General features: G+C 35.3%; 54 protein-coding genes, 2 tRNA genes and 6 pseudogenes (2 of these 62 only partly in view). 25 read left to right on the plus strand and 37 right to left on the minus strand.

What is annotated here, in order from left to right; genetic code table 11:
* The 6 genes and pseudogenes from HF197_RS02770 to tnpC (HF197_RS02795) form a co-directional block, all read left to right on the plus strand.
* Nucleotides 1-294, plus strand: partial view of an ankyrin repeat domain-containing protein gene (locus tag HF197_RS02770; RefSeq protein WP_168464182.1) — the 3' end only. The gene continues 852 nt to the left of window position 1, outside the view; only the last 294 of its 1,146 coding nucleotides appear in the window; its start codon lies beyond the left edge, outside the window; its stop codon occupies nucleotides 292-294.
* Nucleotides 295-392: 98 nt separating this feature from the next.
* Entirely contained in the window at nucleotides 393-941 is a 549-nt protein-coding gene (locus HF197_RS02775) for an ankyrin repeat domain-containing protein (RefSeq protein ID WP_168464183.1), read from the plus strand.
* 113 nt (nucleotides 942-1,054) lie between these two features.
* On the plus strand, nucleotides 1,055-1,831 hold the full coding sequence (locus HF197_RS02780) for an ankyrin repeat domain-containing protein (protein ID WP_168464184.1): 777 nt from the start codon (nucleotides 1,055-1,057) through the stop codon (nucleotides 1,829-1,831).
* A 75-nt stretch (nucleotides 1,832-1,906) separates the two neighbouring features.
* Entirely contained in the window at nucleotides 1,907-2,887 is a 981-nt protein-coding gene (locus HF197_RS02785) for an ankyrin repeat domain-containing protein (protein ID WP_168464185.1), read from the plus strand.
* A 47-nt stretch (nucleotides 2,888-2,934) separates the two neighbouring features.
* A complete protein-coding gene (locus HF197_RS02790; protein WP_168464186.1) occupies nucleotides 2,935-5,442 on the plus strand; it encodes an ankyrin repeat domain-containing protein in 2,508 nt (835 codons plus the stop codon).
* A 22-nt stretch (nucleotides 5,443-5,464) separates the two neighbouring features.
* Nucleotides 5,465-6,825: pseudogene (gene tnpC / locus HF197_RS02795) on the plus strand (IS66 family transposase).
* On the opposite strand, the gene HF197_RS02800 reads toward tnpC (HF197_RS02795), so the two are convergent.
* From HF197_RS02800 to HF197_RS02810, 3 genes are all read right to left on the minus strand, one after another.
* Nucleotides 6,822-7,136, minus strand: a complete 315-nt coding sequence (locus HF197_RS02800; protein WP_168464187.1) for a hypothetical protein — start codon at nucleotides 7,134-7,136, stop codon at nucleotides 6,822-6,824. The pseudogene tnpC (HF197_RS02795) and the gene HF197_RS02800 sit on opposite strands and share 4 nt — an antisense overlap.
* 8 nt (nucleotides 7,137-7,144) lie before the next feature.
* A complete protein-coding gene (locus HF197_RS02805; RefSeq protein WP_168464188.1) occupies nucleotides 7,145-8,953 on the minus strand; it encodes an ankyrin repeat domain-containing protein in 1,809 nt (602 codons plus the stop codon).
* A gap of 117 nt (nucleotides 8,954-9,070) precedes the next feature.
* Nucleotides 9,071-10,030: an Rpn family recombination-promoting nuclease/putative transposase gene (locus HF197_RS02810; protein ID WP_168464189.1), complete on the minus strand. Its 960-nt coding sequence runs from the start codon at nucleotides 10,028-10,030 to the stop codon at nucleotides 9,071-9,073.
* A 226-nt stretch (nucleotides 10,031-10,256) separates the two neighbouring features.
* Here HF197_RS02810 and mutL point away from each other — a divergent pair, with 226 nt between their 5' ends.
* On the plus strand, nucleotides 10,257-12,035 hold the full coding sequence (gene mutL / locus HF197_RS02815; RefSeq protein ID WP_168464190.1) for a DNA mismatch repair endonuclease MutL: 1,779 nt from the start codon (nucleotides 10,257-10,259) through the stop codon (nucleotides 12,033-12,035).
* A gap of 20 nt (nucleotides 12,036-12,055) precedes the next feature.
* Here the strand turns inward: mutL and HF197_RS02820 are convergent, their stop codons facing one another.
* The 5 genes from HF197_RS02820 to HF197_RS02840 form a co-directional block, all read right to left on the minus strand.
* Nucleotides 12,056-13,297: a Tol-Pal system protein TolB gene (locus tag HF197_RS02820; RefSeq protein ID WP_168464191.1), complete on the minus strand. Its 1,242-nt coding sequence runs from the start codon at nucleotides 13,295-13,297 to the stop codon at nucleotides 12,056-12,058.
* Between the two features lie 5 nt (nucleotides 13,298-13,302).
* Entirely contained in the window at nucleotides 13,303-14,937 is a 1,635-nt protein-coding gene (locus HF197_RS02825) for a ribonuclease J (protein ID WP_168464192.1), read from the minus strand.
* A 104-nt stretch (nucleotides 14,938-15,041) separates the two neighbouring features.
* The gene (locus HF197_RS02830; protein WP_168464193.1) at nucleotides 15,042-15,815 is read right to left on the minus strand and encodes a hypothetical protein; all 774 of its coding nucleotides are present in this window, start codon (nucleotides 15,813-15,815) and stop codon (nucleotides 15,042-15,044) included.
* A gap of 65 nt (nucleotides 15,816-15,880) precedes the next feature.
* Nucleotides 15,881-16,528, minus strand: a complete 648-nt coding sequence (locus HF197_RS02835; protein WP_168464194.1) for a hypothetical protein — start codon at nucleotides 16,526-16,528, stop codon at nucleotides 15,881-15,883.
* Between the two features lie 99 nt (nucleotides 16,529-16,627).
* On the minus strand, nucleotides 16,628-16,879 hold the full coding sequence (locus HF197_RS02840) for a hypothetical protein (RefSeq protein WP_168464195.1): 252 nt from the start codon (nucleotides 16,877-16,879) through the stop codon (nucleotides 16,628-16,630).
* 126 nt (nucleotides 16,880-17,005) lie between these two features.
* On the opposite strand from HF197_RS02840, the gene gap reads away from it, so the two are divergent.
* Nucleotides 17,006-17,977 carry a type I glyceraldehyde-3-phosphate dehydrogenase gene (gene gap, locus HF197_RS02845; RefSeq protein WP_168464196.1) on the plus strand — a complete coding sequence of 324 codons (972 nt, stop codon included), beginning with the start codon at nucleotides 17,006-17,008 and terminating at the stop codon, nucleotides 17,975-17,977.
* Nucleotides 17,974-18,720, plus strand: a complete 747-nt coding sequence (gene tatC, locus HF197_RS02850; protein ID WP_168464197.1) for a twin-arginine translocase subunit TatC — start codon at nucleotides 17,974-17,976, stop codon at nucleotides 18,718-18,720. The genes gap and tatC overlap by 4 nt, the downstream gene beginning before the upstream one ends.
* Here tatC and HF197_RS02855 read toward each other — a convergent pair.
* Entirely contained in the window at nucleotides 18,676-18,873 is a 198-nt protein-coding gene (locus HF197_RS02855) for a hypothetical protein (RefSeq protein ID WP_168464198.1), read from the minus strand. The two genes, tatC and HF197_RS02855, sit on opposite strands and share 45 nt — an antisense overlap.
* 40 nt (nucleotides 18,874-18,913) lie before the next feature.
* Between HF197_RS02855 and tnpC (HF197_RS02860) the strand changes: the two are divergent.
* Nucleotides 18,914-20,274, plus strand: a pseudogene (tnpC, locus tag HF197_RS02860) (IS66 family transposase).
* On the opposite strand, the gene HF197_RS02865 reads toward tnpC (HF197_RS02860), so the two are convergent.
* The 3 genes from HF197_RS02865 to HF197_RS02875 all read right to left on the minus strand — a co-directional run bounded on the left by HF197_RS02865 (nucleotide 20,261) and on the right by HF197_RS02875 (nucleotide 21,611).
* Nucleotides 20,261-20,434 carry a hypothetical protein gene (locus HF197_RS02865; RefSeq protein ID WP_168464199.1) on the minus strand — a complete coding sequence of 58 codons (174 nt, stop codon included), beginning with the start codon at nucleotides 20,432-20,434 and terminating at the stop codon, nucleotides 20,261-20,263. The pseudogene tnpC (HF197_RS02860) and the gene HF197_RS02865 overlap by 14 nt on opposite strands.
* Nucleotides 20,435-20,439: 5 nt before the next feature.
* Nucleotides 20,440-21,264 (minus strand): gamma-glutamyl-gamma-aminobutyrate hydrolase family protein, encoded by an 825-nt coding sequence (locus HF197_RS02870; protein ID WP_168464876.1) that lies wholly within the window; start codon nucleotides 21,262-21,264, stop codon nucleotides 20,440-20,442.
* Between the two features lie 274 nt (nucleotides 21,265-21,538).
* Nucleotides 21,539-21,611: transfer RNA gene (locus tag HF197_RS02875), tRNA-Phe, on the minus strand.
* Between the two features lie 80 nt (nucleotides 21,612-21,691).
* Here HF197_RS02875 and coaD point away from each other — a divergent pair.
* Nucleotides 21,692-22,210, plus strand: coding sequence for a pantetheine-phosphate adenylyltransferase (gene coaD, locus HF197_RS02880; RefSeq protein WP_168464200.1), 519 nt, complete (start codon nucleotides 21,692-21,694; stop codon nucleotides 22,208-22,210).
* A 49-nt stretch (nucleotides 22,211-22,259) separates the two neighbouring features.
* Complete coding sequence (locus HF197_RS02885) at nucleotides 22,260-22,460, plus strand: zinc-finger domain-containing protein (protein ID WP_168464201.1); 201 nt, start codon at nucleotides 22,260-22,262, stop codon at nucleotides 22,458-22,460.
* Between the two features lie 98 nt (nucleotides 22,461-22,558).
* Here the strand turns inward: HF197_RS02885 and HF197_RS02890 are convergent, their stop codons facing one another.
* On the minus strand, nucleotides 22,559-22,846 hold the full coding sequence (locus HF197_RS02890) for a hypothetical protein (RefSeq protein WP_168464202.1): 288 nt from the start codon (nucleotides 22,844-22,846) through the stop codon (nucleotides 22,559-22,561).
* Between the two features lie 71 nt (nucleotides 22,847-22,917).
* Between HF197_RS02890 and tnpC (HF197_RS02895) the strand changes: the two are divergent.
* From tnpC (HF197_RS02895) to HF197_RS02910, 4 genes and pseudogenes are all read left to right on the plus strand, one after another.
* A pseudogene (gene tnpC, locus HF197_RS02895) lies at nucleotides 22,918-24,278 on the plus strand (IS66 family transposase).
* Between the two features lie 211 nt (nucleotides 24,279-24,489).
* Nucleotides 24,490-25,041, plus strand: coding sequence for a hypothetical protein (locus HF197_RS02900; RefSeq protein WP_168464203.1), 552 nt, complete (start codon nucleotides 24,490-24,492; stop codon nucleotides 25,039-25,041).
* Nucleotides 25,042-25,089: 48 nt separating this feature from the next.
* Complete coding sequence (locus HF197_RS02905; protein ID WP_168464204.1) at nucleotides 25,090-26,100, plus strand: coiled-coil domain-containing protein; 1,011 nt, start codon at nucleotides 25,090-25,092, stop codon at nucleotides 26,098-26,100.
* A 75-nt stretch (nucleotides 26,101-26,175) separates the two neighbouring features.
* Complete coding sequence (locus HF197_RS02910; RefSeq protein WP_168464205.1) at nucleotides 26,176-26,568, plus strand: DUF2076 domain-containing protein; 393 nt, start codon at nucleotides 26,176-26,178, stop codon at nucleotides 26,566-26,568.
* Here HF197_RS02910 and HF197_RS02915 read toward each other — a convergent pair.
* From HF197_RS02915 to HF197_RS02930, 4 genes are all read right to left on the minus strand, one after another.
* Nucleotides 26,563-27,519: an IS5 family transposase gene (locus HF197_RS02915; RefSeq protein ID WP_168463866.1), complete on the minus strand. Its 957-nt coding sequence runs from the start codon at nucleotides 27,517-27,519 to the stop codon at nucleotides 26,563-26,565. The genes HF197_RS02910 and HF197_RS02915 overlap by 6 nt on opposite strands.
* A gap of 68 nt (nucleotides 27,520-27,587) precedes the next feature.
* Nucleotides 27,588-27,932: a hypothetical protein gene (locus HF197_RS02920; protein ID WP_168464206.1), complete on the minus strand. Its 345-nt coding sequence runs from the start codon at nucleotides 27,930-27,932 to the stop codon at nucleotides 27,588-27,590.
* Between the two features lie 2 nt (nucleotides 27,933-27,934).
* On the minus strand, nucleotides 27,935-28,159 hold the full coding sequence (locus HF197_RS02925) for a hypothetical protein (protein ID WP_168464207.1): 225 nt from the start codon (nucleotides 28,157-28,159) through the stop codon (nucleotides 27,935-27,937).
* Between the two features lie 188 nt (nucleotides 28,160-28,347).
* Nucleotides 28,348-28,632 carry a DUF2671 domain-containing protein gene (locus HF197_RS02930; RefSeq protein WP_168464208.1) on the minus strand — a complete coding sequence of 95 codons (285 nt, stop codon included), beginning with the start codon at nucleotides 28,630-28,632 and terminating at the stop codon, nucleotides 28,348-28,350.
* A 248-nt stretch (nucleotides 28,633-28,880) separates the two neighbouring features.
* Here HF197_RS02930 and HF197_RS02935 point away from each other — a divergent pair, with 248 nt between their 5' ends.
* Together HF197_RS02935 and tnpC (HF197_RS02940) are read left to right on the plus strand one after the other, a co-directional pair.
* The gene (locus HF197_RS02935) at nucleotides 28,881-29,528 is read left to right on the plus strand and encodes an O-methyltransferase (RefSeq protein ID WP_168464209.1); all 648 of its coding nucleotides are present in this window, start codon (nucleotides 28,881-28,883) and stop codon (nucleotides 29,526-29,528) included.
* A gap of 155 nt (nucleotides 29,529-29,683) precedes the next feature.
* Nucleotides 29,684-31,045, plus strand: coding sequence for an IS66 family transposase (gene tnpC / locus HF197_RS02940; protein ID WP_168464210.1), 1,362 nt, complete (start codon nucleotides 29,684-29,686; stop codon nucleotides 31,043-31,045).
* A gap of 21 nt (nucleotides 31,046-31,066) precedes the next feature.
* Here tnpC (HF197_RS02940) and ppa read toward each other — a convergent pair whose 3' ends face one another.
* From ppa to HF197_RS02960, 4 genes are all read right to left on the minus strand, one after another.
* Complete coding sequence (gene ppa, locus HF197_RS02945) at nucleotides 31,067-31,582, minus strand: inorganic diphosphatase (protein WP_168464211.1); 516 nt, start codon at nucleotides 31,580-31,582, stop codon at nucleotides 31,067-31,069.
* Between the two features lie 86 nt (nucleotides 31,583-31,668).
* Nucleotides 31,669-32,961 carry a WD1261 family protein gene (locus HF197_RS02950; protein ID WP_168464212.1) on the minus strand — a complete coding sequence of 431 codons (1,293 nt, stop codon included), beginning with the start codon at nucleotides 32,959-32,961 and terminating at the stop codon, nucleotides 31,669-31,671.
* An 80-nt stretch (nucleotides 32,962-33,041) separates the two neighbouring features.
* On the minus strand, nucleotides 33,042-34,160 hold the full coding sequence (gene mnmA, locus HF197_RS02955) for a tRNA 2-thiouridine(34) synthase MnmA (RefSeq protein WP_168464213.1): 1,119 nt from the start codon (nucleotides 34,158-34,160) through the stop codon (nucleotides 33,042-33,044).
* Nucleotides 34,161-34,244: 84 nt separating this feature from the next.
* Complete coding sequence (locus tag HF197_RS02960) at nucleotides 34,245-34,736, minus strand: OmpA family protein (protein WP_168464877.1); 492 nt, start codon at nucleotides 34,734-34,736, stop codon at nucleotides 34,245-34,247.
* Nucleotides 34,737-34,971: 235 nt separating this feature from the next.
* On the opposite strand from HF197_RS02960, the gene HF197_RS02965 reads away from it, so the two are divergent.
* Nucleotides 34,972-36,357, plus strand: a complete 1,386-nt coding sequence (locus HF197_RS02965; RefSeq protein ID WP_168464214.1) for a carboxypeptidase M32 — start codon at nucleotides 34,972-34,974, stop codon at nucleotides 36,355-36,357.
* 13 nt (nucleotides 36,358-36,370) lie between these two features.
* Entirely contained in the window at nucleotides 36,371-37,447 is a 1,077-nt protein-coding gene (locus HF197_RS02970) for a rod shape-determining protein (RefSeq protein WP_168464215.1), read from the plus strand.
* A gap of 60 nt (nucleotides 37,448-37,507) precedes the next feature.
* On the opposite strand, the pseudogene tnpC (HF197_RS02975) reads toward HF197_RS02970, so the two are convergent.
* From tnpC (HF197_RS02975) to HF197_RS02985, 3 genes and pseudogenes are all read right to left on the minus strand, one after another.
* Nucleotides 37,508-38,868, minus strand: a pseudogene (tnpC, locus tag HF197_RS02975) (IS66 family transposase).
* A gap of 83 nt (nucleotides 38,869-38,951) precedes the next feature.
* Nucleotides 38,952-39,407 carry a dUTP diphosphatase gene (gene dut, locus HF197_RS02980; protein ID WP_168464216.1) on the minus strand — a complete coding sequence of 152 codons (456 nt, stop codon included), beginning with the start codon at nucleotides 39,405-39,407 and terminating at the stop codon, nucleotides 38,952-38,954.
* Nucleotides 39,408-39,478: 71 nt separating this feature from the next.
* Nucleotides 39,479-40,828, minus strand: a complete 1,350-nt coding sequence (locus tag HF197_RS02985) for a hypothetical protein (protein WP_168464217.1) — start codon at nucleotides 40,826-40,828, stop codon at nucleotides 39,479-39,481.
* 78 nt (nucleotides 40,829-40,906) lie between these two features.
* On the opposite strand from HF197_RS02985, the gene HF197_RS02990 reads away from it, so the two are divergent.
* Nucleotides 40,907-41,938, plus strand: a complete 1,032-nt coding sequence (locus HF197_RS02990) for an NAD(P)/FAD-dependent oxidoreductase (RefSeq protein ID WP_168464218.1) — start codon at nucleotides 40,907-40,909, stop codon at nucleotides 41,936-41,938.
* On the opposite strand, the gene lon is transcribed toward HF197_RS02990, so the two are convergent.
* The 5 genes from lon to HF197_RS03015 form a co-directional block, all read right to left on the minus strand.
* Entirely contained in the window at nucleotides 41,928-44,384 is a 2,457-nt protein-coding gene (gene lon / locus HF197_RS02995; protein ID WP_168464219.1) for an endopeptidase La, read from the minus strand. The genes HF197_RS02990 and lon overlap by 11 nt on opposite strands.
* Nucleotides 44,385-44,399: 15 nt before the next feature.
* Nucleotides 44,400-45,677 (minus strand): ATP-dependent Clp protease ATP-binding subunit ClpX, encoded by a 1,278-nt coding sequence (gene clpX / locus HF197_RS03000; RefSeq protein WP_168464220.1) that lies wholly within the window; start codon nucleotides 45,675-45,677, stop codon nucleotides 44,400-44,402.
* Nucleotides 45,677-46,297: an ATP-dependent Clp endopeptidase proteolytic subunit ClpP gene (gene clpP / locus HF197_RS03005; protein WP_168464221.1), complete on the minus strand. Its 621-nt coding sequence runs from the start codon at nucleotides 46,295-46,297 to the stop codon at nucleotides 45,677-45,679. The genes clpX and clpP overlap by 1 nt, the downstream gene beginning before the upstream one ends.
* Before the next feature lie 12 nt (nucleotides 46,298-46,309).
* Nucleotides 46,310-47,653, minus strand: coding sequence for a trigger factor (gene tig, locus HF197_RS03010; protein ID WP_168464222.1), 1,344 nt, complete (start codon nucleotides 47,651-47,653; stop codon nucleotides 46,310-46,312).
* Between the two features lie 152 nt (nucleotides 47,654-47,805).
* Nucleotides 47,806-47,887: transfer RNA gene (locus HF197_RS03015), tRNA-Leu, on the minus strand.
* A gap of 124 nt (nucleotides 47,888-48,011) precedes the next feature.
* On the opposite strand from HF197_RS03015, the gene HF197_RS03020 reads away from it, so the two are divergent.
* A complete protein-coding gene (locus HF197_RS03020) occupies nucleotides 48,012-48,608 on the plus strand; it encodes a BON domain-containing protein (protein WP_168464223.1) in 597 nt (198 codons plus the stop codon).
* A gap of 14 nt (nucleotides 48,609-48,622) precedes the next feature.
* Nucleotides 48,623-49,540, plus strand: a complete 918-nt coding sequence (gshB, locus tag HF197_RS03025; protein ID WP_168464224.1) for a glutathione synthase — start codon at nucleotides 48,623-48,625, stop codon at nucleotides 49,538-49,540.
* A gap of 92 nt (nucleotides 49,541-49,632) precedes the next feature.
* On the opposite strand, the gene HF197_RS03030 is transcribed toward gshB, so the two are convergent.
* The 3 genes from HF197_RS03030 to HF197_RS03040 all read right to left on the minus strand — a co-directional run bounded on the left by HF197_RS03030 (nucleotide 49,633) and on the right by HF197_RS03040 (nucleotide 51,355).
* Nucleotides 49,633-50,136, minus strand: coding sequence for a hypothetical protein (locus HF197_RS03030; protein ID WP_168464225.1), 504 nt, complete (start codon nucleotides 50,134-50,136; stop codon nucleotides 49,633-49,635).
* 97 nt (nucleotides 50,137-50,233) lie between these two features.
* The gene (locus tag HF197_RS03035; RefSeq protein WP_246168587.1) at nucleotides 50,234-50,941 is read right to left on the minus strand and encodes a hypothetical protein; all 708 of its coding nucleotides are present in this window, start codon (nucleotides 50,939-50,941) and stop codon (nucleotides 50,234-50,236) included.
* Nucleotides 50,942-51,007: 66 nt separating this feature from the next.
* Entirely contained in the window at nucleotides 51,008-51,355 is a 348-nt protein-coding gene (locus tag HF197_RS03040; protein ID WP_168464226.1) for a hypothetical protein, read from the minus strand.
* Between the two features lie 47 nt (nucleotides 51,356-51,402).
* Between HF197_RS03040 and dxr the strand changes: the two genes are divergently transcribed.
* Complete coding sequence (gene dxr, locus HF197_RS03045; RefSeq protein ID WP_168464227.1) at nucleotides 51,403-52,584, plus strand: 1-deoxy-D-xylulose-5-phosphate reductoisomerase; 1,182 nt, start codon at nucleotides 51,403-51,405, stop codon at nucleotides 52,582-52,584.
* On the opposite strand, the gene HF197_RS03050 is transcribed toward dxr, so the two are convergent.
* Nucleotides 52,581-52,736 (minus strand): hypothetical protein, encoded by a 156-nt coding sequence (locus HF197_RS03050; RefSeq protein WP_168464228.1) that lies wholly within the window; start codon nucleotides 52,734-52,736, stop codon nucleotides 52,581-52,583. The two genes, dxr and HF197_RS03050, sit on opposite strands and share 4 nt — an antisense overlap.
* 40 nt (nucleotides 52,737-52,776) lie before the next feature.
* Here HF197_RS03050 and tnpC (HF197_RS03055) point away from each other — a divergent pair.
* A pseudogene (gene tnpC, locus HF197_RS03055) lies at nucleotides 52,777-54,137 on the plus strand (IS66 family transposase).
* Nucleotides 54,138-54,142: 5 nt separating this feature from the next.
* Here the strand turns inward: tnpC (HF197_RS03055) and tnpC (HF197_RS03060) are convergent.
* From tnpC (HF197_RS03060) to HF197_RS03075, 4 genes and pseudogenes are all read right to left on the minus strand, one after another.
* Nucleotides 54,143-55,410: pseudogene (gene tnpC / locus HF197_RS03060) on the minus strand (IS66 family transposase); the annotation flags it as partial.
* A 222-nt stretch (nucleotides 55,411-55,632) separates the two neighbouring features.
* The gene (locus HF197_RS03065; protein WP_168464229.1) at nucleotides 55,633-56,292 is read right to left on the minus strand and encodes a hypothetical protein; all 660 of its coding nucleotides are present in this window, start codon (nucleotides 56,290-56,292) and stop codon (nucleotides 55,633-55,635) included.
* On the minus strand, nucleotides 56,285-56,626 hold the full coding sequence (locus HF197_RS03070; RefSeq protein WP_168464230.1) for a hypothetical protein: 342 nt from the start codon (nucleotides 56,624-56,626) through the stop codon (nucleotides 56,285-56,287). Before HF197_RS03070 ends, HF197_RS03065 begins: the two co-directional genes overlap by 8 nt.
* An 85-nt stretch (nucleotides 56,627-56,711) precedes the next feature.
* Nucleotides 56,712-57,671: the 3' portion of a DNA recombination protein RmuC gene (locus HF197_RS03075; protein ID WP_168464231.1), read on the minus strand. 363 nt of this gene lie beyond the right edge of the window; only the last 960 of its 1,323 coding nucleotides appear in the window; its start codon lies beyond the right edge, outside the window — the gene reads right to left on this strand; the stop codon is at nucleotides 56,712-56,714.

Consider the following 57,671-nt stretch of genomic DNA (forward strand, 5'->3'; position numbering starts at 1 on the left):
TTAGATCATACAAAACGGCACACAGTTAAACGGGGGCTTATGATAGGCGGATCTGTAGGACTTGTGGCTGCAATGTTTACTAGCATCATTGCAAGTGTATCTTACACTAAATTTTACACTGACTTGTCTGGATCAGAAGTATTTGACATATCTTTTGGAGCCAGCATTTTACTTGTGGCAGCTACTTTAGCAGTCATTTATTGTGTAATGAGCAGACCAAGAACTGAAATGCAAAGCACCAGCAAGACTAAATTCGTGGAAAATGAACCAACACCCACCACTTCACCGAGCTAGAACGCTTAGCAAATGAAGCGGATTTCGCTCTTGCCAGCTTGATTTTTCATATATTTAAGTGTATCGTAATAAAGTTATCACGATTATAGGAGTGCCTCATGCCGAGTGATGCAGTTAACGTATTTACTATTTTACAAAAACCTTATCCAAAATTATATAATGCATTTAGGGAGTGGGAAAAAAATGGTTCTAACATACCTTCCGCGTCTCTCATTAATGAAAGCAAGAAAGGAACGACTCCTCTGCATTTGGTTACTAAGGCAGGTCGCTTAGATTTAGTAGAATTTTTTCTTACACATGAAAAAATAGACGTTAATGCACAAGACAATAAAAAATGTACTCCCTTGCATTATGCTGCTGAAAAGGGTGACGACGAAATAGTAGCAGCTCTTTTAAACAAAGATGGAATCAGTGTTGATGAAAGAGGAAAAGGTGGAATGACTCCTCTTCACAAGGCTGTTATCGGTAATCACGAAAAAGTAGTGAAGCTTCTCATAAAAAAAGGTGCTGATGTTGGTGCAAAACGTGATAAGGGAAAAACTGTTTTGCATTATGCTGCTGAAAAAGGTGACATGAAGATAATGAAGCTTCTAATAGACAAAGGGGCTAATCCCAGTCAGAAGATAATAATAAATACACTCCTTTAGGTCTTGCAAAATGGAATGCAGCTAAAGAGGGGCATACAGTAGGTATCATTGTAGGTGGCTCTGCAGGACTTTCTATTGTAGTGCTGGGCTTTACGCGTGTATTTTCCACTGACTTGCCTGGATCAACAATATTGATCATAGCTTTCGTAGCTGGCCCTTTATTATTTTTGTTTACTTCCACCCTTTATTATGTAGCAAACAAACCCAGTACTGAAACGCAAAAACTCCTTAATCCTGAATACATAAATGAGCAGTTGCGTAGAGCTGCCGCAAGGGGAAATACGGATAAAGTGCAGGAATTAATGCGGGAAGTAGATAATCTTGACGCAGCAAACAGTAAAGGGTGGACTGCTTTGCATTTAGCTTCTAAAAATGGTCACTACAAAATAGTAGCAACTCTTTTAACTCGTAACAACGTTAATATACAAGGAAAAGATGGAATTACTCCTCTTCATTTAGCTGCTATCAGCGGTCACAAAAATGTAGTGGAGCTTCTATTAAGCAAAGGAGCTGAGGTTGATGCAAAAGATAATTGTGGAAAAACTCCTTTGCATAATGCTGCTGCAAGAAGTAAAATAAATATAATGTATCTTCTAATGGATGCAGGGGCCGACCCAAGTACAAAAGATAAACATGAAAGAATTCCTTTATATTATGCAAAACGTTATGCAGCTGCAGTGGGTGGTATAATAGGATTTCCTACTGGAGTGCTTACTGGCGGCATTGCGTATGTACCTTCCGCTAGCTTGCCCATAGCTTTTTTAGTTAGCTTTTTAGCATTTGCTATTACTTCCTTAATTTGTTATGCAATAATCAAACCTAGCACTGAAATGCAAGCACTTCTTAATCCTGAACCCGTGGTAAATGAACAAGAAGTTCCCTCTCAATAAAACTCACAGGATATTTGACTTTTATACCTAATTATGTAATAATTAAATATAAATATTACATAATTAGAAAAGATTATGGCATCTGACTTGAATGCGCAATTGCTTAAAGCTGCTAAAGAGGGAATTATAGGTAAAGTTAAGAAATTAATAAGAAAAGGAGCTGGTGTTAACGCAAGAGATAACAAATATGGCTGGACTGCTTTACATTGGGCTGCTTTTAATGGTCACACAGAGGTAGTGGTGTTTCTTCTTGGTAAAGGAGCTGATGTTCATATACAGAATTACCATAAAGAAACACCTTTACATTTGGCCGCTCAAATGGGCCACAAAGATGTAGTGGAGTCTCTTATAAACAATGGAGCTAAAGCTAAGATTAATGCAAGAAGTAAAAGTGGATGGATTTCTTTACATTATGCTGCTTGCAATGGCAAAAAAGATGTAGTGGAGCTTCTCATAAAAAAAGGAGCTAAGATTAATGCAAAAATTAAAGGTGGATGGACTCCTTTACATTTTGCCGTTCTCAATGGTCACAAAGATGTAGTGAGGCTTCTAATTGAAAAAGGAGCTAATATTTATGCAGAAGTTCATGGAATTACTGCTTCACATGTGGCTGCTTTTGCTGCTAAAAATGATTACAAAGATGTACTTCATTTGTTAGAACAAAAGCGTATAGAGTTAGAACAAAATAAAAATGCATCGAAAGTTGGTTATATAGTACTTGCAGGATTTATAACTATGTTGTCAGCTTGCGTTATACTTTCACTTACCAATTATCTGCCTCCATCAAAAACATTTGGTATATGTTTTAGTATGGGTATAGGAATTATACTCATGAGTTGTTATGTTATTAGTACGTGTGTTGATGCTAGCAAAAGCAGAACACTGTACTGGAAGACAAAACCTCTAAAAGTGCATATACAGTGGTCAATAAGCAAGAAGGACAGCAGCCACAATCTAAATCTGACATGCCAAACCTCAGCGGTATTGAGCACACGGCAAGTACACAAGGAGTTACTCCTTAACAAAACTCACAGGCCATTTGACTTTTATATCTAATTATGTAATAATTAAGTATAAATATTTAATTATCAATAAAGGAAATCATGACAGATAATAATAAACCTCCTCTGATTATAGCTGCTGAAAAGGGAGATCTAGATGAAGTTAAGAGATTAATAGAGGAAGAAGAAGCTGACGTTAATGCAACAGATGAATATGGATGGACCGCTTTACATTTGGCTGCTGAAAATGGTCACACAAAGGTAGTGGAGCTTCTATTAATAAAGAAAGCTAACGTTGACGCAAAAAGTAGTACTGCTGAAATGACTCCTCTACATTGGGCTGCTCACAATGGCCACAAAGATATAGTGGAGCTTCTATTAGGAAATGACGCTAACGTTGGCGCAAAAAGTAGTACTGCTGGAATGATTCCTTTACATTATGCTGCTGCAAATGGTCACGAAGAGACAGTGGAGTTTCTTATTGGTAAAGAAGCTAATAAAGTTGATCTTCCAGACAATAAAGGATGGACTCCTTTGCATTGGGCTGCTTATTATGGTCACAAAGATGTAGTAGAATCTCTCACAAAAAATGTAGCTGATGTTAAAGCAACAGATGAATATGGATGGACCGCTTTACATTGGGCTGCTTATCGTGGTTATACAGAGATAGTGGAATTTCTCTTAAAGAAAATTGACATTGGTACAAAAAGCAATAATGGATGGACTCCTTTACACTGTGCTGCTGAAAATGGTCGCATAGATGTAGTGAGGCTTCTAATAAAAAAAGGAGCTGAGGTTAATGCAAAAAGCAATAACGGAATGACTCCTTTACATTGTGTTGCTCGCTATGGTCGTTTCACAGAAACAGTGAAGTTTCTCATAGAAGAAGGAGCTAAGGTTGATGTAAAAAGTGATGATAAATATACTCCTAATAGTTACGGAGGGAAAGTGCAGCTTTTCATAACAGAAAATTATAAATATACTCCTTTACATCTGGCGGCTAAAAATGGTTACGAAGAAGCAGTGAAGATTCTATTAGAAAACGAAGCTGATATCAATAATAAACATAATCCGCTTGCTTCCCCTTTATACGACGCAGTTAAAAATAACACTCTATATATGGCGGAGTTTCTCTTAAACAACGGAGCTGATCCCAATAAAGGTAGTTTTGTGTCTTACGACGCAGTTAAAAATAACGATATAAGTAATGTGGAACTTATCTTAGAAAACGGAGCTGATCCCAATAAAGGTAATTTTCATGGTATTTCTTTTTTTCCTTTACACAAAGCAGTTGAAATGAATCGTGAAAAGATGGTAGAGCTTCTCATAGAAAAAGGAGCTGATCCCAATAAAGATGGTTCATTTACTTACCTTTTACACAAAGCAGTTAAAAGAAATAATGCAGATATAGTAGAGCTTCTATTAAAAAAGAAAGCTAATGTTGCTGATGTGAATGCAAAAAATAATAATGGATTCACTGCTTTACATTTGGCTGCTCTTAATGGCTACACAAAGATAGTTAATCTTCTCCAAAGTGCAGGAGCTGATGTTAACCTTACAGATACAGATGGACGCACTGCTTTACATGTGGCTGCTGAAAATGGCCACAAAGATGTAGTGAAGTATCTCATACAAAATGGAGCCAAAGATAAGATTAATGCACAAAGTAATAACGGAAGGACTCCTTTACATTCGGCTGCTCTTAATGGTCACAAAGATGTAGTGAAGTATCTCATAAAAAATAAAGCTGATGTTAATCTTACGTATACAGATGGATACACTGCTTTACATGTGGCTGCTCAAAAGGGTCACATAGAGACAGTGAAGTCTCTCATACAAAATGGAGCTAAAAATAAGATTAATGCACAAGATGGTAAAGGAAGAACTCCTTTACATTGGGCTGCTGGAGAGGGTCATATAGAGACAGTGAAGTTTCTCATAGAAAAAAGAGCTGATGTTAATCTTACAGATCAAGATGGATGCACTACTTTACATTTTGCTGCTGAAAAAGGTTACACAGAGGTAGTGGAGTTTCTCTTAGAGAAAATTGACATTGATGCAAAAAGTCATTATGGATGGACTCCTTTACACCTTGCTGCTCAAAATGGTCACAAAGATGTAGTGAGGCTTCTAATTAAAAAAGGAGCTGATGTTAAAGCAAAAGATGATTGCGGAATGACTCCTTTGTATTTTGCCGTTCAAAATGGTTGCACAGAGACAGTGCATCTTCTTCAAGATGCAGAAACTAACGTTGATGCAAAAAGTAATAATGAAGGGACTCCTTTACATTTGGCTGCTGAAAACGGCCACAAAGAGGCAGAGGAGCTCCTGACAGAAAAGAGTGCTGATAATAGTACACAGGATATCTACACACCTTTAGGTTGGCGTGATCACCAAAAGAATAACGAAATGGTGTTGAAGATTCTTCAAAAAAATGATAAGAATACACTTAAAAGATGGCTTATAATGGGTATTACCATTGGGTTTTGTGCTGCAATATTTACTTTGCCTATATTACTCACTGATTGGCCTGTGCCAATAAAAGTTGCTGTGGTATCCATTCAGCCGGGCGGTAAAATAAAGAGTAGACAAGGAATGCTAAAAAGGTAAACTAGAGTGGCTGTGAGGTAATATGGTTGATCTTTTAGAATTTTGCGAAAGTTTAAGCAGACTATAGAAAAGTTAGAAACAAAAATAGAAGAGCTTAAAGCAGAAAATAAAGCGCTAAGGATCGAAAACGCTGAGTTAAAAGAAAGGCTTGGCTTAAATTCAAAAAATTCATCTATACCAAGCTCCAAAGAATTATATAAGATGAGGGAAAATAAGCCAAAAAGTGACAGGAAAGTAGGAGCACAGGTTGGACATAAAGGCAGTTACCGCCCTAAAATGGAGGCAGATGAGATGGTAAAAATAGAACTGCCCAATACGTGTGAGTGCGGAGGAGAAATTGCGGTATCAAAAGATCCGTATACTCATCAAAAGGTCGATTTGCCGGAAATCAAGCCGTATGTAGTTGAATATCAACTAGAGCATGGACGTTGCAAAAGATGTGGAAAAAGAAAAAGTAGCAAGCTACAAGAAGGAGTAACTGCGGACACATTTGGTCCAAGAGTTAAGTCAGTAATTACAGCATTAAGTGGATTTTACAAGAATTCGAAAAAAGAAGTGGCAAATATTATAAAGGACATTTTCAACCTGGATATCAGCGTCGGTAGTGTATCAAATAGCGAGGCTAGAGTGGCAGAAAAATGCCAAGAAGCATATGAGCAAATTGAGGAAGAGGTAAGCAAGAGCAAAATTTTACATATCGATGAAACTAGCCATTACAACAAAGGTAAACAGGGCTGGTGCTGGATGTTTGCGAGCAAAATAGGAAGTGTGATCAAATTGACAGAGTCAAGAGGGATGAAAGTCCTGGAAAATAGTAAATTTGGAAAGAATAACAACCTAGTAGTGACCGACAGATATGCAGCTTACAACTACTTTTCCAGCAAGAAAAGGCAGGTCTGTTGGGCACATTTAGCAAGAGATTTTGAAAGGTTGTCTCATAGTTGGAATAGCGAAGTGAAAGTTTTGGGGTATTATTTAAGGAATGTTGCTACTGAATTATTTGCATTGAAAAAAGCTCTGTTAAAGGATGAAATAGACACATTAAGGTTCATAAGAAGAGCAAGAAAATTACGCAAGCGAACAAGATATTACTTAAAGAATATATCAAATTTACCCGAGGCAATTGGAGCGTCTCGAGTAGCAAAAAATATCATGAAATCGGATCTGATGATGTGGAAATTTTTGGACGATCCAGAAAATATTCCACTGACAAACAACTATGCTGAGCGACAGATTCGGCATTACGTTGTTTACCGAAAAGTTTCATATTTTACACAATCGAAACGGGGAAATATGTTTCTTGAGAGGATAATTTCATTGTACTTGACTTGGAGGCAAAAGAAGTTAAATCCTTTTCAAAACCTACTGGCTATTGCTTCTTAAGCCATACACCTGAATGGATACCCGCCACACTTTATATCTCCCGTTTGCAATCCTAAATTTCTTGCCCCTTCAACAGCCTTTGCAACGTTTACTGTGCTATCGTCCGGATATTCCAGGTAAAAAACTGTATTATCTATCTCTACATGATTTACTTTGCCATTACTTGATGCATTTGCTGCAACTGTGCGAAAGTCACTTATATGCTTTTCATATTCACAGCAGGCTTTTTCCATATTGGCTTTATGATCTTCAAATAAATCCTCTAATTCTTCATCTATTTTTTCTTTAATTACCGCTCCTTTTGCTGCCAATTGACAAACTATGTTCTAACTATCTTAGGATCTTGTGCAACTCCATTTAACTGCTCTATTTTAGCTGTTACGTGATCTATAAAGTTATCCCGATAAAACTTTAGCCTTATTCCAGATAGCAATGCTTTATCAACAATTTGGCTCAACTCAATTACATTTTTCGCTTCTTTTACCTTATCTGAAAATTCACGTAATTTTTCTAAGTTGCGGCGTGTTATGCCAATATCTTTTGTTGTAATACTTCTCTCTAACTTCTTAAGCTCCGTGTTAAGACCTACTTTGTTATAAAAACTACCACTACGTGGCAGAACTACTGACGTTTTTTGCAATTTTTCGTCTTTAAAAGCATTGTCTAATATGCTTTGAATTTTCTTATCCTCATTTGCCGCTTTTACCAGAGAATGTTCACCGCTATACCATACTTTCTTTACTATTTTATTTATTATTCCCTTTGGCCTAAAAGCTTCAATATCAGAAAATGGTACTAGCTTCTCTATAACCCTATATGACCCCTCTAATTCCCTATCTAACTCCTTCTCTAAACAGGTTTTTTCCCATCCTAAGCTTTCCAACTTTAAGTTTTCCTCCTCTGAATAGTTTTTTTCTAATTCTGAACGTTTATTGCAAGCTGCTTTTATTGCAATATTTAAAGGTGTCCAACCCTTGGTTTCTGATTTTATACACTGAGTGTTTTTACTTTCGATCAAAAAGTCTATGAAATCCTCATTTTCATACTTGGCAGCTACTTGAACTGGTGTGATACCCTTCCCATTTTTTGCATTAACGTCTACTCCATTTTCTGCAAGAAATTCTATTATTTCTTTACGTCTATGTTGAGCAGCAAAGTGCAGCAATGTGTTGCCTTTTTTATCTACTGTGTTGGTAAGTAGTTCCTTAGTTTTTTCCTTACGCATGTTAAATATGTCTTCTTCATCCTTACTTAAGCTATCCCCCCAATCACTCCTTTCAGCCTTTTCCCAATAGGCTTCTTCACCACTTCTCACATGGTAAGAAACAAGCATCTCCAGGATCTTAGGATCACTTACCCTTCCCATAATTGCATGATGTAATGCTGTGTAACCATTTTTATCTTGTGTTGTTACATCTGCTCCTTTTTCCAGAAATTCCTTTGCAACATTTTCATAACCTTTATGGGCAGCATAGTGAAATGGAGTTTTTCCTTGATTATCTACTGCATTGATATCAACACCTTCTTCCTTCAAGAAAAGTCTAACAACGCTAATGTGGCTACCTTCGGCTACGTAGTGCAGCGGAGTTTTTTGCTTGTTGTCTTGTACATTAGGATCAGCTCCTGCACCCAAAAGCGATTCTGCTGCATGAATGTTAAACTGAGCAACTTTATGAAGTATTGTTGTTTTCAACTCTCCTCTTTGCAAATTAAGGACAACCTTTAAGTCTTTGTTGTCTTTATGCTTTTCTAAGAATTTTTCAAGGACTGGAGCTACATTATAATCATACTTGTGTACCATTAAGTCAAAACCCAAGCGTCTTAATGAGCGCAAAAGCTCACTATTTAGCTTTTTTTGACTCTCTGTTAACGTCAACTCCTCAGCTAGCCACGTGTTTACTTGCTTTTCCCACCATTCATTTTCTGTGGACTCATTTTGCCCATAATCTTCTTGCTTTATGCTACTAACTGGCCAATCCTGTTCCTGATCTACAGATTTCTCATTATCAGACCAGCCATCGGCTTCCTTTACATTATTTTCTTTTAACTCATCTACCCCTTCAACAACAGATGTCGTTGAAATTGGAGCTTTTACTATAGTTGATAAATCTTTAATTGAACTTGGCATATACTTACCTCACACTTGATATACTAATTTCAGCATATCAACGAATATACCCATGTAAACATAAATTTTTTACTAACGGGACTTTTAAAATTTACAATCTTAACAAGTAGGAAATAACTATATTATTTTCTCTTCCTCTAGTTGCCTTACTTCATCTACAGATAGGCCGGTTATTTTGGCTACAATATCAACAGATATACCAGACTTAAGTGAATTTTTTGCCACTTCAATTCTCTCTGCTTTTCTGCCCTCTTCCCTGACCCGTTCCTCGCCGATTTGGATGCCTTCTTCTCTACCTTCTTTTCTTCCTTCCTCTCTGCCTTCTTTTTTACCTTTTTCAGTAGTATCATCAAGTTTTTGCTCGAGAATGGCTTGCTCATCAAGTGTACGCTTTACTTCTTGCTCATATTCTATGTATTCCTTTTCTGACCAGTTAAACCTATTCAGTTCCTCATATGCTTTCTTGATTATTAGATCACTACCTATTATCTTTTCTAATCCTTCTTCACTGGTTTCATCTGCGTATTTAAAATAATAAATCCATTTTTCAACAATATTCTCAAGCTGATCTTCTTTTGTCTTAGGAAATTTAGGTAGCTCGATAAACGTAAAATAAAAGTCTTTTAAATTGTGTTCATAGCTATTTCGATCAAGAATTATATGATCAGACTTATATTCCTCTTTATTGGGAAACAGAACACAGTCAGCGATAGCAATGAAGATAATTTCTTTAAGATTATGATATTGATCATCTTTATCAGCTTGTCTTGTATAAGCCTTAGCTGCGTAATATTGAGCACGTTTTTCAAAACCTTTAGTCTTAGCAACCTGCATCTCGCAAATATATTGAATACCTGAAGAATCCCTGCATAATACATCAACAATACTTTGTTTTTTTGCAGCAATATCAGGATCTTGAATGGTACTTAAAAACTCAATCTCTTTTATTCCATTGACATCAGTAAATCCCAGAATATCATTTAAGAAATGAATTAAAATATCTTTGTTTTTTTCAGTACCAAAAATACGCCGAAATGCGACATCATTCTTAGGATCTAAAAACTTAGAAATAGCCATAATATTTAACGCACTAAATAAATAAATTATATATTATTTTACATAGGCTTACAAGAAGGAGTTTAAAAGTGTGCATGTAGCCAACATTCCAATGGCTAAATACAAAAAATCAAGGAAGAAAAACTTCCTATGTGCTTATTATAAATAGTTTATAGGCAGTGTTCAATATTTTTGTGGCAAAATTTATAATTGAAGCTATACCTTTATAGAAGTCGGTTGAACGCTTATGACAATCATTCTACTAGATACAAAAACCATAAACCGTATAGCAGCAGGAGAAGTAATAGAGCGTCCAGCTAGTGTAGTGAAGGAATTAGTAGAAAACGCCATTGATGCAAAAAGTACAGAAATAGAGATAAAAATAGAAAGTGGTGGACGTAACCTTATTACTATAACAGATGATGGTAGTGGAATAGAGAAGGAGGATATAGAGCTTGCATTTATGCACCATGCAACTTCGAAACTTAGCGATAGTGAATTGATAGAGGTAAAGCACCTTGGCTTCAGGGGAGAAGCTTTACCATCAATTGCTGCAGTAAGTAGAATGAAGTTATCATCCAAGACAAATGAAGGATGGTCCATTAATTACGAAGGTGGAGAAAAAATAGGGAAACTCACACCTTGCTCTTTATCAAGAGGTACACAAATTGAAGTACGGGATTTATTTTTTGCTACTCCAAATAGGTTAAAATTCCTCAAGACTGAGAGAGCGGAAACACAACATATAGTTGATATTGTAGAGAATTTGGCAATGATTAATCCCAATATTGGGTTTACTCTTACTTCAGGTAATAAGAATCTTGTAAGATATACAAAGCAGAGTTCGTTATTTAGCAGATTATGTGAAATAGAAGAAAAATTCAAGGATAATTCGCTAGAAATTTGCGAAGAAGAAGATGGAATTAAACTTACCGGATATATCTGTAAACCGACCATTAATTGTGGCAAATCCAATATGATCTACACGTTTGTAAACGACAGACCTGTTAAAGATAATCTACTTATTGGAGCAATTAGATATGCATATCACGATTTTACTCCAAGCAACAGATATCCTTTTGCAGCACTGCATCTTGAAATACCCTATGATCAAGTAGACGTAAATGTGCACCCAAATAAATCGGAAGTAAGATTTCAAAATAAGAGGTTTATATATGAAATAGTGACAAGAGGATTGATGAAAGCATTGTCGACTAGAATAGGCGCTTCGGATGCAATACAAGTAGCGGACACTAATATGCAGCATACTTTACCTACATCTACAAGCTATGAGCATAATTCTAGCGTCAAGAGCTGGAATAACACTACTTTTAGAGAATTCATGGCTCCAGCATCTTCTTTTGAAGAATCCCCTACCCTATTTCCATTGCCTGATCAACAAACCGTAGTTCTAGAAAAAAAGGCGTTAGAGCAGATCGATTTGGTGGAAGAGCACCCACTGGGAGTTGTACGCTGCCAGGTTTATAATACTTATATTATTGCTGAAGCTAAAGACAAATTGATTATAGTTGATCAGCATGCAGCACATGAGAGATTGGTGTATGAATGCTTGAAACAAAAATCAAATATAAAGAGACAATCACTGCTTATCCCCGAGGTAGTTAAAGTTAAGGATCAGGCAGAAATGGAGATGATTGAAGCTTATAAGGACAAGTTATTTGAAATGGGTTTTTATATTGAAGTTAAGCCAGAAAACGAAGCAATAGTGAAAGAAATTCCTGCAATTTTAGGAACAGTCGATGTAAAAGAGATGCTGCTCAATATAGCTTATAGATTAACGGAAATAGAAGATACGCTTCCTATAGAAGACAAGGTAAATAAAATATTGGCAACCATTGCTTGTCACGGCTCAATTAGAGCTGGTAGGCAAATGAAGTTAGAGGAAATGAACACATTACTGAGGCAAATGGAGAAAACACCATATTCAGGACAGTGCAACCATGGACGTCCTACTTACGTAGAAGTGAAATTAAGTGAAATTGAGAAGTGGTTTGAAAGAAAGTGACTTATCTACGGTTTGTCTCATTAAAAAGACCAATCTGGCAGATACGCGTTAGTAGGAGTGGGTACAATTTTTTGATTTTTCTTTGCTAGGTCTACTAAATATAGTTTAGAATTATTGGATGATTCTGTTTTGGTAAAAATGATTTCTCTGCCATTTGGTAACCATGCTGGAGATTCAATTTTATGCCCTTCTGAAAGCAAGCGTTCTTCTTTGCCATCTGGCTTCATTACCCCTATATAAAATTTTCCTGATTGAATCTTTGTAAAAGCTATAAGGTCACCTCTTGGCGACCAAACCGGTGTTGCATATCTTCCTTTTCCAAAGCTAATTCTTTTAAGTTTTTTATTAGTAAGATCAATAATGTACAGTTGCTGGTTTCCACTCATATCAGAGCTAAAAACCATATATTTTTGATCCGGAGAAAGAGAAGGAGAAGTGCTAATAGCCGAGTTTGTGGTAATTTTTTTCGTGCGCTTGCTGTTTAAGTCCAAGGATAATATATTTGTTTTGCCATCAGATGAGTGAGAAATCAAAAGCGATTTACCATCGGGAGAGAACCTTGGAGCAGAAATCACTCCTTCAAATACGCTAATTATTGACTCGGTGTTGTATTTTAAACTTTTTGATATTATGTAACTCTTGCCATCCAAATATGATATGTAAACTATGCTTTTTCCGTCTGGTGAAAATCTAGGCGTTGATACAAATTTATCTCCATTTGTTAAATATTTTATATCACTTCCATCTTGATTCATAACAGCAATTTTACGTATTGACTTGTGGTCGCTGTCTTTTTCTTCAGCAATGTAGGCAATTTTCGTACTAAAATGCCCTTTTTCACCAAGCAATCTATCATGTATGGCATCTGAAATAAGATGAGCAATTCTTCTCCAGTCCTTTTTTGGAAAAATTATTGATTTGTTAAGTAATTCTCTTTTTGTAAAGTTATCAAGCAATCGCAATGATAGATCCAATGTATTACTTGATATTTCATTGACACTCACTGTGACTAGCGTATCGCTTTTTTGAGATTGAAAATCAGCACGTTTTACATTCAATAAACCACAATTAGACAAGTTTGTTTCAATTACGTTTGTAATGCTGTCACTTAACTCACTTTCAAGCTCTGTATTACACGCACACCTGGATACAGCAAGACTGACCTTACTAACACTGTTTTTCTTTATGTCAACGTATAAAGCAGCCTGTGTAAAATAAGGCACAAATATAATAAGCAGTACCAGTTGAGTCAGAAGCTTCATTCATTCTATACCTGTTCTATTTGGATTTCTATTATAGGCCTTTTTAGTAAATATTCCTTTAAAATACTAAATACTAAATTTTCAATCCTATTTCTAATTTTCTTTATCGGTTGTAAGCCAAACGCTGATTCAACTGTTTTAATAATCTCTTGTATAATAATCGCGTCCTCTACTGGCTCAAAAACACCAGGGGCAAACACTCTCGGTTTAGCAAGCAGTCTATTTTTATTATTTACAATTGCTGTTATCATGATAGCTCCGGCATCTCTCATTCTCTTACGCATCTTTATTATGCTGCTTTCTGGATGCCTAAATAACGCACCATCAATACCAAAGTAACCGACGTTAATTGAATCAACTCTTTCCCCATTTTCCAAGTTAATAGCATCACCTGGCGCAATCATTATTGCCTTTGTCACTCCACACTCTTTAGCGAATTTTACATGTGCATGCGTGTGAATATATTCACCGTGAACTGGAATGGACATTTTCGGTTTTGTTAAAGCATACATTTCCTTTAGCTCCGCCCTCGTTGGATGTCCAGAAGCATGCACATGATCTGTTTTTTCAGTAACAACTTCAACTCCCATTTTAATAAAGGAATTGAGCATACCATGTGCACGAGTTTCATTTCCAGGAATAATCTTTGATGAAAAAATCATAGTATCGCCCTGCTGCATTTTGAACAGCTGATGGCTTTTATTAGCAAGTCTTGCAGTTGCAGCCATTGGTTCTCCTTGACAGCCAGTGCAGATGAGCAAAAGCCTATCTCTTGGCAAACCTTCCACGTCTCTTGCTTCGCAAAATTCAACAGAATCGGTTAGGTATCCGCTATCTCGCGCAACTTTTACAATTCTCCATAAAGATCTGCCAAGCAGAACTACTTTTCTATTTAATGCTTTTGCAGCTTGGCTTATTGTTTCAATTCGTGCAACATTTGAAGCAAATAATGATACAGCAACTAACTTTTTAGACCGCTTTATTATATTATAAAGATTATTATATATATCACCTTCTGACTCAGGATTGTGTCTACTTAATATGTTTGTTGAGTCGCAGATCGCTGCAAGTAAATCGCCCTTATCACCAATTTCTTTTAAACGATTCATATTAGTAGTTAACCCCACAACAGGTTTTGGATCAAATTTCCAATCGCCAGTATGGAGAGCACTACCTACACCAGTGCTAATTAATATTGAATTCGTTTCTGGAATTGAGTGAGTAATGTTTATAAATTCAATAGTAAATGGATCTAAATTTAAGCTGCCATTTATACCTACCTCTTTTATAGGCACTTTGCCTTCCAGTCGAAATTCTTTTAGCTTTTCCTTAACAAAATTAACCGTAAATTTTGTTGTATATATGGGGCATTGTAGCTCTTCCCACAGATGTGGAATTGCACCACAGTGATCTTCATGCGCATGTGTAATTATTATTCCCAACAGATCTTGCCTTCTTTGAGCGATAAAACTTATATCAGCAACCAACAACTCAACGCCCGGCATAGTTTCGTCTGCAAAGCCAATACCAAGGTCGATCATAATCCACTTGCCTTGGTAGTGATACAGGCTAATGTTCATCCCAATTCTTCCAACTCCTCCAAGTGGGAGAAATAAAAATTCATTTTTGTTTATATTCATTAATTTTAAATTATTAAAACTTCAGAATAGCAAAATTTCGGCTTTTAATAAAGGAGTTTCAATTAAGGAAAATAAGCTTTAGGTTAAAATTCCATACTTATCTACTAAAAAAGAACTCGTAATTCTTGTTGCAAGTCATGTTGTTCAACAGCAAGATTTTCTAATCTCGTTGTGGGAACAGTATAGTTGCCCCAAACTCTTCTTACTGTTGAAGAAATGGTTGAAGAAATAAATGACATTGGAGAATTATTAAACCCAGGATAAGATGTAAAAGATTCAACAATTATTCTTGTTATGCCAGGTAGATTTATTATTCTTCGCCCACAAATTACAGATATATCTCCGAATATTATTATTTTGATAAAATCCACTAAGCTCATTTCATTTGGTCTTGCAGTTTCAGATGTATTGATATGAGAATAATATGAAAGCCAAAACCAACCGGCCATCTTTACTATCCGCGTATAACGATGATCTCTAAGCATGTTAAGAATAGTAAGACAGTCCTTAACCATTTCCGTTATAGTTCTTCTTCTCACTGTTCTTTCTTCCAAAGAGGCAGAGCTCAACTCCTGTGAAACTTTTCCCCCAGCACGTTCCATAGCTTCTTTTATTTTTTTTAGTGCTGATGTTTTTCTTCTCTCGATATTACTATTACCACTATAAACATCAGCTACTACTTGACGCAAGATTGTATAGTTTAACATTAAAAAGTTATAATGTTCTACTGGATCATTAATATGATCCCTTAGCCTCTTGATAATCTTAAGTATTTTTTTCTCTTTTCTATTTATTGCACCCTCATCTTGAGCTACAGGTATGTCAGCAAGCGCTGCAACCAGCTTAGTCTGCAACTTCTTTACTTTTCTTTCGTTCATAATTCACCCTCTATATATTGCTTTACATAATATATTTACTATGATCTTTTAGTCAATAGGAAGAACTAAAGAAAAATGCGTAACTGTTGTGGTAAGCTATATTGTTCAACATCAACATTTTCTATGCTTGTAAGAACACGATTTACTTTAGCGTTTAAGTACTCCCATGCCACGTACCCCGCGGATGCTAATTCCTTTTTACCTTGCTCTAAATCCGCTACACTTGCTTCATTTCGCCAAAAAATTTCAGTCCTTATTAAATAAAAAATGTATGCAATTGCTCCATTTTGCGAAAAAATTTCAGGCTTGATTAGATAAGAAGTGTGTGCAAGCTGAAGGAAAGTAACTACCCTTGCTTGCGTAAAAAAATTAAAAAATCTTCTAAATAAACTAGGTTTTAATTCTTCTTCTTGTTCTAACTCGAGTAATGTTCCTCCGGCATCCTTAATAGCTTCTTCTATTTTTATTAATGTTGATTTTTTGCTTCTTGTTAGATTGCTATTATTATCATTCTTCACAACATGCTCGTGGCATATAATTGTGATATCTAAAAAACCAAATAAGGAATCACCAGCATGACCTGCCAATTCACTGATAATCTTAAGTGCTTTTTCTTCTTCTATATCTACTGCACTTTCTTCTTTAAGTTTGGGTATTTTACGGACCACACAAACTGGCTGACTCTGTAATTTCCCCACTTTTTCTTCATTCATAATTAACCCTCTCTACATTATTTTACATAATGTATTTTATTATGATTTCCAAGTCAAAGAAAAAAGAAGCCAGCGCATTGCACGCTGGGGGTGGGAGAATTACATTTCTCTATTTTGCTCTTCTTGTGGGCTGTGCTGTTCAGTAGTAACACCTACTAGGTTGGAAGCGGAAACATCTTCACCAGACGTCTTTTTTTCTTCCTTTTTACCAAACAATGCATCCAATCTTTTGTCAAGACCCTTTTTAATTTCTGGATCAATTGCGTCTTTAGCTTCTTGTCCATTTACTCCTCCAAACTTGAATGCTTCGTCAAATTCTTTTTGTAAATTTTTCAACTCTTCTTTATTCATAATTAACTCCTATATAATTTAATTAATTAAATTATATAGTATAATACTTAAAGAAATACGTAAATAGAAAATAAAGTGAAATATCATGCAACATCCTCTATAATTAAACTTTTAAAGTAAGAAGAGATGACAATCCGTGTAGGAATTAATGGCCTAGGAAGAATCGGCAGAAGTGTGCTGCGAGCTATTTTTGAGGTAGAAAAATACCGCGAACAAATAGAAGTTGTGGCGGTGAATGGGTCGCTCAGCGCTGAGCAGCATGCGCATCTGATAAAGTATGACTCTGTTCATGGCAAATTTAATGGCGATATTGATTTCAGTGAGTCTGAAAATTGGATTTCCATAAACGGAAAAAAATTCTCTTTATATAGAGAGCGAAGCCCTGAAAATATTCCCTGGAATGTTGATGTAGTGCTTGAATGTACCGGTGCATTTAACAAGCGCGAAGGGGCGATTAGGCACAAAGCAGAGAGAATCATTGTTTCTGCCCCGGTGCCAGATGCTGATGTGACTATAGTTTATGGTGTAAACGATGAGATGCTAAAAAAAGAGCATAAGGTGATATCAGCAAGTTCTTGCACTACAAACTGCCTTGCTCCGATTGTAAAGGTTCTGCATTCAAATTTTGGCATTCAAAGTGGTTTTATGACTACCATACATGCCTACACGAATGATCAAAATATTCTTGACGGTAATCATAAGGATTTGTGTCGAGCAAGGGCTTGTGGGCTTTCCATGGTGCCAACCACAACTGGAGCGGCAAAAACGATTGGTTCTATTATTCAGGAATTAAAAGGAAAATTGAGTGGCACTGCAATTCGTGTTCCAGTTGCCAATGTTTCCATGGTTGATTTTAAATTTACGACTGATAAAAAAGCAACGGCTGAGGAAATAAATGAAGTATTTAAAAAATCAGTGAGTAGTGTACTTTCCATATGCACAGAGCCCTTAGTATCAATTGATTTTGTGCATAACCCTTATAGTGCAATCGTAGATTTATCAGGCACTTATGTCACTGGCAATATATATAGAGTTGCAGCTTGGTATGATAACGAGTGGGCTTTTTCGCTAAGGATGCTTGATATAGTGCTATCATGAACGAGAAATACGCTAGCTTTTATGAGCATTTTGCAGAACTAAGAAAGAGGGTTATAATATGTGTTCTATGCTTTTTTGTTGTCTTTAGTTTTTGTTACTATTTTAAGGAAAATATTTACCGTTTTCTACTAGCACCTTTAATAGAAGTCACGAAAGGCAGCAACGACTTCTCTTTAATCTATACAGGTCTAACAGAAGCGTTTTTTGTATATCTTAGAGTTGCAATAATGAGTGCAATTTTATTCTCTTTTCCAGTGTTTGCATGGCAATTTTATATGTTTTTAGCCCCTGGATTATACAAAAATGAAAAAGCAGTGCTTCTACCATACTTAATTGCAACTCCAGTTTTATTTGTAACCGGAGCTACTGTAGTCTACTACTACATATTCCCTATGGCATGGAGATTTTTCATCACTTTTGAACATAGCGGTAAATCTTTTGGTATACCGATAGAATTCATGCCGTCAGTCAGTGAATATTTAGACCTTGTGCTACAGTTCATGTTTGCATTTGGCACTGCATTCCAAATTCCAGTTATGCTGACTCTTATGGTAAGAGTAGGACTGCTAACTACAAAAAGCCTGTCAAACAAACGCAGGATCGCCGTAGTAATAATTTTCATCCTTGCTGCGATTTTAACTCCACCTGATGTTCTAAGCCAAGTGGGGCTAGCAATACCAATGCTAGTCCTATACGAGCTATCCATCCTTATATGCAGATATATTGAAAAGAAGAGGCCTTAGGTTATGCCACTTTTTCTCTAGTATCCATTCAGGTGTATGGCTTAAGAAGCAATAGCCAGTAGGTTTTGAAAAGGATTTAACTTCTTTTGTCTCCAAGTCAAGTACAATGAAATTGTATCCATTCAGCCGGGCGGTAAAATAAAGAGTAGACAAGGAATGCTAAAAAGGTAGACTAGAGTGGCTGTGAGGTAATATGGTTGATCTTTTAGAATTTTGCGAAAGTTTAAGCAGACTATAGAAAAGTTAGAAACAAAAATAGAAGAGCTTAAAGCAGAAAATAAAGCGCTAAGGATCGAAAACGCTGAGTTAAAAGAAAGGCTTGGCTTAAATTCAAAAAATTCATCTATACCAAGCTCCAAAGAATTATATAAGATGAGGGAAAATAAGCCAAAAAGTGACAGGAAAGTAGGAGCACAGGTTGGACATAAAGGCAGTTACCGCCCTAAAATGGAGGCAGATGAGATGGTAAAAATAGAACTGCCCAATACGTGTGAGTGCGGAGGAGAAATTGCGGTATCAAAAGATCCGTATACTCATCAAAAGGTCGATTTGCCGGAAATCAAGCCGTATGTAGTTGAATATTAACTAGAGCATGGACGTTGCAAAAGATGTGGAAAAAGAAAAAGTAGCAAGCTACAAGAAGGAGTAACTGCGGACACATTTGGTCCAAGAGTTAAGTCAGTAATTACAGCATTAAGTGGATTTTACAAGAATTCGAAAAAAGAAGTGGCAAATATTATAAAGGACATTTTCAACCTGGATATCAGCGTCGGTAGTGTATCAAATAGCGAGGCTAGAGTGGCAGAAAAATGCCAAGAAGCATATGAGCAAATTGAGGAAGAGGTAAGCAAGAGCAAAATTTTACATATCGATGAAACTAGCCATTACAACAAAGGTAAACAGGGCTGGTGCTGGATGTTTGCGAGCAAAATAGGAAGTGTGATCAAATTGACAGAGTCAAGAGGGATGAAAGTCCTGGAAAATAGTAAATTTGGAAAGAATAACAACCTAGTAGTGACCGACAGATATGCAGCTTACAACTACTTTTCCAGCAAGAAAAGGCAGGTCTGTTGGGCACATTTAGCAAGAGATTTTGAAAGGTTGTCTCATAGTTGGAATAGCGAAGTGAAAGTTTTGGGGTATTATTTAAGGAATGTTGCTACTGAATTATTTGCATTGAAAAAAGCTCTGTTAAAGGATGAAATAGACACATTAAGGTTCATAAGAAGAGCAAGAAAATTACGCAAGCGAACGAGATATTACTTAAAGAATATATCAAATTTACCTGAGGCAATTGGAGCGTCTCGAGTAGCAAAAAATATCATGAAATCGGATCTGATGATGTGGAAATTTTTGGATGATCCAGAAAATATTCCACTGACAAACAACTATGCTGAGCGACAGATTCGGCATTACGTTGTTTACCGAAAAGTTTCATATTTTACACAATCGAAACGGGGAAATATGTTTCTTGAGAGGATAATTTCATTGTACTTGACTTGGAGGCAAAAGAAGTTAAATCCTTTTCAAAACCTACTGGCTATTGCTTCTTAAGCCATACACCTGAATGGATACATGAAATTATCCTCTCAAGAAACATATTTCCCCGTTTCGATTGTGTAAAATATGAAACTTTTCGGTAAACAACGTAATGCCGAATCTGTCGCTCAGCATAGTTGTGTATCCATTCAGCTGGGCGGTAAACTTTGCTCACAGAGTCTACTTCACAGAAGGAACGCGGTAAAGAAAGTCATTGATAATAGCCATTGCAACTAACGTTGCTATTTGACGTTCCTTTTGGTTCGATAAATAAAGATTTTTATCTGATTTTGCAACAAGAGCTTCAGGATGGCTCTGGAAGTAAATATTGCCGTGTTTGTCCTCAATTGCTTCTATTATTCCATCACTTGAAAATGCTGCAATTTTGTACCCAAGTAATTCTAACTTTTTTCTGTTTTCTGGCGTGTTATTTACCGCACCGGAGTGAGCATAGTGAGCATCTGGAAAATACGTTAAAAGCCAGCCATTTTCATCAGGTGGTAAAAATTTAGCTGCTACTTCAGCTAAACGACTATTTGGGATAATTTTTATCTGTTGAAGAGGCGTACCTTCAAGTTGCGGATTGGGCGCTGATTGTAAGTGAGATTTTTGATGCTCCTCATTATCCACAAGGTCTGCTACATGCACTACTTCAATTCCTTTCGCATTCATAATACCCTGTAAACCGCCACATACGCCAAGCAAATGAATTGTAGGATTATCGTCAACTACTTTGACAACTGCTTCAGTTACAAGCTGACGACAAGGGGTTGGTGGAAACGGTTCTGAATGCAGGTTATAGTAATTTCCAGGAATAAATACTCTATTTATTTTTTGTTCACTAATAAATTTTGCAACTTCAATTTTTATTCGGTCTAATACTAATTTTCTTGCTATCATTTCATCTTGCTTTGCAAGATCAAGTGACTCTTCTTCAATTTGTTTCAAGTTAATTATTTTATTATAGTCAATGAGTACAATTTTGACTCCAAGACTGTTGAACATCTCATATATACTCTGAGATAGCCCAAGTTCACGAGGATACGTTTCTTTTTCTGTTTTCAATAAACCAACAACTATATTGTTATTTATCTGAGCAGCTTCTATCTGAGCTTCAGCATAGGTAAGACTACCACTCAGTAATATAGTTATAATTAATACTATATAAAATATTCTATTATACACTATGGTTTGCTATTTTAATATTTGTGTTAAAATGATAGCACAATGTGTTGCCTTCTACAAGAAAAGTGAATTTACTAGACAAAAAATGAGAAGGTGGCCTGAGCAGGAATCGAACCAGCGACACAAGGATTTTCAGTCCTTTGCTCTACCAACTGAGCTATCAGGCCAACCACGTGCTTCCATTTTCAGATAAAAATGTTATCATGTCTATTAAAAGTTTTTAAAGCAATTTATATAAAAATAAAGGATGAATATTAATAAGAGGATAGGAATTTACCCTGGTACATTTGACCCAATTACTTTTGGGCATATTGACATAATAAAAAGAGCGTATAAACTGGTAGACGAATTAATTATTGGAGTTGCAGAAAACACTAATAAGGATATTACCTTTGATGTAAAGTTGCGCACAAGCATGGCTGAAAAGGAAATTAGAAGGCTGGGAATTGATGCAGATGTTATATCTTTCAATGGATTATTAATGAAGTTTGCTAAAGAGCAGAATGCTTCTGTGATTATTAGGGGGCTCAGAGCAGTATCAGATTTTGACTACGAGTTTCAAATGAGTTGGGTGAACTATCAACTTTTTCCTGAAATTGACACTATTTTTCTTCCTGCTTCTGAAGATACTCAATTTATTTCGTCAAGCTTTGTAAAAGAAATAGTAAGACTTGGAGGAGATGTAAGCAAATTTGTGCCAAAAGACGTGCAGAATGAGTTGATCAATCTAATGAAAAATGAAAAACTAAAGAAAAATGAAGGATAGTATTTTTATTCCTAAGTTGGTATATAAGTTTAAAACGTAGTAGGTTAACATGTCAGAAGTGAGAGTAAATCATAGAAAAGTTTGTTGTCATGGCGATGAAGAGGACGGAAGTTTTGGTCACCCACTGATATATTTAGATATGGGAAAAGAAGAAGAAATAGCTTGTCCCTATTGTGAAAAAACATTTATCTATGATTGCACTGTAGAAGCTATTCTAGATAATGAAACAAATCAAAATGAAGCCAAATAGCAGGCCTCAGTGGAGTGTTCATACGCATTAAGTTAAGAAAATAAGAGATTTCTTTAAGAATTTTGGCTACATTATCAACTGTTTTGAGGCAATGCCGGTTATATAAAATCATCACTCGAATGATACTGATCTAGTTCTGAAAGGTCGCCGGGTTTAAGTTCATAAAGTTCATTATCAACTTTCTCTTCTTCTTTAGACACAAATATCCAAGAGAAGAATGAGGAAAGAAATCCAACAATGGATTCAATAGGGTGAGAAATGAATTCAGTGACTGAAGAAATGAGATTGGAAAAAAAGCCATTAGGCCGTTGACTACCTTCGTTTGATCCTTCCCTCTCATTAGTATACTTTTTCTCAACAGGTGATTTGTGATTTTTTGTATCCATTCAGCCGGGCGGTAAAATAAAGAGTAGACAAGGAATGCTAAAAAGGTAAACTAGAGTGGCTGTGAGGTAATATGGTTGATCTTTTAGAATTTTGCGAAAGTTTAAGCAGACTATAGAAAAGTTAGAAACAAAAATAGAAGAGCTTAAAGCAGAAAATAAAGCGCTAAGGATCGAAAACGCTGAGTTAAAAGAAAGGCTTGGCTTAAGTTCAAAAAATTCATCTATACCAAGCTCCAAAGAATTATATAAGATGAGGGAAAATAAGCCAAAAAGTGACAGGAAAGTAGGAGCACAGGTTGGACATAAAGGCAGTTACCGCCCTAAAATGGAGGCAGATGAGATGGTAAAAATAGAACTGCCCAATACGTGTGAGTGCGGAGGAGAAATTGCGGTATCAAAAGATCCGTATACTCATCAAAAGGTCGATTTGCCGGAAATCAAGCCGTATGTAGTTGAATATTAACTAGAGCATGGACGTTGCAAAAGATGTGGAAAAAGAAAAAGTAGCAAGCTACAAGAAGGAGTAACTGCGGACACATTTGGTCCAAGAGTTAAGTCAGTAATTGCAGCATTAAGTGGATTTTACAAGAATTCGAAAAAAGAAGTGGCAAATATTATAAAGGACATTTTCAACCTGGATATCAGCGTCGGTAGTGTATCAAATAGCGAGGCTAGAGTGGCAGAAAAATGCCAAGAAGCATATGAGCAAATTGAGGAAGAGGTAAGCAAGAGCAAAATTTTACATATCGATGAAACTAGCCATTACAACAAAGGTAAACAGGGCTGGTGCTGGATGTTTGCGAGCAAAATAGGAAGTGTGATCAAATTGACAGAGTCAAGAGGGATGAAAGTCCTGGAAAATAGTAAATTTGGAAAGAATAACAACCTAGTAGTGACCGACAGATATGCAGCTTACAACTACTTTTCCAGCAAGAAAAGGCAGGTCTGTTGGGCACATTTAGCAAGAGATTTTGAAAGGTTGTCTCATAGTTGGAATAGCGAAGTGAAAGTTTTGGGGTATTATTTAAGGAATGTTGCTACTGAATTATTTGCATTGAAAAAAGCTCTGTTAAAGGATGAAATAGACACATTAAGGTTCATAAGAAGAGCAAGAAAATTACGCAAGCGAACGAGATATTACTTAAAGAATATATCAAATTTACCCGAGGCAATTGAAGCGTCTCGAGTAGCAAAAAATATCATGAAATCGGATCTGATGATGTGGAAATTTTTGGACGATCCAGAAAATATTCCACTGACAAACAACTATGCTGAGCAACAGATTCGGCATTACGTTGTTTACCGAAAAGTTTCATATTTTACACAATCGAAACGGGGAAATATGTTTCTTGAGAGGATAATTTCATTGTACTTGACTTGGAGGCAAAAGAAGTTAAATCCTTTTCAAAACCTACTGGCTATTGCTTCTTAAGCCATACACCTGAATGGATACCTTTTGTAAGGCGAAAATATCACTTGACATTAGAAACATATGAGATAAATTCAACACTATATATATGGTTATTATATATATTAACTTTATTACTAATATACCCCTCTCAATAATAGTTAATAAAGTTAAGAGCCTTCACCAGGTTATGGGTGAAGGCTTATATTAAAATGAGGTAATCTTATGTTAAGCTATGTCTAGTACTAAGTCAACACCTAAACTAGCAAGGAATGAAAAAAAACACAGCTGGTCTACTGTTTTTACTTGGTTATATCTAAATACAATTGGGCGAATTTTGCCAAAGAAGTGGAATAAGTGGGTAGAAGACATTCTTTGCTACGAGGAAATTGTGAGTAATGAGGAGGAGATTGAAGCTGGTAGTTTAGAAGGGGGTAATGAGCTAGCTGCTAATTCTGAAGCTCAGAATGAAATTTCTAATCTTAAAGAGCAAATAAGATTATTAAAAGAAGAAAGAGATACACTTAATTCTAAAAATCAGAAGAAAATTTCTGTTCTTGAAGAGCAGATAAGATTATTAAAAGAAGAAAGAGATGCACTAGTTAAAGGACTTAAAGAGAGCTATAGAGTATTAGAAGATGCTATACAAGAGAAAGAAAGAAGGCTGTTATTAAAAGTAGGAGAGCAATCTGGAAAAATATTGGAACTGCATGGAAAAGTCATTATGTGTAAAGTGGAGTTTGCAAAGAAGATTGAAGAGAAAGATAGGGTAATTGGGAGTTTATAAGCACAGCTAAAAGGACAATTAAAGGCTGGTAAAGGCGAAACTAATAAGTTGAAGGAAGAAAAAAGAGGGTTAGAGAGCGAGATTAATAATCTGAAGGAAGAAACAGTATATTTGCGAAAACAACGGACATCTACTGAAGATACAGTTGGTGAGCTGGAGAATGAATTAAGTAATGTAAAGAAGTTATTAGAGCAAAAAGAAGCAGAACTTCAATCATTTGTTGAAAGTAAGAATGTTAACAAGAAAATTAAAAAAGAAAGCGATGAAGTTGCAAAGAAAAATAAGGATTTGGAAGCACAAGTAGAAGGACTTAAGAAAGTTTTATCTGAAGTGAAAAGTAAATTGGAAACGAAAGTACAAAAACTCCAGGAAGATTTATCTGCAAAAAAAAGTCAATTGAGTAAACAGCAAGGAGAGGTAAATTCTTTACAAGAAAAATCAAAGTATATGGATTCTCTAAGAGTAGAAAAAGAGAAGTTAGAAGATTTATTACAGCAAAAAACACAAGAATTGGGTGAAGTGAAAAGCAGAAATGTAGAAGAAATTAGGGATATAAATAATGAAATAGGAAAACTACAATTAGAATTAAAAGAAAAGAATTCTAAGTTAGATGGAATGGAAATACAGCTAGAAGCTGAGAAGAAGAAAAATAAAGCTAAGGAAGAGGAAAATCAGGATTTACTTGAATGGTATAATAATGCTACACTAGAGAACAGTGAGCTGGTAAAAGATTTAACTTCTGCAGAGAAAAATGTTCAAGAGTTGCAAGAAAGTAAAGCTCTGCTAGAAAAACAACTACAAGGTGTGAAAGAAGAGGACAAAGCGCGTGAAGAAAAGCAGCACAACTTAGAAGATCAATTAAAAGATTTGCAAAAAGAATTAATAGCTGCTGAAGGGCAAAGAAAGGATCTAGAAGGGCAAATAACTGAATTGCAAAGGCAATTGAAGATATCAGAAGAAGGTGAGAAAAATATTCAACGACAGCAAGATCAGGATACACAAACAGATAAGGATTTGTTAGCTGAGGAATTGGAAGGGCTACAAGCTGATTTATCTTAAAAAAGTGAAGAGTTAAATCATAAGAAAGCTGAAATTGAGAGACAGAAAGGTATTATATCTGAGAAACAGCAGAAAATGGTAAAATACAAAGGTAAAATGGAATGTGGTGAAAAAGAGGTTGATCAGTTAACAGAAAAATTAAACACTGCTAATGAGAAAGTTGAAGAATTAGAAAAACAATTACAGGAATTACAGAAACAATTAAATAAAGAGAAAGATAATGTGAGTGTAAGTGGATCTAGCGGGTATGGTAGTATTTCTACTTCGAATTCTGCTTCTACTTTGAGTTCTGCTCCTAGTCCTCAACTTAGAAGACCTAGTGTAACTTCGTTGGAATCTAGAGCATCTTCAGTGGGAAAGAAAAAAGGGAATTTCTTGGGTGGGGCGCTTAGTGGAGTGAAACGTATGGCTGGAGGGGCTTTGTTGCATCGCTCTTTGGATAGGAGGCAATGCATAATAAATTCATGAAGCTATCTCAAATTTAGCCATGCCTATTTCAGTAAATTTGTTCAGCAAATAACACTTGAGTAGCATTTCTTTCTCACGGTTAATCTCAGATTTGTTCCTAAAACTAAACCCAAATGTTTGCTTCAGTCGCGAGAAAAAACTTTCTATATAAGATCTCTTCCCATAATTTATCTCTTTTTTCCACTTCTTCATACCATCTTCACCATATGACTTTATGAGCTTGATTGTAGAATTTCTCTCAGCCATATAATCCAGCTTTGGATGCTCCACTGCATTGTTTTGCAGAGGAATTTTTGTCTTTATGCCAAGCTCATTGCACAATTTGTATAACTTCTTTCGATTATATGCTCTGTCTGCATATAGTGTGCTTATATTGTATTTAGCATTAGCCCTTGCAATAAGATCACAGGCTCCATAGTGGTCAGAATAAACTCCACTACTGTATTTTGCAGCTATGACTTTTTTGCTACCTATCTCCAGCATTACATGCAATTTTCTTGTTTGCTTATAGCCACGGTACTTTCTATCTGTACCGTTTGCCTTACTATGGCCTGGAATATTATTGTAGATGCTTATTCCAGTGCTATCTATGGCGATCTCAATATTTTCCATACTGTTTTTATCATGTCTTCGATCATTAATTTTTAAGTTAAGCTTTTTGAATCTTCTGGAAGCCTGGGAATAGCTGATAACTTGCAAATTTTTTCCTATTTGCTCAAGGTATCCCGCTATAAACCCCACCGTTTGTCTTAGGCCTATTCTAAACAAATAAGTTATTATGTGAATTAGAATTACGACTTTATCACTATAAATATTGTTGCTACCGGCCATTTTGGGACTTTTTTCGTACCAATTTTCTATGGCATCGTTGACGTAATAAAAAATATTTCCTCTTTCTTGGAGAAATTTGTTATATTCGTAGCAGTTACTGACTTTCATTTTGACTGGCATATTTTTCCTTTGTCGGTTAAATGCCTGTTTATAATGAATTTCGTCAGTAACTCCCAGTTCTTTTTACTTTAGCTATGCAACAAAGCCCCTCCATTCTGAAATAACCACTGTACAATGGCACTTGAACAATCAGTAGTACTTAGGCGACTAGAAGGAATTGAATTACCCAATACACCCATATGACTAGGTAAAGGTTTCATTGAGGATGCTGCATTTTCACTAAAATTGTTTCGTGTAGGATCTAAAGATTTCATTTCCATAACGGTACTTGGATAACCAATGATACTTGAGCGATTAGGAGGTAGTGTATCACCAAATATATCTATACGCTCAGGTAGTGAGCCTCGCTTCATGCGCTCTTGCTCTCTTTCTGTTATTATTCTTTCTTGTTCAGCTTCAGCTTGCTCTTCCAATGTTACATATTCATCTTCGTTTTTATCTTCTGCATTTTCATTAACACTACTACGTACTTTGTCTTGCTCTTGTAAAGCTGTATCACTTGAAACATTGCTACCTGAGCATCAGCGGTGCTTGCAAGCTGCCCCTTAGCTACTTCTTTGCGAGCAAATAAAAAACAAAAAAGTGTAAATACAAGAATGAGAATGGAAATAATAATAGCTATAACTATTCCTACTGTCATAATCAACTCTCAATGTTATTCTAGAATTATTATACAGAAATTCTTTTATATTTGCAACTTTATGTTTATCTTAACACCAATCTATAAAAAACAAACACTCTATTTTGTAACAGTTCAAAAAACCTTATTAAAGAACGAGCGCTACTCCAATATCAAACACTGAAATAACACTCTATATAAGCACACAATTAAGCCGAACCGTTGTTCTTCACCACTGTTTGCTGCTTCTTGCGCTCAAATTCCCTTTTTTTGCTGTGCCAAGTATAGTAGTACATGGCAATTTTATTTTCTATTAAAACTATAGTACCGTCACAGAACTGAACCAGATCCATAACTTTTTTTTGAGCTTCCTCGAAGCGCTCTCTGTACTTTTCACGATAAGCTGGATTGTGTAACAATGCAATCCCCTCATCTTTATAAGATTTTTTGCTCAGTGTTTCAACTTCACTAATTACATTTACATTATCAGTCATATAACCCCCTCTAATTGATTATAAAAATTATATTTTTACAAGAGAAATGTACATAAACAACCCTCTATAAATTCTAGTAAAATAAATCGATTACTATACTAGTTAATTGTAATACGATATATAATAATCTTTGTCACTTAAAATTTTACGTTATCAAATAATAACTTAAAATTAATGTCTTTATTATTTTAAACTATATTATTATATTTATAAATTTTGTATGAACTAAGCCTACTCAATTTAATCAAATGCGCAATAATTTTAATACAAAATTGCTATACATAAGAAATTTATTTTCAAAAGAATATCAAAGAATAGCGCAGTACTGCACTTTTGGAAAAAAACAACCGATTCAAATTAGTCCTGAAGAAGGTAAGTTGTTGGGCTTATTTATAAAAACCAATAAAATTAAAAGCGTTGTTGAGGTAGGTACATTATATGGCTATTCATCAATTTGCATGGCAAAAGCATTACCAGATAATGGTCATATATATACAATAGAAAACAATCCTCAACATTTAGAAATAGCAAAAAAAAATTTTAACACTCTTGATCTAAATAATAAGATTACTTTAATAGAAGGCAACGCATTGGAAAAGCTTTATGCATTATCAACAAAAGCACCTTTTGATATGATATTTATTGATGCTGATAAAGGTGGCTATCCTAAATACTTAGATTGGGCAGAATTGCATATTAAAAAAGGCGGATTAATTATAGCAGATAATACTTTGTTATTTAACACAGTATTTTTGGAATCATCTACAAAAGAGGTATCGGAAAAGTCATGGCATGCTATGAGAGAATTTAATGAAAGGCTATCCGATGGAAATAAGTACTATTCTATATTAATACCAACTGATGAGGGAATGACGGTTGCTTTAAAGCTGACATAAATGCATTTGAGCTTTTTTGTTAGTGAAAATTCTCTACTGGGCAAATTTTTTTTCAGGAAGCAAATGCTAATGATTTGTATCCATTCAGCCGGGCGGTAAAATAAAGAGTAGACAAGGAATGCTAAAAAGGTAAACTAGAGTGGCTGTGAGGTAATATGGTTGATCTTTTAGAATTTTGCGAAAGTTTAAAGCAGACTATAGAAAAGTTAGAAACAAAAATAGAAGAGCTTAAAGCAGAAAATAAAGCGCTAAGGATCGAAAACGCTGAGTTAAAAGAAAGGCTTGGCTTAAGTTCAAAAAATTCATCTATACCAAGCTCCAAAGAATTATATAAGATGAGGGAAAATAAGCCAAAAAGTGACAGGAAAGTAGGAGCACAGGTTGGACATAAAGGCAGTTACCGCCCTAAAATGGAGGCAGATGAGATGGTAAAAATAGAACTGCCCAATACGTGTGAGTGCGGAGGAGAAATTGCGGTATCAAAAGATCCGTATACTCATCAAAAGGTCGATTTGCCGGAAATCAAGCCGTATGTAGTTGAATATCAACTAGAGCATGGACGTTGCAAAAGATGTGGAAAAAGAAAAAGTAGCAAGCTACAAGAAGGAGTAACTGCGGACACATTTGGTCCAAGAGTTAAGTCAGTAATTGCAGCATTAAGTGGATTTTACAAGAATTCGAAAAAAGAAGTGGCAAATATTATAAAGGACATTTTCAACCTGGATATCAGCGTCGGTAGTGTATCAAATAGCGAGGCTAGAGTGGCAGAAAAATGCCAAGAAGCATATGAGCAAATTGAGGAAGAGGTAAGCAAGAGCAAAATTTTACATATCGATGAAACTAGCCATTACAACAAAGGTAAACAGGGCTGGTGCTGGATGTTTGCGAGCAAAATAGGAAGTGTGATCAAATTGACAGAGTCAAGAGGGATGAAAGTCCTGGAAAATAGTAAATTTGGAAAGAATAACAACCTAGTAGTGACCAACAGATATGCAGCTTACAACTACTTTTCCAGCAAGAAAAGGCAGGTCTGTTGGGCACATTTAGCAAGAGATTTTGAAAGGTTGTCTCATAGTTGGAATAGCGAAGTGAAAGTTTTGGGGTATTATTTAAGGAATGTTGCTACTGAATTATTTGCATTGAAAAAAGCTCTGTTAAAGGATGAAATAGACACATTAAGGTTCATAAGAAGAGCAAGAAAATTATGCAAGCGAACGAGATATTACTTAAAGAATATATCAAATTTACCCGAGGCAATTGGAGCGTCTCGAGTAGCAAAAAATATCATGAAATCGGATCTGATGATGTGGAAATTTTTGGACGATCCAGAAAATATTCCACTGACAAACAACTATGCTGAGCGACAGATTCGGCATTACGTTGTTTACCGAAAAGTTTCATATTTTACACAATCGAAACGGGGAAATATGTTTCTTGAGAGGATAATTTCATTGTACTTGACTTGGAGGCAAAAGAAGTTAAATCCTTTTCAAAACCTACTGGCTATTGCTTCTTAAGCCATACACCTGAATGGATAGTTAACAAGTGCTCTTAACAGCACTGTTAATTATGTCTTTTGCCTTTTCTGCATTAACCCACTCCCCTACTGTTACTGTTTTTCCTTTTTCTAGGTCTTTATAGCGTAAAAAGAAATGAGCAATTTTATTTAGTAGGCTTTGAGGTAGATCAGAATGATTCTTTATATTATCGTAATAGCTATCAACTTTGGAAATAGGTACTGCCAATATTTTTTCATCTTCTCCTTTTTCATCTTTTGTGAGCAATGCACCTACTGGACGCACAGATATTAAAGCATTAGGTACTAATGGAAATTGAGTTAACACTAAAACATCAACAGGATCACCATCACCCGCACATGTGTTCGGTATAAATCCGTAATTACAAGGGTAAGTCATCGATGTAGATAAAAATCTATCAGCTTGCAATAATCCAAGCTCTTTATTAAATTCATACTTCACAGGTTCAGCATTTGCACTTATTTCAATTAATACATTAACTTCATCTGTTCCTACTGTTATTTTACTTAAATCCATAAACTACCTATTTACTAGTATTATACATAACTCTAGCTGGAGCTGCTACATTTATATAGCTCCTCAAGCAAAAATTTATCAATAATTTAGTGAGATCGTATATGCGCAGGGCCATTTAAAAAACTATTACTATTTACCTCATTAATTGCTGAATTTGGAGAGTCTTTTGGAGATTTGAATAGTTCAAATAAAGCATATACTATTATTGTAGTAAACGCTACGGCAATTATCATATTAGTTAAGCTGTCTTGCGGCAGTACGTTTTTCATTGGGTTTAGTAATTTTTGCCCCATAAACAAGTAATCAAAAGCGCATAATATAACTGACAATATAAATACACCGACTATAAGCTTACATATTGTATTTTTATGATCTTCTTTTAACTTCCTATTATTGCATGGCATACAGCCATTCTTCTCTTGCGGAGGTGAATAATACGTATTTTTTATCACTCGCTTTTCAAACTGTCTGCCGTCTTGCTCTTTTAATAACTGCTTAAAGGTTGGCCCTACGCTCTTAAGGCACAAAATACCATGGCTATTACCATTTGCTAACATATTAGATGATATATTAAAACTATTTACGCCCTGCTGATTAAGCGAATATCGCACAGCTTCATTTTGATCTAGTAAATCAATTGAGGTAGATAAGGCTCTAGCTAAGTTTGCTATATAAAACAGGATGACCGGATTATCTATTATTGCTAATTTTTCCTGTCCAATTGATTGATTAAATGGTGAGAGTTTTTTGTAATGCGTGCCTATTGAAAATAGCAATGCTACATACTTATCTACTTTTATATCTCTATGAATTTGATAAAAACGCTCGATAACAAGAGTATTTACGGCAAATTCTCTGTCATGCTTATTTAATCTAAACCGTGCTAACAAAATTTTAAACCAATCATATAATGATCCTGTTTCTTTACTCAATAACTCTCTAACACCAACGAGTACTTTGTCTTCAAAGTCTTTTTCTGTTATAAAGATAGGCTTTCCTTTTGGATTTCCTAAATAATTAAAAAGCTCTAGCTTTTTTTGAGTGTTTGTTAATGGCCATTGTTCATACTTTAATAAATCATTAACTGCTTTATATACTCTATCAATTACTTCTTGAGTGTTAAGTCTGCTATTTTCTTTGAGAATTCTATAAGCTTGAAAGTAAATGAAGAATAGCCCTTGCAAGCTGAATCTTAAGTTAAAATATTTATCTAAAGGCTCTTCTTCTTTGTTAATGAATTGGAAAATGCCTGAGTGATTTCTATGATCCTTATCGCGATTTAAGTCAGCATGCTGATAATTACCTAAAAAGATAAACAAAGCCTCTAATAAATTGCCTTTACCGACAATTTGTATTAATTCCTTAATCTCTTTTACCATTACTAACCCAACACTTACCGTATACTATAAGTAATATTTAGCAAAATTGCAAGGAAATATAGAGTCAAGTGTTGATGAATTTACTGATATTCAGACTGAGCACATATCCACCCGCCACCGATGACTTGTTCGCCTTTATATGCTACACAAGCCTGACCAGGACTAATGCCAAAGCAATCATTATTCAAAATGACGCAAGCTTTATTTTCTTCACCAGTTGAATGTATAGTCGCTAAACTCCCTGCATGCGATGATCTGAGCTTTACAGTAACTTCCATGCCTTCCTTTGGTTGCTCTAACCAATTCAATTCTTTAATCAATATCTTCTTTTGCATTAGTGAGTTAATCGCGCCAACAACTACTTCATTCTCCTTCGCATTTATCTTTATTACGTAAAGAGGTTCACTATGTCCAATACCCAAGCCCTTTCTTTGTCCAACTGTGAAATTTACTATGCCATTATGTTCGCCTAACACTCTTCCATTCACATCGACAATTTTGCCCTTTTGTATAGAGTGTGGAGCAAGCTTTGCTATTGTTTTACTATAATTTTCAGACACAAAACATATATCTTGACTATCTGGCTTTTCAGAAATTTGCAAACCGAAATATTTTGCTAATTCTCTTATATCACTCTTATAGAATCCACCAAGCGGAAATCGCAAAAGCTTCAACTGCTCCTCTGTTGTTGCAAATAAAAAATAACTTTGGTCTTTGCTTTTATCAACGCTTCTACACAAGCTCACCTTGCCATTTTCTTCTAATCTTCTTACATAATGTCCTGTAACAAGCACATCTGCGCCGAGATTTTTTGTAACTTGCAATAAATCACGAAATTTCACTGTTTGATTACATTTAACACATGGTACCGGAGTTTCTCCACGAATGTAAGTATCTGCAAAATCCTCTATTACTTCCCTTTTGAATATATCTTCATAGTTTAAAATATAATGAGGAAAACCAACACTTTCAGCTACACGCTTAGCATCATAAATATCTTGTCCAGCACAACACGCACCTTTCCTTGTATTAGTAGCACTGTAGAGCTGAAGAGTAACACCGATAACTTGATATCCAAGATTATGTAGTAATGCTGCAGCAACAGAGCTATCAACTCCACCTGACATTGCAACCACAGCTTTAGTTTGCTGTGGAGTCTTATCTTTTAATAATGGCTCAACTTTAAATTCTTTTAACATACTTAAATAATTGCTCTTGTAACTTGAGCATATTAGGAAAGTGTAACCCCAGTGCTTTACACTGGGAACACAATTAAGAAGAAATTACTTTTTTATCCCAGAAAATGAAAACTCAACTCTACGATTTTTAGCATGCTCTTTTTCATACTTAGAATTTCTAGAATCATCTTTCACATTAACTAAAGGCTCTGTTTCACCTTTAGAAGCAGTTTTTATTCTACTTTCTAGATAAGGTACGCAGTTAATCATGAACTTTTTAGCCTCATCTGCTCTTCTAGCACCAAGGGCCATATTATACTCATGAGCACCACGGTTGTCAGTATGGCCTGTTAAAGTGATTTGTGCATCAGGATTATTTTGCAATACATACATCACATCAAGCAACACATCTGCACTCATTTCAGTGATATTAGACTCATCATAACCAAAGAAAATCTTCTTATCACCTACTTGCTTCACAACAGTGTTCATTTTACTTGCCGTTTTACCTGTAAAATCCATTCCTTTTTTAGGACAAGAACTTATACCTGTTAGCAGCAAACAGAAACAGCAAATTACAGCTAGTCTACTTAGCATTACCAAACCTCCATAAATTTTAAATATAGTACGTAACTTTAATTTCAATTCACTTATGATCTCTCCATATTGTAATATAGTCAAGAACTAAATACTTACCTATTGTTAATTTTCTAATAAGATGCTATACTTTGGGTGGAAAAATCCAATAAAAGCATGAATTTTTATTGTGCTTTGCGCAAATATACTTTTAAATTTATTATTACGATATTAAACATATATTATATGAACAAAAATGAAGTCTTATAAATTTTTAGAAGAGATTTTACATAAAGTCAAAAACATTGAAAATACAATAAAAACACTGAACCAAAGTCTATTAAGTATAGAAGATAAAATTGAACAAGTTAATCTTCTTGAGGAAATCAAGCATGAAATGATTTCCCATAACTTAATAAAGGAGTCATTGGCAGAAGCGTTCAGTAATAAGAAAAATGCAAATGATCAGCAGTTAAAGCTGATAGATAAAATGTATAAGAATAGCAGTGCTATTCCCGTTGATTTAGTAAAATCTTTATCCAAAACTAAAATTGAATGCCAGAATTTATGGCATTTATCTCGTCTAGATGTGAGTAATTTAGAAAAGTTAAAAGAGCGCTTCGCTGATTTAATTAAATTAATGCGCGAATCAGCTTCGATCAGGTCACAGCAACTAAAATGCTCAAAATATGACTCACTGCTAGCTGATTATAGTTCTGATATTACAGAAAAGAATGTAAAGGAAATATTTTCCAAGATAGGTAAGTTTTTTAGCGAAAATATCGATAAAATAATTGAAAAGCAAAAGCAGGATAAAGCTACCAACACAACGAAAATTGCCGTTGAAAAGCAGATGGAGCTTAGCTCCATCTGCTTAGAAAAAATGGGTGTATCTAGTTCACTTATAGATTATGATGAGTCTGATTTCTGCTTTGGTTTATTTTCACTTTTGCGGCATACAATGTACCCAGCACAAAATTCTATAAACAGTGCAATAAAGAGACACGATATGCATGAAATCCAATCATTATTTATGGAAAAAATGATTGGAACGTCCAAAGAATTTACTGAATTCATTCAACCACATATAAAAAAAACATTCACTACGAAAGGCAAGATGGATGAGAAAGCAAATAGTGTTGAAAATTTGTATTTACTTTTTAATAAAGTAAATCTCTCTCCTTTCTTAAAGAACGCAGATCAACTTAGCCTATTAGCTCACATCATGCTGAGAACTAAGTTGGAGCAGGATCTAATCAATGGAGTATTAGAAGTTCAAGATTTGCATGATGCATGGCTCTCTGGTATGAACCATTATAAAATTCCAGTTAAGGCTAAAAATGAGCTGGATACTTACTTTCAAGATGAATATTGGGTAAGTGGTGTTATGGGCTATTTCCCTATTAAGATTATAGCTCTAATTGCTGCTGCACAGATTTTTTCTTTCATTCAGAAAAATCATCAGAAATTTTTGGATTCTATAACAAAAGAAGATTTTAGTTTACTTCTTGATTGGTTGTCTCAAAATGTATACAACACAAAGTATAGCTTTTCAGAACTGTTAAAAAAAATAACAGGTAAGGGACTAGACGTTGGGTGCTATATTGGTTATTTATCTGAGAAGTATAGTCTGTCTCAGTAATTTTGAGTTATGTATGAATTTTGCTCGACAATTAACTGGAAAGTTTAGCAATCTTTTCGTTTTTAAAAGTTTATTTGCTAGTGACATTGCTATAGATCTTGGCACTGCCAACGTCCTAGTTTTTCAAAAGAATCAGGGGATAGTATTGGATGAGCCTTCAGTAGTTGCAAGAGTAAAGGAAAAAGGAAGTTATGTTCCTTATGCTTTTGGCAAGAAAGCAAAAATGATGCTGGGAAAAACACCTGGTGAAATAGAAGTAATAAGGCCATTAAAAGATGGGGTAATCGCTGACTTTAGAAGTGCAGAAGAGATGTTAAAGCATTTTATACGCAGCGCAAATACAAAATTTACTGTTAATAAGCCCAACATCATTATATGTGTACCATCAGGCTCCACTCCAGTTGAAAGACGTGCGATACAAGATGCAGCAGAAAGTTCTGGTGCAAATGAAGTGTTTTTAATTGAAGAACCGATGGCTGCAGCAATTGGAGCTGGGCTTCCAGTTACTGAACCTGAAGGTTCTATGATTGTCGATATAGGTGGTGGAACAACTGAAGTTGCAGTTATTTCTTTAGGTGGAATTGTTTACTCTCGCTCTGCTAGAGTTGGTGGTGATATAATGGATGAAGCAATAAAGTCATATGTTCGCGAAAACCACAAGTTGCTAATTGGTGAATCAACTGCTGAGAAGATCAAGAAAAGCATAGGTTCAGCAAGTCTTCCAGGTGAAAGTAACAAGGAAGGAGCAGTAGTTAAAGGTAGAGATTTGGTAACTGGTATGCCTAAGGAAATGCTTCTGTCGGAGTATCAAGTTGCAGAGAGTTTAATAGAACCTGTGCATCAAATAATTTCTGCTATTAAAACTGCACTGGAAAGCACCCCTCCAGAGCTCTCTTCCGATATAGTTGATAGAGGAATAGTTTTATCCGGTGGCGGTGGATTACTACGCAATTTAGGTAAAGTTATCAGTGAGACAACAAAATTGCCAGTACGTGTTGCAGATGATCCACTTTGTTGTGTTGCCGTAGGCAGTGGCAAAGTGCTTGAAAATATGGACTACTTCAGCCACGTTTTATTTAAGCAAGATTAGTGTAAAAAATTAGTCCATAGATTTAGAGTCTATTGCTACGTATCCATTCAGGTGTATGGCTTAAGAAGCAATAGCCAGTAGGTTTTGAAAAGGATTTAACTTCTTTTGCCTCCAAGTCAAGTACAATGAAATTATCCTCTCAAGAAACATATTTCCCCGTTTCGATTGTGTAAAATATGAAACTTTTCGGTAAACAACGTAATGCCGAATCTGTCGCTCAGCATAGTTGTTTGTCAGTGGAATATTTTCTGGATCGTCCAAAAATTTCCACATCATCAGATCCGATTTCATGATATTTTTTGCTACTCGAGACGCTCCAATTGCCTCGGGTAAATTTGATATATTCTTTAAGTAATATCTCGTTCGCTTGCATAATTTTCTTGCTCTTCTTATGAACCTTAATGTGTCTATTTCATCCTTTAACAGAGCTTTTTTCAATGCAAATAATTCAGTAGCAACATTCCTTAAATAATACCCCAAAACTTTCACTTCGCTATTCCAACTATGAGACAACCTTTCAAAATCTCTTGCTAAATGTGCCCAACAGACCTGCCTTTTCTTGCTGGAAAAGTAGTTGTAAGCTGCATATCTGTTGGTCACTACTAGGTTGTTATTCTTTCCAAATTTACTATTTTCCAGGACTTTCATCCCTCTTGACTCTGTCAATTTGATCACACTTCCTATTTTGCTCGCAAACATCCAGCACCAGCCCTGTTTACCTTTGTTGTAATGGCTAGTTTCATCGATATGTAAAATTTTGCTCTTGCTTACCTCTTCCTCAATTTGCTCATATGCTTCTTGGCATTTTTCTGCCACTCTAGCCTCGCTATTTGATACACTACCGACGCTGATATCCAGGTTGAAAATGTCCTTTATAATATTTGCCACTTCTTTTTTCGAATTCTTGTAAAATCCACTTAATGCTGCAATTACTGACTTAACTCTTGGACCAAATGTGTCCGCAGTTACTCCTTCTTGTAGCTTGCTACTTTTTCTTTTTCCACATCTTTTGCAACGTCCATGCTCTAGTTGATATTCAACTACATACGGCTTGATTTCCGGCAAATCGACCTTTTGATGAGTATACGGATCTTTTGATACCGCAATTTCTCCTCCGCACTCACACGTATTGGGCAGTTCTATTTTTACCATCTCATCTGCCTCCATTTTAGGGCGGTAACTGCCTTTATGTCCAACCTGTGCTCCTACTTTCCTGTCACTTTTTGGCTTATTTTCCCTCATCTTATATAATTCTTTGGAGCTTGGTATAGATGAATTTTTTGAACTTAAGCCAAGCCTTTCTTTTAACTCAGCGTTTTCGATCCTTAGCGCTTTATTTTCTGCTTTAAGCTCTTCTATTTTTGTTTCTAACTTTTCTATAGTCTGCTTAAACTTTCGCAAAATTCTAAAAGATCAACCATATTACCTCACAGCCACTCTAGTTTACCTTTTTAGCATTCCTTGTCTACTCTTTATTTTACCGCCCGGCTGAATGGATACCAAATTATCTACCACTTGAGCCAAATCCTCCTTCATTACGGCTTGTTTCTTCTGTACAAAATTCTTCATTCCAAATTACTTGAGGCGCGGGAGTAATAAGGAGTTGTGCAATTCTATCTCCTCTTTTTATCTCGTATGGTTGATTGCTTAGATTAATTAAGCAAATTTTAACTTCACCTCGGTAATCAGAGTCTATAGTTCCAGGAGAGTTTAGAACAGTGATTCCATGTTTTGCAGCAAGACCAGAACGTGGACGAATTTGTCCCTCGAAACCATCTGGTATTGCAATTATAATTCCTGTCGGAATAAGTAGCCTTTCAAGTGCATTTAAAATAATGAAATTATCAAGTGCAGCATAAAGATCCATACCTGCGCTTTGCACAGTTGCATAGCATGGAAGAGGAAGATCTTCACCATGTGACAATTTTTTTATTTCTACTTTAATTTTATTTCTCTGCATATTTCAATATAAAAAAACAAGTTATAGCACATGTACTTCAAATAATAAATACTGTAGTTTTGCAGAGGATCTTATCCGCGTCCACGTACTTTATTCTCTTCCACTTTAGGAGTATTAGGAGGTGCTGTTTTACTAGTATGCTCTGTATCCCTTGATTGTTTAACTTCCCCTAGGCCTTCAACTATACTCTTGTCCTGATTTAAAATCTGATCAAGGTTTTTGTTATGGCCGTTTGTTACAGTTACTGCGAAATTTTTGTCTTTGTAATGGAAAAACTCACCTAATTGGATGTGAAATTCTTTGCCATTTATAGTTAAGTCTATTGTATTAGCGGAATTTACGCTTTTCTGAGCTGCTTCAGGATCTGATTTAGTGTACACAGCACTGATATTAAGGTCTGCATTACGATAATTAAAAGGCTTTCCTTGTTCTAGGTTGTGCACTTCTCCATTTATGTTTATATAAGCACCGATATTGATGTTATTAATGGAATGATTAAAAGTCTTTCCTGATTCTGGGTTATACACTTCTTTATTTCTGCTTATAGCAGAAGTTTTTCGCTGCTCATTATTATCTGTTTTAACAGTCTTTCTTGTTTCTTGAGTATCCTGCACAGTTCCTGCATCTGCACCTATAAATTCGTTCCATACTCCTTTAAAAAAGTGTATGACCTTTTTTATCAGGATCAAAAACCCTTCTTCCTTTTGAGCTTCCTGTTTATCATCTTTTTTGTCAGGCTCAGGTTTTTTATTATCGGACTTTGCTTTTGTAGTATCTTTGCTAACTGAAGGACTAATCGCTTTAGTGACTTCTGGTGTCTTAACTACTGGTGGCTGTACATCTGTTTGTGTAGAAATCTCATTAGTGGCTTTTGGCGTCTTAACTACAGATGGCTGTACATCTTTTTGTGTGGAAGGTTTAGCAGTCTTTTTTTCTCCAGGACTTTCTACTGTGGCTTCTTTTGTGGTATCTTGAAGTTTTTTATTACTTTTTGGATCTGCAACTTTTTCACTTGTGAAAATGCCTTTTCCTTTATATTCTTGATCAAGTTGGGCAATTCTGCTAGAATCTTGCTTTCTTTGTTCATTTTGTTGTATTTGTTGTTTTTCAAGCTCCTTATTCAACTCTACAACGTATTCTATTTTACTTTTAAGTTCTTTATTTCTTGCAGCTTTTTTTGTAGCTTTAAGAATCCCCGTTCCTCTTGCAATATAATCAACTTTTTCTTTTATAGGAGTGCCTTCTGAAAAGGCACCAGGGGGACGATCAAAAACTTTTTCAAATTGCTTTTTAAGAACTTTATCTTTTTTAGATGTGTCTTTGGTTTTAGCCATATTTTTTACCTCTGCAGTATTAACAGTAGTATATAAAGTTAGTATATTAACCAATAGTGTATAAATAGTTAATGCAACATGTGGCATAAAGTCTTCGTTAGACTCTTTCGTAAATTGACCTAATTAGCAAAGTAAATTAATATCTAATTAAATTATCGTGCGAATATGGAAACTGATATAGTAATAATAGGTGCAGGTCCTGTTGGAATATTCACTGCTTTTCAAGCGGGTATGCTGGATATGAAATGTCATATAATAGATATTTTAGATCAAGAGGGTGGGCAATGTACTGCTCTTTACCCAGAAAAACCAATATACGATATACCAGGTTATCCAGTGATTACTGCACAAGGGTTGATAGAGAAATTGATAGCACAAGCCTCACCATTTGAGCCTACCTACCACTTAAATCAGAAAGTAGAAAGGATTGTAAATAACAACGATCAAAGCTTCACTGTAGTAACTAATAAAAAGACAGAGATAAAATGTAAAGCTATTATCATTGCTGCAGGTAATGGAATGTTCGAACCTAATCGTCCACCTTTGGATAGCATACTAGAATACGAAAATAAAACTGTGTTTTATAGTATCAGTAAAATTTCTAAATTTCAGGATAAAATCATAGCGATCGCAGGGGGTGGTGACTCTGCAGCCGATTGGACAGTAGAGCTTTCTAAAATTGTGAAAAAAATTTATATGATACACAGAAGAAAGGAATTTCGTTGTGCTCCTGAAACTAAAAATAAGCTGGAATCATTGGTAGAAGAAGGAAAAATAGAACTTGTGGTGCCATATCAATTATATGAGCTGGTTGGTAATAATGGACAGTTGAGTGCATTAGTGGTGAAAAATATTACCACACAAGAAGAAAAGAAAATACCTGCTGATTTTCTATTGCCATTTTTTGGATTGTCAATGAACCTTGGTCCAATAAATAACTGGGATATAAAATTGGAACATAGCCGCATAGTTGTTGATCCAGCAACGCTTAAAACTAACAGAGACGGAATATATGCAATAGGAGATATCGCTACTTATCCAGGTAAGTTGAAGTTGATACTGAATGGTTTTGCTGAAAGTGCTATGGCTTGTTACGATGTATATAAGAGAATCCATAACTCCCCAGTTAATTTTCAATATTCAACTACAAAAGGAATTCAGCAAAGCAATAAAAGTAGTGATAAACTTAATGTTTAGGTGTTTCCAATTCAGGAAAATTATTACCTTTTTTACTTTTTATAGGAGAGGTGCTTTTACTGTGGCTTTTACTATCATTTTTCACTGGAACAGTAGGATGAACTAAAGCAACTTTTATAACCTCATCAATGTTTTTAACAAAGACCACGTTGAGTCCTTCTTTAATATTTACTGGAATTTCTTGCATATCTTTCTCATTTTCACTTGGTATAATAACAGTTTTTATTGATCCTCTGAGAGCTGCAAGTAATTTTTCCCTCAGTCCCCCAATAGCTAAAACTCTTCCGCGCAGTGTAACTTCACCTGTCATAGCAACACTTTTGTTAACTGGTATGTTTGTCATAAGAGAAACTATAGATGTGCATACTGCGCTACCTGCAGAAGGACCATCTTTTGGTACAGCACCTTCTGGCACATGCAAATGTATATCGTTACTTTGAAACTTCTCGGGCTTAATGCCAAAGGATAAACAGTTCGAGCGAATGTAACTATATGCAGCCTTGATAGACTCTTGCATTACCTCTCCAAGCTTTCCTGTGTATTTTATTTCCCCCTTACCTGGAATTAGCACTGACTCTATCATTAAAATATCGCCGCCTGTTTCCGTATAGGCAAGACCAGTTACCACTCCAACTAAACTCTCATTTTCCGCAATACCAAAAGTATATTTACGTACCCCAAGGTAATCTTTTAAATTATCAATGCCCACAGATATGCTTTTGCTCTTATCTGTTAATATCTCTTTTACTGCTTTTCTCATGAGCTTTGCAAGCTCCCTTTCCATACTACGCACACCACTTTCACGTGTATATAAACGTATCAGTTTATATAGCGCTTCATCAGTGATTGCCCATTCTTTCTGATGCAAACCATGCTCCTTTTTTAACTTTGGGATGAGATGGTGCGTGGCAATGCTAATTTTTTCATCTTCAGTATAACCAGATAACTGGATAATCTCCATACGATCACGCAAAGGATGAGGAAGATTTAAACTATTGGCTGTAGCTACAAACATCACTGCTGAAAGATCAAATTCAACTTCTAAGTAATGGTCAGTAAAATGCTTGTTGTGTTCAGTGTCTAAAACTTCAAGTAGTGCAGATGCAGGGTCCCCTCGCGAGTCAGAGCCCATTTTATCTATCTCATCGAGTAAGAAGAGTGGATTACATGAGTTAGCTTTTTTCATGTGCTGAATTATTTTACCTGGCATTGAACCAATATAGGTCTTTCTATGCCCACGTATTTCTGATTCATCACGTACACCACCAAGAGATATACGGACAAAATCTCTTCCTACTGCTTTTGCTATTGATTTGGCTAGAGAAGTTTTACCAACACCAGGAGGTCCAACCAAGCAAAGTATAGGGCCTTTGATTTCTTTTACTCTTTTTAATACTGCTAAAAATTCTATTATCCTATCTTTTACTTTCTCTATGCCATAATGATTTTCATCTAGAATCTTTTTTGCAGCATTTAGGTTAATTTTTGCATCTTTGTATTTCCCCCACGGTAAGTCAAGCAACCAATACAAGTAGCTAGATATTACTGTTGCTTCAGGCGAAATGGGGTTCATCTTTTTGTATCTTTTTAAGTCAGTCATAGCTTTCTCTTTTGCTTCCTGAGAAAGTTTTGTCTCATTTATTCTTTTCTCAAATTCATTGGCTACATTGCCGTCGTCACCACTTTCGTATTCACCTAGCTCTTTCTGTATGGCTTTCAGTTGCTCGTTTAGATAATAAACTTTCTGAGTGCTTTCAACTTGAGATTTAATTGTTTTATATAAACGATTTTGTGCATTTAAAATGCTTATTTCTCTTTCAATAAAAGCAAAAACTTTTTTTAATCGATCTTTAAGATCATAAACCTCAAGTATGCTTTGTTTATCTGATATTTTTATATTTAAATGAGAAGCTATTGTATCTACAAGTTCGTTAATTTCTTTGCCTTGATCAATAGGATTGATAACAATTTCAGGTTGATTTTTTTTACTTAATTTACACCAACTATCAAATGCGTCTATAACAGAGCGTTTTAAAGCTTCTAACTCAACATTGTCTTCTTCATATTGATAATTATTCTCTAATTCTACTTTAGCTTGTAATAAAGTATGAGAACTAATGTATTGTAAAACTTTTCCTCTACTTATCCCTTCAACTACAATTTTTACTGCATTGTCAGGTAACTTTATTAATGGTTGTATGACATTTGCTACTACACCAATTTCATAAAGATCTTCTGGCTCTGGGTTGTCAATAGAGCCATCTTGCTGTGCAATAAGAAGAATCTCTTTCTGTTGATTATTGCTTATTGCATACTCCAGTGCGTTGATTGACTTTTCTCTACCAATAAATAAAGGTACCTTTATCTTTGGGAAGATTACCAAATCCCTTAAAGGCAGTACTGGTAATGTAACAAGATCAGAACTTACAACATTTTCAATGTTCATAACATATGCCTCAAGTTAGTTGTTAACTGTTTTAATATTATTTTTGTTATTATTATCAAGAATTACTTTACCTGACTCTACCATTTCCTTAGTAACTAATATTGTACTTCCTTCAAAACCTCCGTTTCCAGCTGTATACATAACATCAAGTAAAAGCGATTCTAAAATAGCACGTAACATCCTTGCTCCGGTTTTGTAGCTTAGAGCTTTTTCGGCAATAGCTGAGATTGCGTCGTCTTCAAGTTCTAGATTTACTTTACTAAATGCGAGTAACGCTTTGTATTGCTTTATTAAAGCATTTCTTGGTTCTGTTAATACATGTACTAAATCTTCATGATCTAGTTCATCTAAAACGGCAATGATTGGAACCCGTCCTACAAACTCAGGTATTAAACCAAACTTGATTAAATCTTCAGGTTGAACATCGCGTAAAGAATTTTTCTTTTTCTGCTCTTTAGACTGACTTATATCTGCTCCAAAGCCAACAGATGTTCCCTTTTTTCTTGCTTCAATAACCTTTTCTATCCCTTCAAAAGCTCCTCCACAAATGAACAATATATTGCTAGTATCAACTTGTATGAACTCTTGCTGTGGATGCTTTCGCCCCCCTTGTGGTGGGACATACGCAATTGTACCTTCCATGATCTTAAGCAGAGCTTGCTGAACTCCTTCACCTGAAACGTCACGAGTAATTGAAGTGCTTTCAGATTTTCTAGTTATCTTATCTATTTCATCTATAAACACTATACCACGCTGTGCTTTTGCAATATCGTAATTTGCAGCTTGTAATAAACGAGATAATACACTTTCCACGTCATCACCCACATAACCAGCTTCGGTTAGGGTTGTTGCATCAGCCATAGCAAACGGCACATCTGAAACTTTAGCAAGAGTTTTTGCCAACAAAGTTTTACCAGAGCCAGTAGGACCAATAAGCATTATGTTTGATTTTTCAATTTCTATATCGCTTATTGTATTAAATTGTGCCATAGATTGGCAGTGATTATACATAGCAACAGAAAGAACGTGTTGCGCGTGTTCCTGACCTACAACGTGCTTGCCAAGGAAATTTCTTATGTCTTCAGGTTTTTTAAGCAATATTTTTAGATCAGATACTGGATCTGGTCTAAAAGGCCTGTTCTTTTCATGATTTATTGCCTTATGAGATAACTCTATGCACTCATTGCAAATAAATACTCTTATACTTTCCGAAGAGTTAGTAATCAATTTCTCAACTTCATCCTGCCCTTTATTACAAAAAGAGCAGTAGTGTAAATCACTATTATTTTCCATTACCCCACCTTTTCTTTTATATCTTCAACTTTAATATCTGTACGTTCGGCTATCACTCTGTCAATCAAGCCAATTTTTTGTGCTTCTTCAGGACTCATGAAATTATCTCTTTCCATCATTCTTTTAATTTCTTTTAGTGAATTTCCAGTATGTGTTTCATAAATCTCATTTAATTTTTCCTTAACTCGTAAAATTTCCTTAGCATGTATTTCAATATCAGTTGCTTGGCCCTGGTAACCGCCAGATGGCTGATGTATCATGATTCTTGAATGAGGTAGCGAGAAACGCTTGCCTTTTGCACCAGCTGTCAGTAACAACGAGCCCATTGATGCGGCTTGACCTATACACAAAGTTGAAACATCTGGTTTGATGTACTGCATTGTATCGTAGATTGATAAGCCAGCAGTAACTACACCCCCTGGTGAATTAATGTACATAGAAATATCCTTGTCAGGATTTTCCGATTCTAAAAATAAAAGCTGTGCTACTATTACGCTGGCCATGTTATCTTCAATAGGGCCGGTAACAAAAATTATTCTCTCTTTTACTAGCCTTGAATATATATCATAAGCACGTTCACCGCGGCTAGTTTGTTCAACTACAATTGGTATAAGAGTCATGTCTTTCTCCTATTAAATATTATCAAATAATTCTTTTAATTCTTTTACAGAAATAGTCTGCTCTTCTTTACTCACTTTCTCTATTATATAGTCTGTAACTTTGTACTCAAGTGCTTGCCCTCTAACTAGCTCTTGAAATCGCCTATCTGATTTAAAGTATTTTAATACTTCCTCAAACGGCATATCTCTACTAACATATTGATTTGCCATAACATTTAAAATATCATTTTGAGTTAATGATATTTTATTCTCTGTGCTAAACTTCATAAATAACATAGCAAGCTTTACACGTTTTTCGGCTTCTTTATATGAGTCATCATGAGTACTGGATTCTCTTTCTACTCTCTGCTGTTCCTGCTTGACTAAGTCTTCAGGCAAATCAAAGTTGTAGCTAGCATGTAAAAGATCAAATAGCTCCTTTTTCATTAAAAGCTCTACCATTTCTGTGCATTGATTACTAACCACCTCTTTTGTATGGGCTGCTAAGTCGGAGTAATTTTCAAACCCCATACCCTTAGCCATTTCTTCATCATTGTCTAAATCTTTGGTAACTTGAATATCATGTACTTTAACAGAAAAATCAGCCTCCTGTCCTGCAAGGGAAATAGCTTGGTAATTTTCAGGAAAAGTTACTTTAAGGCTCTTTGTTTCTCCCTTTTTTGTGCCTATTAATTGACTTTCAAAGCCATCAATAAATTTACCAGATCCTAAAATTACTGAGGCACCTTTGTCACTTCCGCCCTGAAAGAGCTTATTCCTCATTCGCCCTTCAAAATCAATTATTAACTTGTCTCCATTTTTTGCCTGATAAGAAGCATCTTCAACAGAGGCAAAATTAGGAAATTTTGTTTTAATAGAATCAATAAATTCCTTTATATCTTCATCTTCAATTTTTGCTTCCAATTTCTTTAAGTTTATTTTCTCAAGATCTATTACTGGCACTTCTGGCATTGATTCAAAAGATAGTTTATACACAAAGCCGCTTTCTTCGTTAGTTTTGTCCAAGTCTGGCAATGTTACAACTTCAACTTTAGGATAAATATGGGATTCAACTTTGATTTTCTTCATTAAATCTTCTGAGCAATAATCAATTACATTATTTATTACATACTCCAAAGCTTCACCTCTGTAGTTTTTAACCACAAGATCATAAGGCGTCTTACCTGCTCTGAATCCAGGTAATTTTACATTTTCTGCTATTTCCTGCAAACGGGAGTCCATCTTTTGCTTTATGTAGTCAATACTAACTGTGACTTCATATTCATGCTTTAGTTTATCTATATTAAGCTCTTTGTAAGTATATACGCTATTTGGTGCATCTACTTCAACTGTGCTTTGAGGTGTGTTATTAGACATTGTAATCCACTTATTAATATTTTAATTTTTATTTTTATAAAGTTATTTTAACAGAATTTTAAGTAAAATACAATCTTTAAGAAAGGTTTTTCCTATAAACATCAATTGTATTCATTGATTATAAATTTTCCCTTAAAACACGAGCTTTAAAGTGCGGATAGAGGGACTTGAACCCCCACGAGCAAGCTCACCAGGACCTAAACCTGGCACGTCTACCAATTTCGCCATATCCGCAAGAGTACTTTATATAGGTATAACATTTGAAATATTCAAGCTCGGATTTGATTCCTGGTATTTACACAATCAGAAAAGCCTATTAATATTTCTTTATGAAAGCTCAAAACTCCAAAAGTTAATAATGAGATTAATAACAAGCCTCCTACTTGCACTTTTTTTAATTACGCAAAGTGGTTGTACAACCCTTTTAATAGGTGGTTTAGTGGCCACAGCAACTGCAACGGCAATTACAATGCAGGATAAATCCTTAGGCAATATCATCGATGACACTGCCATGGTCATAAAAATTAATAAAGGGCTTTTAAAGCATGGATTGTTTTCGTCTATAAAGGCTAAAGTAAGTGAAGGTAGGGTATTACTAATTGGAAATGTTGACACTCCAGAAAAACAACTTACAGCAGAAAAGGTAGCTTGGGGACAAAAGGAAGTTAAGGAAGTGATAAATGAGATAAGAGTGACTCCAATTCATATGTCTTCCATACTCGATACCACTGTAGATGGTTTGATAACAGCGGAGATAAAAACAAGATTACTGAGCAAAAGAAATATAAAATCGATTAATTATAGTGTTAATACAATTGATGGAGTTGTTTATTTGATGGGTATAGCTCAAGATAAGGCAGAGTTAAAAGCCGTGATAGCCATTGCAAGAAAAGTAAAAGGGGTAAAACAAGTTGTGAGTTATGTGAGATACAGGCACAGTAAACTACGTCATTAAAAGATAGGTGTAAAATGAAAGTTGCTTTTCAAATGGATGCAAATATCAATTTTGAAACCGATACCACATTTTTGCTTATAAAAGAAGCACAAAGAAGAGGGCATGAGATTTTCATTTATACTCCTAATGATTTGGCACTCAAGCTCAATAAACCAATTGCCATGGCTCATAGGATAAGTATTGATGATTGTAGTTTTACCGCAAAGGAGAGTGTAACAATCAATCTAAATGAAGTAGATATTATCTTTATAAGACAAGACCCACCATTTGATATGCGTTACATTACAACAACTTATATCTTAGAAAAAACTGGTGCATTAGTAATAAATAATCCAACAGAAATAAGAAACTGCCCAGAGAAGTTAATAACTTCTCTGTTTCCAGAACTCATTCCACCAACTTTAATCACCGAGAATATATCGATGATTAGGGATTTTCATCGCGATTATAAAGATATAATACTGAAACCATTATATAGTTATGGCGGTAATGATGTAATAAGAATACAAGATAAAAGTAGCATTCAAGTAGTAGTGGAGCTTATGGTGGCAAAATACGAATGCCCAATTATTGCGCAAGCGTTCTGTAAAAATATAGATAAAGATAAAAGAATACTATTGCTTGATGGAAGCCCAATAGGAGCAATGAAGAGAGTTCCACAAGTAAGTGGGGAAATTAGAACAAATGTGCGGCTTGGGGCAAGTTTTGAGCCCATTGAAATGGACGATAGAGATAATGAAATATGTAGCAAAATAGGTCCAGAGCTAGAGAAGCGAGGACTTACATTTGTTGGCATTGATATCATGGACGGTTTTTTACTTGAAATTAACACAACCTCTCCCACAGGGGTGGTTTACGTCAATAAATTATATAAAAAGTCACTGGAAATAGATCTTTGGGATGCGTTTGAAGCAAAAGTACAGTTAAGTTAATTTAAAAATTTCATATGTGAAAAAAAGATCTAAGCAGCTACTACTTAGATCTTTATTATACCCCTCAGGCCTCACACCGTAAAAGCAGTATTTTATGAGAAACTTATGTCAACGTAGCACTTGTCAGGTAAGTCGTAATCGTTCCATTCACCAAACTTTAAACTGGAACTAATTCCTTGAGGGTCATTTACTGGCACTATGCCATTTAATGTAAGCCCTGTTGTAAACCAGCTATTATCTTTCTCTATTATTGTTATCTTATCACTACCAAGTGCTTTTAATGCTATAGTTGCATCTTTACCGTTGTTTGTAAGTGCATTAGCACCACTTTTGTTTATTTTGATACCCGTAATTGTAAAGCAATTTTCTGGCCTTTCTAAATGTAATTTTAAACTTCCTTTACCGGTGCCACTATCAGTAATTGTAAAAGTGCCTTTATAGTCTTGACCTACAATAACAATTTCTTGATCATTAGCCAAGTTACGGATTCCTTCGTCAAGCAATGTTTCTTCTGCTGTATTAGAAACAATTGTGACTGCTTTTTTACCGTTTACCGTAATACCAGTAAGTTTCTTTAATTTGATTTTTGCTGTCATCTCTGCCTCATAATTAACTATCAAACCTGTTTTTAATTGGAATTTGTTAAGTTATTATTAATTGGGGTGAATTTTATCGGAGCAAAATCAGAAGTTTCTACTTTAAAATAAAATCTAACGTTATTTCACGCCAAATATGGTAATGCTCTATTGGTAAATTATTGAATGGGCTACATTTATACACTGCACGCATTGCAGTGTCTGCTATTGATCTAAAAAGTGGATTATTATGATAGGTGTAGTTTTCTGCCACATCTGCCATTACTACCTCTCCTTTATTAGATAATAACAAATTGATTTTTATATTAAAGTTCTCTGTATGGGCCATATTTTCAGAAATGCTCCAACACTTTGCTAGCTGATTTCTTATGGAATCAATAATTTCTGTTATAACTTTTTTCGTATTTTGTTTTGCTATGGGCTTTACAGTAATATTTTCATTGGTTTTCTTTTCAAGTTGTGTTTCTTTTTCCACTTGGGATTTATTGCGCTCTTCAAGTGCACTATTTTCTTCTGAGACTTGATCATCATAAATGGGCTTTAAATCCTTTTTCCTGCTTGGTTCAGGGTTAAATTCTTCTTGTACTTCAATTATCTGCCTTACAATTTGTTGTTTTGCTATATCTTTTTTTCTCTTTGGTGTGGGAATAAACTCCTCTTCGATATTATTTTCTACCTGAGATTGTGCAGATAATGGGGAAAATATAAAGTAATATACAAGCGACAGGAGAATAAAATTAGAACAGATATTACAACACTTAGCAGTTAATACATTTAAATTTCTTATAAGAAGTCCAGCAGACATTAAATTGCTTAGCACGTCCTTTATTTGCCATACTTTAGTGATTTAAAATCAATATTGAGTAGAAAGTCAACACTTTTCATTTTGGCTAGGTTGTAATGGCATGGTAATTTCTACGGTCACGTCCTCCATTTCCGTTTGTGCTATAATTTTTGGCGTTGTTTGATATCTATTTCTTCTGTCTTCTCGTAATGTACCAAACGTGCGAAGCATGCTTCCTTCATTGTTAGCTTCTGGCTCTGCCGGTGGTGGACAACAGCGGCGAATTGGATCTGTTCCTGAAATGAGAAGGCACATACCTACGATTAAAAGAACAAAAGTTAAAAAAATCATTGTTAAAAGTAATTCGTGGGTAGTAATTATGCGAAAAAGAGCGTGGAAAATCCATAAAATTTTATAAATATCTCTTTTTGGCAATAAAGCAATACTTTAGTATAATAAAGATTTATTTTGAATTTACCATAGTGAAGACAGTTTCAGTTTTGGGATCTACAGGTAGCATAGGAAAAAGCACTGTAGATTTACTTTTTAGTAATAGAGAAGAATACCAAGTTGAAGCGTTAAGTGCTAATTCAAATTTTGCTCTTCTAGCGCATCAAGCAAAACTATTGAATGCTAAATATGTCGCTATTTCCGATAAAAAATTCTACAAATCTCTTAAGGAAAGTCTATTTGGTACTAATATTAAAATAGAAGTTGATATAGCAAGTGTTGCTGCTATGCCTGTTGATCTTTCAGTGATTGCGATAGTTGGAATTGCTGGTCTTGAACCAGTAATGCGAGTGATAGAAAGCGGCACTAAAGTGATTGCATTAGCAAATAAGGAAAGTATTGTTTGTGGTGGAAGATTACTGCTTGAAAGAGCCAAAAAGAAAGATATAAAAATAATCCCCATTGATTCTGAGCACAATGCAATTTTCCAGGTGCTGCAGAATGATAATAAATGCGTAGAGAAAATCATACTTACTGCTTCTGGTGGACCATTTTTGAATTACGGTTATGAGCAGTTAAGGAATGTTACGGTAAATCAGGCGCTGAGTCATCCAACTTGGAATATGGGAAGGAAAATTTCAATTGACAGTGCAACAATGATGAACAAAGCACTAGAAATAATAGAAGCACACAATTTATTCACTATTGCTCCAAATGAGATTGAAGCAATAGTGCATCCTGAGTCAATAATACATGGTATTGTCGTGTATAGAGATGGTTTCAATATTGCTGTACTTGCAGAGCATGATATGACAATTCCAATTTCATATGCTCTATTTTTGCCAGAAAGATCAGTCTTAGATTATAAATTGGATTTAACAAAGCAGAAAAATTTAACCTTTCAGGCGCCGGATCATAAGCGTTTTCCTGCTCTAAATCTTGGTATGGAAGTATTAAATTCTTCTAATGCTCACACAAATAGCATAGTGTTCAATGCTGCAAATGAAGTGGCTGTAAATGCATTTTTAAAGTCACAAATAGGCTTTATGGAGATAGTAGAAGTAGTAAGATCAACATTAGAGAGTTTTGATGATTATGTTGGTGTTGATTCATTGTCTGATATAATCAACATTGACCGTGAAAGCCGTGCAATTGCTGGTGCTAATTTAAATGTAGAGAAGTCTATTGCGTATCCATTCAGGTGTATGGCTTAAGAAGCAATAGCCAGTAGGTTTTGAAAAAGATTTAACTTCTTTTGCCTCCAAGTCAAGTACAATGAAATTATCCTCTCAAGAAACATATTTCCCCGTTTCGATTGTGTAAAATAGTATCCATTCAGCCGGGCGGTAAAATAAAGAGTAGACAAGGAATGCTAAAAAGGTAAACTAGAGTGGCTGTGAGGTAATATGGTTGATCTTTTAGAATTTTGCGAAAGTTTAAGCAGACTATAGAAAAGTTAGAAACAAAAATAGAAGAGCTTAAAGCAGAAAATAAAGCGCTAAGGATCGAAAACGCTGAGTTAAAAGAAAGGCTTGGCTTAAATTCAAAAAATTCATCTATACCAAGCTCCAAAGAATTATATAAGATGAGGGAAAATAAGCCAAAAAGTGACAGGAAAGTAGGAGCACAGGTTGGACATAAAGGCAGTTACCGCCCTAAAATGGAGGCAGATGAGATGGTAAAAATAGAACTGCCCAATACGTGTGAGTGCGGAGGAGAAATTGCGGTATCAAAAGATCCGTATACTCATCAAAAGGTCGATTTGCCGGAAATCAAGCCGTATGTAGTTGAATATCAACTAGAGCATGGACGTTGCAAAAGATGTGGAAAAAGAAAAAGTAGCAAGCTACAAGAAGGAGTAACTGCGGACACATTTGGTCCAAGAGTTAAGTCAGTAATTGCAGCATTAAGTGGATTTTACAAGAATTCGAAAAAAGAAGTGGCAAATATTATAAAGGACATTTTCAACCTGGATATCAGCGTCGGTAGTGTATCAAATAGCGAGGCTAGAGTGGCAGAAAAATGCCAAGAAGCATATGAGCAAATTGAGGAAGAGGTAAGCAAGAGCAAAATTTTACATATCGATGAAACTAGCCATTACAACAAAGGTAAACAGGGCTGGTGCTGGATGTTTGCGAGCAAAATAGGAAGTGTGATCAAATTGACAGAGTCAAGAGGGATGAAAGTCCTGGAAAATAGTAAATTTGGAAAGAATAACAACCTAGTAGTGACCGACAGATATGCAGCTTACAACTACTTTTCCAGCAAGAAAAGGCAGGTCTGTTGGGCACATTTAGCAAGAGATTTTGAAAGGTTGTCTCATAGTTGGAATAGCGAAGTGAAAGTTTTGGGGTATTATTTAAGGAATGTTGCTACTGAATTATTTGCATTGAAAAAAGCTCTGTTAAAGGATGAAATAGACACATTAAGGTTCATAAGAAGAGCAAGAAAATTACGCAAGCGAACGAGATATTACTTAAAGAATATATCAAATTTACCCGAGGCAATTGGAGCGTCTCGAGTAGCAAAAAATATCATGAAATCGGATCTGATGATGTGGAAATTTTTGGACGATCCAGAAAATATTCCACTGACAAACAACTATGCTGAGCAACAGATTCGGCATTACGTTGTTTACCGAAAAGTTTCATATTTTACACAATCGAAACGGGGAAATATGTTTCTTGAGAGGATAATTTCATTGTACTTGACTTGGAGGCAAAAGAAGTTAAATCCTTTTCAAAACCTACTGGCTATTGCTTCTTAAGCCATACCTCTGAATGGATACGTAAAATATGAAACTTTTCGGTAAACAACGTAATGCCGAATCTGTTGCTCAGCATAGTTGTTTGTCAGTGGAATATTTTCTGGATCGTCCAAAAATTTCCACATCATCAGATCCGATTTCATGATATTTTTTGCTACTCGAGACGCTCCAATTGCCTCGGGTAAATTTGATATATTCTTTAAGTAATATCTCGTTCGCTTGCGTAATTTTCTTGCTCTTCTTATGAACCTTAATGTGTCTATTTCATCCTTTAACAGAGCTTTTTTCAATGCAAATAATTCAGTAGCAACATTCCTTAAATAATACCCCAAAACTTTCACTTCGCTATTCCAACTATGAGACAACCTTTCAAAATCTCTTGCTAAATGTGCCCAACAGACCTGCCTTTTCTTGCTGGAAAAGTAGTTGTAAGCTGCATATCTGTCGGTCACTACTAGGTTGTTATTCTTTCCAAATTTACTATTTTCCAGGACTTTCATCCCTCTTGACTCTGTCAATTTGATCACACTTCCTATTTTGCTCGCAAACATCCAGCACCAGCCCTGTTTACCTTTGTTGTAATGGCTAGTTTCATCGATATGTAAAATTTTGCTCTTGCTTACCTCTTCCTCAATTTGCTCATATGCTTCTTGGCATTTTTCTGCCACTCTAGCCTCGCTATTTGATACACTACCGACGCTGATATCCAGGTTGAAAATGTCCTTTATAATATTTGCCACTTCTTTTTTCGAATTCTTGTAAAATCCACTTAATGCTGCAATTACTGACTTAACTCTTGGACCAAATGTGTCCGCAGTTACTCCTTCTTGTAGCTTGCTACTTTTTCTTTTTCCACATCTTTTGCAACGTCCATGCTCTAGTTGATATTCAACTACATACGGCTTGATTTCCGGCAAATCGACCTTTTGATGAGTATACGGATCTTTTGATACCGCAATTTCTCCTCCGCACTCACACGTATTGGGCAGTTCTATTTTTACCATCTCATCTGCCTCCATTTTAGGGCGGTAACTGCCTTTATGTCCAACCTGTGCTCCTACTTTCCTGTCACTTTTTGGCTTATTTTCCCTCATCTTATATAATTCTTTGGAGCTTGGTATAGATGAATTTTTTGAATTTAAGCCAAGCCTTTCTTTTAACTCAGCGTTTTCGATCCTTAGCGCTTTATTTTCTGCTTTAAGCTCTTCTATTTTTGTTTCTAACTTTTCTATAGTCTGCTTAAACTTTCGCAAAATTCTAAAAGATCAACCATATTACCTCACAGCCACTCTAGTTTACCTTTTTAGCATTCCTTGTCTACTCTTTATTTTACCGCCCGGCTGAATGGATACTACAAGTAAAGTATCAGATTATATTTTCTGCAGTACTATGCGCATTATAATTTTCTCACATTTGCTGCTGTTAACCTTAATCTCCTGCGTCATAGTTTATCCCCTAAATAAGTTAATGTCTATTACCCTGATAACATTCCAAATCAAGACAACAAGCAACCACCTGCATAAATAGGAACTTCTCCTTGAAAATCCCACATTGCGCTCTGACAAGTCTGACAATTTTTACCTTTGTCTGTGCAATCTAATATTCGACCATTTTCATCAGAAAACTTCGTGTACTCAGAATACGTAATATCAGCCACAGTATCATCTCTTGTAACAAGCTTACCGTCTGCTGTATTAACAATTACCAACGGCTTTCTCTGAGAAATTGTCGCAACTGGTTTACACTTATTGACATCAGTATCACCCCTTCCTATTTTTGTAAATCGTATACAAGAGTCATCACGAAAAAATGGAATATCAACAATACCATTAAAGTGATCATTCCATATTTCTAAATGTTTGAAACCCTTATAATAGTCGGATGACATACCTATACAATTCTTATTAAAATATCCTGACCACCAAGTTACAGCATCTACAACATTTCTACTACCGTTGTCACAATGATTAACATTTAGACCAAATTGTCTGGTAAGATAAGTTCCATTTTGAATTTTGTCAATAATGTCACTACTTAGCTCAGGATACCATATATTCAATACCTTTTTAGTATAAAATTTATCTCCTTCTAGTGTAATATAGTCCTTTCCATGCTTACATTCCATCAATTCACTTACCACTTCATTATTATACATTTTCTAAGTTTTTATAAGCTTCATCTTTCACTACTTCGCAATTTTTTGGAGCTAATTTACATAACCACTTGATATCTTCTATTGCTTCTTTCCAAACCTCATCCATTCTTTGCCTACCCTCTTTAAATTTTTGTCTAATTTCCTTTTCACATCTTTCCTCAATTTCTCTAAGCTCATTTTGACAATTCTCCTTAAGTTGATTTACTAATATTTTCTCACATTTTCTTCGTACCTCATCACATTCACTACCTGTAAATACATTACATGCAATCTCCTTACGACATTCGGAGTTTGCAATCCAATGGCTATTTGTACAACTTTCAGGCTGTGTCATGATTTACCTTCTTTAGATTATAAAATATTTACTTTAGCATAGAATAGTTAATAATTTAATATTATTGGTAGACTATAATATTAAATTACTTAAATTCCTCAGAGTGCAAATTACGTGGTAAAGACTCTAACTCTTTGGCAGTGGTAAGTTCTTTATTTTTTGTATGGATGCCAAGTTTGTTAAATTCTCGAGCAGCAGGAAAGACTCTTGCCTCAAGAGAGCCAGCAGTTTTGTTATAATTTTCCACAGCACTTTTCAGGCTTTTGCGTAAATTATCAAAGTTTTCACCCATGGTGCAGACACGTTCGTATAGAATATGTCCCAGTTCACTAATTTTTTTCGCGCTTTCAGCGATGACCTCTTGTTTCCACCCATACGCTATTGCCCTTAGCAAAGCAATTAAAGTAATCGGTGTGGCAATGATTATCTTTTTTTCCACTCCTATCTCTATTAAGGCAGGTTCATGTTCAAGAGCTGCACTAAAAACTCCTTCTCCGGTCAGAAAAAGTACCACAAGCTCCGGTGTGTTTTCAAATTGATTCCAATACTCTTTTTTTCCTAAATCATTTATATGTTTTTTTATTGCTAGTGAATGATCTTTTAATTTTTCCTTTTGTATTTGCAAGTCATTTTGTGACACAGCTTCAAGATAAGAATCAAGTGGTACTTTGGCATCTATTATTATCTGTTTACCAGATGGCATTTTGATTATCAAATCAGGGCGTAATAAATTATCTTCATTTTTGTCAATTACTGATGGTTGAGTAAAAAAATCACAGTGTTCAATCATTCCAGCCATTTCGACCACCCTTTTTAGCTGCATTTCACCCCATTTTCCTCTAATGTGAGGTTTCTTCAGAGCGTTAGCAAGGTTTGAAGTTTGACCCATCAGCGCACCAATTTGCTCTTTTAGACCTTCATAAGCTCCCACTCTTTCTTTTTCCAGTTCACGTATCTCGCTATCAAACTTTTCCAATTTCTCTTTTATTGGAGTGACAATTTCGTTGATTGTTGCTTGTCTTTTCTTGAAATCGCTCTCAGTTTC

Origin of the sequence: Wolbachia endosymbiont of Ctenocephalides felis wCfeT, assembly GCF_012277295.1 — a bacterium.
In the GTDB taxonomy this organism is placed as follows: Bacteria; Pseudomonadota; Alphaproteobacteria; order Rickettsiales; family Anaplasmataceae; genus Wolbachia.

Excerpts from the sequence above, each read along its gene's own strand:
- HF197_RS02775 (WP_168464183.1), top strand. The coding sequence starts at position 393 with ATGCCGAGTGATGCAGTTAACGTATTTACTATTTTACAAAAACCTTAT.
- HF197_RS02785 (WP_168464185.1), top strand. The coding sequence starts at position 1,907 with ATGGCATCTGACTTGAATGCGCAATTGCTTAAAGCTGCTAAAGAGGGA.
- HF197_RS02790 (WP_168464186.1), top strand. The coding sequence starts at position 2,935 with ATGACAGATAATAATAAACCTCCTCTGATTATAGCTGCTGAAAAGGGA.
- HF197_RS02805 (WP_168464188.1), bottom strand. The coding sequence starts at position 8,953 with ATGCCAAGTTCAATTAAAGATTTATCAACTATAGTAAAAGCTCCAATT.
- HF197_RS02810 (WP_168464189.1), bottom strand. The coding sequence starts at position 10,030 with ATGGCTATTTCTAAGTTTTTAGATCCTAAGAATGATGTCGCATTTCGG.
- mutL (WP_168464190.1), top strand. The coding sequence starts at position 10,257 with ATGACAATCATTCTACTAGATACAAAAACCATAAACCGTATAGCAGCA.
- HF197_RS02820 (WP_168464191.1), bottom strand. The coding sequence starts at position 13,297 with ATGAAGCTTCTGACTCAACTGGTACTGCTTATTATATTTGTGCCTTAT.
- HF197_RS02825 (WP_168464192.1), bottom strand. The coding sequence starts at position 14,937 with ATGAATATAAACAAAAATGAATTTTTATTTCTCCCACTTGGAGGAGTT.
- HF197_RS02830 (WP_168464193.1), bottom strand. The coding sequence starts at position 15,815 with ATGAACGAAAGAAAAGTAAAGAAGTTGCAGACTAAGCTGGTTGCAGCG.
- HF197_RS02835 (WP_168464194.1), bottom strand. The coding sequence starts at position 16,528 with ATGAATGAAGAAAAAGTGGGGAAATTACAGAGTCAGCCAGTTTGTGTG.
- HF197_RS02840 (WP_168464195.1), bottom strand. The coding sequence starts at position 16,879 with ATGAATAAAGAAGAGTTGAAAAATTTACAAAAAGAATTTGACGAAGCA.
- gap (WP_168464196.1), top strand. The coding sequence starts at position 17,006 with ATGACAATCCGTGTAGGAATTAATGGCCTAGGAAGAATCGGCAGAAGT.
- tatC (WP_168464197.1), top strand. The coding sequence starts at position 17,974 with ATGAACGAGAAATACGCTAGCTTTTATGAGCATTTTGCAGAACTAAGA.
- HF197_RS02870 (WP_168464876.1), bottom strand. The coding sequence starts at position 21,264 with ATGTTCAACAGTCTTGGAGTCAAAATTGTACTCATTGACTATAATAAA.
- coaD (WP_168464200.1), top strand. The coding sequence starts at position 21,692 with ATGAATATTAATAAGAGGATAGGAATTTACCCTGGTACATTTGACCCA.
- HF197_RS02885 (WP_168464201.1), top strand. The coding sequence starts at position 22,260 with ATGTCAGAAGTGAGAGTAAATCATAGAAAAGTTTGTTGTCATGGCGAT.
- HF197_RS02890 (WP_168464202.1), bottom strand. The coding sequence starts at position 22,846 with ATGGATACAAAAAATCACAAATCACCTGTTGAGAAAAAGTATACTAAT.
- HF197_RS02900 (WP_168464203.1), top strand. The coding sequence starts at position 24,490 with ATGTCTAGTACTAAGTCAACACCTAAACTAGCAAGGAATGAAAAAAAA.
- HF197_RS02910 (WP_168464205.1), top strand. The coding sequence starts at position 26,176 with ATGGTAAAATACAAAGGTAAAATGGAATGTGGTGAAAAAGAGGTTGAT.
- HF197_RS02915 (WP_168463866.1), bottom strand. The coding sequence starts at position 27,519 with ATGCCAGTCAAAATGAAAGTCAGTAACTGCTACGAATATAACAAATTT.
- HF197_RS02925 (WP_168464207.1), bottom strand. The coding sequence starts at position 28,159 with ATGACAGTAGGAATAGTTATAGCTATTATTATTTCCATTCTCATTCTT.
- HF197_RS02930 (WP_168464208.1), bottom strand. The coding sequence starts at position 28,632 with ATGACTGATAATGTAAATGTAATTAGTGAAGTTGAAACACTGAGCAAA.
- HF197_RS02935 (WP_168464209.1), top strand. The coding sequence starts at position 28,881 with ATGCGCAATAATTTTAATACAAAATTGCTATACATAAGAAATTTATTT.
- tnpC (WP_168464210.1), top strand. The coding sequence starts at position 29,684 with ATGGTTGATCTTTTAGAATTTTGCGAAAGTTTAAAGCAGACTATAGAA.
- ppa (WP_168464211.1), bottom strand. The coding sequence starts at position 31,582 with ATGGATTTAAGTAAAATAACAGTAGGAACAGATGAAGTTAATGTATTA.
- HF197_RS02950 (WP_168464212.1), bottom strand. The coding sequence starts at position 32,961 with ATGGTAAAAGAGATTAAGGAATTAATACAAATTGTCGGTAAAGGCAAT.
- mnmA (WP_168464213.1), bottom strand. The coding sequence starts at position 34,160 with ATGTTAAAAGAATTTAAAGTTGAGCCATTATTAAAAGATAAGACTCCA.
- HF197_RS02960 (WP_168464877.1), bottom strand. The coding sequence starts at position 34,736 with ATGCTAAGTAGACTAGCTGTAATTTGCTGTTTCTGTTTGCTGCTAACA.
- HF197_RS02965 (WP_168464214.1), top strand. The coding sequence starts at position 34,972 with ATGAAGTCTTATAAATTTTTAGAAGAGATTTTACATAAAGTCAAAAAC.
- HF197_RS02970 (WP_168464215.1), top strand. The coding sequence starts at position 36,371 with ATGAATTTTGCTCGACAATTAACTGGAAAGTTTAGCAATCTTTTCGTT.
- dut (WP_168464216.1), bottom strand. The coding sequence starts at position 39,407 with ATGCAGAGAAATAAAATTAAAGTAGAAATAAAAAAATTGTCACATGGT.
- HF197_RS02985 (WP_168464217.1), bottom strand. The coding sequence starts at position 40,828 with ATGCCACATGTTGCATTAACTATTTATACACTATTGGTTAATATACTA.
- HF197_RS02990 (WP_168464218.1), top strand. The coding sequence starts at position 40,907 with ATGGAAACTGATATAGTAATAATAGGTGCAGGTCCTGTTGGAATATTC.
- lon (WP_168464219.1), bottom strand. The coding sequence starts at position 44,384 with ATGAACATTGAAAATGTTGTAAGTTCTGATCTTGTTACATTACCAGTA.
- clpX (WP_168464220.1), bottom strand. The coding sequence starts at position 45,677 with ATGGAAAATAATAGTGATTTACACTACTGCTCTTTTTGTAATAAAGGG.
- clpP (WP_168464221.1), bottom strand. The coding sequence starts at position 46,297 with ATGACTCTTATACCAATTGTAGTTGAACAAACTAGCCGCGGTGAACGT.
- tig (WP_168464222.1), bottom strand. The coding sequence starts at position 47,653 with ATGTCTAATAACACACCTCAAAGCACAGTTGAAGTAGATGCACCAAAT.
- HF197_RS03020 (WP_168464223.1), top strand. The coding sequence starts at position 48,012 with ATGAGATTAATAACAAGCCTCCTACTTGCACTTTTTTTAATTACGCAA.
- gshB (WP_168464224.1), top strand. The coding sequence starts at position 48,623 with ATGAAAGTTGCTTTTCAAATGGATGCAAATATCAATTTTGAAACCGAT.
- HF197_RS03030 (WP_168464225.1), bottom strand. The coding sequence starts at position 50,136 with ATGACAGCAAAAATCAAATTAAAGAAACTTACTGGTATTACGGTAAAC.
- HF197_RS03035 (WP_246168587.1), bottom strand. The coding sequence starts at position 50,941 with ATGTCTGCTGGACTTCTTATAAGAAATTTAAATGTATTAACTGCTAAG.
- HF197_RS03065 (WP_168464229.1), bottom strand. The coding sequence starts at position 56,292 with ATGTATAATAATGAAGTGGTAAGTGAATTGATGGAATGTAAGCATGGA.
- HF197_RS03070 (WP_168464230.1), bottom strand. The coding sequence starts at position 56,626 with ATGACACAGCCTGAAAGTTGTACAAATAGCCATTGGATTGCAAACTCC.